General features: G+C 70.0%; 56 protein-coding genes, 1 tRNA gene and 1 pseudogene (1 of these 58 only partly in view). 41 read left to right on the top strand and 17 right to left on the bottom strand.

What is annotated here, in order from left to right; all coding sequences use genetic code 11:
* Window positions 1-14, top strand: the end of a protein-coding gene (msrA, locus tag J4H91_RS07775) for a peptide-methionine (S)-S-oxide reductase MsrA (RefSeq protein WP_208045694.1). 511 nt of this gene lie to the left of the window's left edge; only the last 14 of its 525 coding nucleotides appear in the window; its start codon lies off the left edge, out of view; it ends in the stop codon at window positions 12-14.
* A 60-nt stretch (window positions 15-74) separates the two neighbouring features.
* Here msrA and J4H91_RS07770 read toward each other — a convergent pair whose 3' ends face one another.
* Window positions 75-641, bottom strand: coding sequence for a single-stranded DNA-binding protein (locus tag J4H91_RS07770; RefSeq protein WP_208045693.1), 567 nt, complete (start codon window positions 639-641; stop codon window positions 75-77).
* A 282-nt stretch (window positions 642-923) separates the two neighbouring features.
* Here J4H91_RS07770 and J4H91_RS07765 point away from each other — a divergent pair, with 282 nt between their 5' ends.
* From J4H91_RS07765 to J4H91_RS07755, 3 genes are all read left to right on the top strand, one after another.
* A complete protein-coding gene (locus J4H91_RS07765) occupies window positions 924-1,412 on the top strand; it encodes a DUF6993 domain-containing protein (RefSeq protein WP_208045692.1) in 489 nt (162 codons plus the stop codon).
* 11 nt (window positions 1,413-1,423) lie between these two features.
* Window positions 1,424-3,103: an energy-dependent translational throttle protein EttA gene (ettA, locus tag J4H91_RS07760; protein ID WP_208045691.1), complete on the top strand. Its 1,680-nt coding sequence runs from the start codon at window positions 1,424-1,426 to the stop codon at window positions 3,101-3,103.
* Between the two features lie 96 nt (window positions 3,104-3,199).
* Entirely contained in the window at window positions 3,200-3,667 is a 468-nt protein-coding gene (locus J4H91_RS07755; RefSeq protein ID WP_208045690.1) for an acyl-CoA thioesterase, read from the top strand.
* Between the two features lie 67 nt (window positions 3,668-3,734).
* On the opposite strand, the gene J4H91_RS07750 is transcribed toward J4H91_RS07755, so the two are convergent.
* From J4H91_RS07750 to J4H91_RS07740, 3 genes are all read right to left on the bottom strand, one after another.
* Window positions 3,735-4,253: an RNA polymerase sigma factor gene (locus tag J4H91_RS07750; protein WP_208045689.1), complete on the bottom strand. Its 519-nt coding sequence runs from the start codon at window positions 4,251-4,253 to the stop codon at window positions 3,735-3,737.
* Window positions 4,250-5,257 (bottom strand): hypothetical protein, encoded by a 1,008-nt coding sequence (locus J4H91_RS07745; RefSeq protein ID WP_208045688.1) that lies wholly within the window; start codon window positions 5,255-5,257, stop codon window positions 4,250-4,252. Before J4H91_RS07745 ends, J4H91_RS07750 begins: the two co-directional genes overlap by 4 nt.
* Window positions 5,258-5,346: 89 nt before the next feature.
* Complete coding sequence (locus tag J4H91_RS07740) at window positions 5,347-6,225, bottom strand: acyl-CoA thioesterase (protein WP_208045687.1); 879 nt, start codon at window positions 6,223-6,225, stop codon at window positions 5,347-5,349.
* Window positions 6,226-6,337: 112 nt separating this feature from the next.
* On the opposite strand from J4H91_RS07740, the gene J4H91_RS07735 reads away from it, so the two are divergent.
* The 5 genes from J4H91_RS07735 to J4H91_RS07715 all read left to right on the top strand — a co-directional run bounded on the left by J4H91_RS07735 (window position 6,338) and on the right by J4H91_RS07715 (window position 11,415).
* Window positions 6,338-7,009, top strand: coding sequence for a DUF8185 domain-containing protein (locus J4H91_RS07735; RefSeq protein WP_208045686.1), 672 nt, complete (start codon window positions 6,338-6,340; stop codon window positions 7,007-7,009).
* Between the two features lie 30 nt (window positions 7,010-7,039).
* Window positions 7,040-7,294 carry a DNA-directed RNA polymerase subunit omega gene (gene rpoZ / locus J4H91_RS07730; protein ID WP_208045685.1) on the top strand — a complete coding sequence of 85 codons (255 nt, stop codon included), beginning with the start codon at window positions 7,040-7,042 and terminating at the stop codon, window positions 7,292-7,294.
* Between the two features lie 98 nt (window positions 7,295-7,392).
* Window positions 7,393-8,586 (top strand): methionine adenosyltransferase, encoded by a 1,194-nt coding sequence (gene metK, locus J4H91_RS07725; protein WP_208045746.1) that lies wholly within the window; start codon window positions 7,393-7,395, stop codon window positions 8,584-8,586.
* A 10-nt stretch (window positions 8,587-8,596) separates the two neighbouring features.
* Window positions 8,597-10,798 carry a primosomal protein N' family DNA-binding protein gene (locus J4H91_RS07720; protein ID WP_341783476.1) on the top strand — a complete coding sequence of 734 codons (2,202 nt, stop codon included), beginning with the start codon at window positions 8,597-8,599 and terminating at the stop codon, window positions 10,796-10,798.
* A gap of 155 nt (window positions 10,799-10,953) precedes the next feature.
* Window positions 10,954-11,415 (top strand): Hsp20/alpha crystallin family protein, encoded by a 462-nt coding sequence (locus J4H91_RS07715; RefSeq protein ID WP_208045684.1) that lies wholly within the window; start codon window positions 10,954-10,956, stop codon window positions 11,413-11,415.
* A gap of 87 nt (window positions 11,416-11,502) precedes the next feature.
* Here J4H91_RS07715 and J4H91_RS07710 read toward each other — a convergent pair whose 3' ends face one another.
* Together J4H91_RS07710 and trpB (J4H91_RS07705) are read right to left on the bottom strand one after the other, a co-directional pair.
* The gene (locus tag J4H91_RS07710; RefSeq protein ID WP_208045683.1) at window positions 11,503-12,129 is read right to left on the bottom strand and encodes a LysE family transporter; all 627 of its coding nucleotides are present in this window, start codon (window positions 12,127-12,129) and stop codon (window positions 11,503-11,505) included.
* Window positions 12,130-12,221: 92 nt separating this feature from the next.
* Complete coding sequence (gene trpB / locus J4H91_RS07705) at window positions 12,222-13,430, bottom strand: tryptophan synthase subunit beta (protein ID WP_208045682.1); 1,209 nt, start codon at window positions 13,428-13,430, stop codon at window positions 12,222-12,224.
* Window positions 13,431-13,704: 274 nt separating this feature from the next.
* Between trpB (J4H91_RS07705) and J4H91_RS07700 the strand changes: the two genes are divergently transcribed.
* On the top strand, window positions 13,705-14,622 hold the full coding sequence (locus J4H91_RS07700) for a methionyl-tRNA formyltransferase (protein WP_208045681.1): 918 nt from the start codon (window positions 13,705-13,707) through the stop codon (window positions 14,620-14,622).
* Window positions 14,619-16,187: an RsmB/NOP family class I SAM-dependent RNA methyltransferase gene (locus J4H91_RS07695; RefSeq protein ID WP_341783475.1), complete on the top strand. Its 1,569-nt coding sequence runs from the start codon at window positions 14,619-14,621 to the stop codon at window positions 16,185-16,187. The genes J4H91_RS07700 and J4H91_RS07695 overlap by 4 nt, the downstream gene beginning before the upstream one ends.
* Before the next feature lie 38 nt (window positions 16,188-16,225).
* Here J4H91_RS07695 and J4H91_RS07690 read toward each other — a convergent pair whose 3' ends face one another.
* Window positions 16,226-17,557 carry a hypothetical protein gene (locus J4H91_RS07690; RefSeq protein ID WP_208045679.1) on the bottom strand — a complete coding sequence of 444 codons (1,332 nt, stop codon included), beginning with the start codon at window positions 17,555-17,557 and terminating at the stop codon, window positions 16,226-16,228.
* An 80-nt stretch (window positions 17,558-17,637) separates the two neighbouring features.
* Here J4H91_RS07690 and J4H91_RS07685 point away from each other — a divergent pair, with 80 nt between their 5' ends.
* The gene (locus J4H91_RS07685) at window positions 17,638-18,795 is read left to right on the top strand and encodes a type II CAAX endopeptidase family protein (RefSeq protein WP_208045678.1); all 1,158 of its coding nucleotides are present in this window, start codon (window positions 17,638-17,640) and stop codon (window positions 18,793-18,795) included.
* On the opposite strand, the gene J4H91_RS07680 is transcribed toward J4H91_RS07685, so the two are convergent.
* Window positions 18,750-20,258 (bottom strand): hypothetical protein, encoded by a 1,509-nt coding sequence (locus J4H91_RS07680; RefSeq protein ID WP_208045677.1) that lies wholly within the window; start codon window positions 20,256-20,258, stop codon window positions 18,750-18,752. The genes J4H91_RS07685 and J4H91_RS07680 overlap by 46 nt on opposite strands.
* 94 nt (window positions 20,259-20,352) lie before the next feature.
* Between J4H91_RS07680 and rpe the strand changes: the two genes are divergently transcribed.
* From rpe to J4H91_RS07610, 14 genes are all read left to right on the top strand, one after another.
* On the top strand, window positions 20,353-21,015 hold the full coding sequence (gene rpe / locus J4H91_RS07675; protein WP_341783474.1) for a ribulose-phosphate 3-epimerase: 663 nt from the start codon (window positions 20,353-20,355) through the stop codon (window positions 21,013-21,015).
* 73 nt (window positions 21,016-21,088) lie between these two features.
* On the top strand, window positions 21,089-21,352 hold the full coding sequence (locus tag J4H91_RS07670) for a phosphoribosyl-ATP diphosphatase (RefSeq protein WP_208045675.1): 264 nt from the start codon (window positions 21,089-21,091) through the stop codon (window positions 21,350-21,352).
* 17 nt (window positions 21,353-21,369) lie between these two features.
* Window positions 21,370-22,212 carry an ATP phosphoribosyltransferase gene (gene hisG, locus J4H91_RS07665; RefSeq protein ID WP_208045674.1) on the top strand — a complete coding sequence of 281 codons (843 nt, stop codon included), beginning with the start codon at window positions 21,370-21,372 and terminating at the stop codon, window positions 22,210-22,212.
* A gap of 10 nt (window positions 22,213-22,222) precedes the next feature.
* Window positions 22,223-23,011: an imidazole glycerol phosphate synthase subunit HisF gene (gene hisF, locus J4H91_RS07660; RefSeq protein WP_208045673.1), complete on the top strand. Its 789-nt coding sequence runs from the start codon at window positions 22,223-22,225 to the stop codon at window positions 23,009-23,011.
* Window positions 23,008-23,370, top strand: coding sequence for a phosphoribosyl-AMP cyclohydrolase (gene hisI / locus J4H91_RS07655; RefSeq protein ID WP_208045672.1), 363 nt, complete (start codon window positions 23,008-23,010; stop codon window positions 23,368-23,370). The genes hisF and hisI overlap by 4 nt, the downstream gene beginning before the upstream one ends.
* Window positions 23,371-23,406: 36 nt before the next feature.
* Window positions 23,407-24,951 carry an anthranilate synthase component I gene (locus J4H91_RS07650; RefSeq protein ID WP_208045671.1) on the top strand — a complete coding sequence of 515 codons (1,545 nt, stop codon included), beginning with the start codon at window positions 23,407-23,409 and terminating at the stop codon, window positions 24,949-24,951.
* Complete coding sequence (locus J4H91_RS07645; protein ID WP_208045670.1) at window positions 24,948-25,523, top strand: Trp biosynthesis-associated membrane protein; 576 nt, start codon at window positions 24,948-24,950, stop codon at window positions 25,521-25,523. Before J4H91_RS07650 ends, J4H91_RS07645 begins: the two co-directional genes overlap by 4 nt.
* Window positions 25,524-25,654: 131 nt before the next feature.
* Window positions 25,655-25,888, top strand: coding sequence for a DUF6704 family protein (locus J4H91_RS07640; protein ID WP_208045669.1), 234 nt, complete (start codon window positions 25,655-25,657; stop codon window positions 25,886-25,888).
* A gap of 1 nt (window position 25,889) precedes the next feature.
* Window positions 25,890-26,660, top strand: coding sequence for an indole-3-glycerol phosphate synthase TrpC (trpC, locus tag J4H91_RS07635; protein ID WP_208045668.1), 771 nt, complete (start codon window positions 25,890-25,892; stop codon window positions 26,658-26,660).
* Between the two features lie 30 nt (window positions 26,661-26,690).
* Entirely contained in the window at window positions 26,691-27,914 is a 1,224-nt protein-coding gene (gene trpB / locus J4H91_RS07630; protein WP_208045667.1) for a tryptophan synthase subunit beta, read from the top strand.
* Window positions 27,911-28,705 (top strand): tryptophan synthase subunit alpha, encoded by a 795-nt coding sequence (trpA, locus tag J4H91_RS07625; RefSeq protein ID WP_208045666.1) that lies wholly within the window; start codon window positions 27,911-27,913, stop codon window positions 28,703-28,705. The genes trpB (J4H91_RS07630) and trpA overlap by 4 nt, the downstream gene beginning before the upstream one ends.
* 88 nt (window positions 28,706-28,793) lie before the next feature.
* Window positions 28,794-29,780 (top strand): prolipoprotein diacylglyceryl transferase, encoded by a 987-nt coding sequence (lgt, locus tag J4H91_RS07620; protein WP_208045665.1) that lies wholly within the window; start codon window positions 28,794-28,796, stop codon window positions 29,778-29,780.
* A 28-nt stretch (window positions 29,781-29,808) separates the two neighbouring features.
* Window positions 29,809-31,266 carry a pyruvate kinase gene (pyk, locus tag J4H91_RS07615; RefSeq protein WP_208045664.1) on the top strand — a complete coding sequence of 486 codons (1,458 nt, stop codon included), beginning with the start codon at window positions 29,809-29,811 and terminating at the stop codon, window positions 31,264-31,266.
* A 30-nt stretch (window positions 31,267-31,296) separates the two neighbouring features.
* Window positions 31,297-32,817 carry a SulP family inorganic anion transporter gene (locus J4H91_RS07610; protein ID WP_208045663.1) on the top strand — a complete coding sequence of 507 codons (1,521 nt, stop codon included), beginning with the start codon at window positions 31,297-31,299 and terminating at the stop codon, window positions 32,815-32,817.
* 232 nt (window positions 32,818-33,049) lie between these two features.
* On the opposite strand, the gene J4H91_RS07605 is transcribed toward J4H91_RS07610, so the two are convergent.
* A tRNA-Leu gene (locus J4H91_RS07605) sits at window positions 33,050-33,131 on the bottom strand.
* 150 nt (window positions 33,132-33,281) lie between these two features.
* On the opposite strand from J4H91_RS07605, the gene J4H91_RS07600 reads away from it, so the two are divergent.
* Complete coding sequence (locus tag J4H91_RS07600; protein WP_208045662.1) at window positions 33,282-33,890, top strand: response regulator; 609 nt, start codon at window positions 33,282-33,284, stop codon at window positions 33,888-33,890.
* Between the two features lie 118 nt (window positions 33,891-34,008).
* On the opposite strand, the gene J4H91_RS07595 is transcribed toward J4H91_RS07600, so the two are convergent.
* Window positions 34,009-34,422 carry a hotdog fold thioesterase gene (locus J4H91_RS07595; RefSeq protein WP_208045744.1) on the bottom strand — a complete coding sequence of 138 codons (414 nt, stop codon included), beginning with the start codon at window positions 34,420-34,422 and terminating at the stop codon, window positions 34,009-34,011.
* A 155-nt stretch (window positions 34,423-34,577) separates the two neighbouring features.
* Between J4H91_RS07595 and polA the strand changes: the two genes are divergently transcribed.
* On the top strand, window positions 34,578-37,199 hold the full coding sequence (gene polA / locus J4H91_RS07590) for a DNA polymerase I (protein ID WP_208045661.1): 2,622 nt from the start codon (window positions 34,578-34,580) through the stop codon (window positions 37,197-37,199).
* Window positions 37,200-37,257: 58 nt separating this feature from the next.
* On the opposite strand, the gene J4H91_RS07585 is transcribed toward polA, so the two are convergent.
* Complete coding sequence (locus J4H91_RS07585) at window positions 37,258-37,560, bottom strand: hypothetical protein (protein WP_208045660.1); 303 nt, start codon at window positions 37,558-37,560, stop codon at window positions 37,258-37,260.
* Between the two features lie 683 nt (window positions 37,561-38,243).
* Between J4H91_RS07585 and rpsA the strand changes: the two genes are divergently transcribed.
* Together rpsA and coaE are read left to right on the top strand one after the other, a co-directional pair.
* On the top strand, window positions 38,244-39,689 hold the full coding sequence (gene rpsA / locus J4H91_RS07580; RefSeq protein WP_208045659.1) for a 30S ribosomal protein S1: 1,446 nt from the start codon (window positions 38,244-38,246) through the stop codon (window positions 39,687-39,689).
* Window positions 39,690-39,794: 105 nt separating this feature from the next.
* Window positions 39,795-40,394 carry a dephospho-CoA kinase gene (gene coaE, locus J4H91_RS07575; RefSeq protein ID WP_208045658.1) on the top strand — a complete coding sequence of 200 codons (600 nt, stop codon included), beginning with the start codon at window positions 39,795-39,797 and terminating at the stop codon, window positions 40,392-40,394.
* 10 nt (window positions 40,395-40,404) lie between these two features.
* On the opposite strand, the gene J4H91_RS07570 is transcribed toward coaE, so the two are convergent.
* A complete protein-coding gene (locus J4H91_RS07570) occupies window positions 40,405-41,016 on the bottom strand; it encodes a vitamin K epoxide reductase family protein (RefSeq protein WP_208045657.1) in 612 nt (203 codons plus the stop codon).
* 283 nt (window positions 41,017-41,299) lie between these two features.
* On the opposite strand from J4H91_RS07570, the gene J4H91_RS07565 reads away from it, so the two are divergent.
* The 10 genes from J4H91_RS07565 to rsfS all read left to right on the top strand — a co-directional run bounded on the left by J4H91_RS07565 (window position 41,300) and on the right by rsfS (window position 51,042).
* A complete protein-coding gene (locus J4H91_RS07565; RefSeq protein ID WP_208045656.1) occupies window positions 41,300-43,705 on the top strand; it encodes an Rne/Rng family ribonuclease in 2,406 nt (801 codons plus the stop codon).
* A 171-nt stretch (window positions 43,706-43,876) separates the two neighbouring features.
* Entirely contained in the window at window positions 43,877-44,185 is a 309-nt protein-coding gene (gene rplU / locus J4H91_RS07560) for a 50S ribosomal protein L21 (protein ID WP_208045655.1), read from the top strand.
* Window positions 44,186-44,219: 34 nt separating this feature from the next.
* On the top strand, window positions 44,220-44,474 hold the full coding sequence (gene rpmA, locus J4H91_RS07555; protein ID WP_208045654.1) for a 50S ribosomal protein L27: 255 nt from the start codon (window positions 44,220-44,222) through the stop codon (window positions 44,472-44,474).
* 87 nt (window positions 44,475-44,561) lie between these two features.
* Window positions 44,562-46,070: a GTPase ObgE gene (gene obgE, locus J4H91_RS07550; RefSeq protein ID WP_208045653.1), complete on the top strand. Its 1,509-nt coding sequence runs from the start codon at window positions 44,562-44,564 to the stop codon at window positions 46,068-46,070.
* Window positions 46,067-46,849: a glutamate 5-kinase gene (gene proB, locus J4H91_RS07545; RefSeq protein WP_208045652.1), complete on the top strand. Its 783-nt coding sequence runs from the start codon at window positions 46,067-46,069 to the stop codon at window positions 46,847-46,849. Before obgE ends, proB begins: the two co-directional genes overlap by 4 nt.
* Window positions 46,850-46,900: 51 nt before the next feature.
* On the top strand, window positions 46,901-48,151 hold the full coding sequence (locus J4H91_RS07540) for a glutamate-5-semialdehyde dehydrogenase (protein WP_208045651.1): 1,251 nt from the start codon (window positions 46,901-46,903) through the stop codon (window positions 48,149-48,151).
* Between the two features lie 58 nt (window positions 48,152-48,209).
* Entirely contained in the window at window positions 48,210-48,419 is a 210-nt protein-coding gene (locus tag J4H91_RS07535) for a hypothetical protein (RefSeq protein ID WP_208045650.1), read from the top strand.
* Window positions 48,352-49,029: a nicotinate-nucleotide adenylyltransferase gene (nadD, locus tag J4H91_RS07530; protein WP_424960832.1), complete on the top strand. Its 678-nt coding sequence runs from the start codon at window positions 48,352-48,354 to the stop codon at window positions 49,027-49,029. Before J4H91_RS07535 ends, nadD begins: the two co-directional genes overlap by 68 nt.
* A complete protein-coding gene (locus J4H91_RS07525; protein WP_208045648.1) occupies window positions 49,026-50,612 on the top strand; it encodes a hypothetical protein in 1,587 nt (528 codons plus the stop codon). Before nadD ends, J4H91_RS07525 begins: the two co-directional genes overlap by 4 nt.
* Before the next feature lie 70 nt (window positions 50,613-50,682).
* Window positions 50,683-51,042: a ribosome silencing factor gene (rsfS, locus tag J4H91_RS07520; protein WP_208045743.1), complete on the top strand. Its 360-nt coding sequence runs from the start codon at window positions 50,683-50,685 to the stop codon at window positions 51,040-51,042.
* Between the two features lie 39 nt (window positions 51,043-51,081).
* On the opposite strand, the gene J4H91_RS07515 is transcribed toward rsfS, so the two are convergent.
* The 4 genes from J4H91_RS07515 to J4H91_RS07500 all read right to left on the bottom strand — a co-directional run bounded on the left by J4H91_RS07515 (window position 51,082) and on the right by J4H91_RS07500 (window position 55,188).
* Window positions 51,082-51,855 (bottom strand): alpha/beta fold hydrolase, encoded by a 774-nt coding sequence (locus J4H91_RS07515; RefSeq protein ID WP_208045647.1) that lies wholly within the window; start codon window positions 51,853-51,855, stop codon window positions 51,082-51,084.
* 5 nt (window positions 51,856-51,860) lie between these two features.
* Window positions 51,861-52,685: an alpha/beta fold hydrolase gene (locus J4H91_RS07510; protein WP_208045646.1), complete on the bottom strand. Its 825-nt coding sequence runs from the start codon at window positions 52,683-52,685 to the stop codon at window positions 51,861-51,863.
* 9 nt (window positions 52,686-52,694) lie between these two features.
* Entirely contained in the window at window positions 52,695-53,597 is a 903-nt protein-coding gene (locus tag J4H91_RS07505) for an EamA family transporter (protein ID WP_208045645.1), read from the bottom strand.
* A 115-nt stretch (window positions 53,598-53,712) separates the two neighbouring features.
* Window positions 53,713-55,188 carry an MFS transporter gene (locus tag J4H91_RS07500; RefSeq protein WP_341783473.1) on the bottom strand — a complete coding sequence of 492 codons (1,476 nt, stop codon included), beginning with the start codon at window positions 55,186-55,188 and terminating at the stop codon, window positions 53,713-53,715.
* A 40-nt stretch (window positions 55,189-55,228) separates the two neighbouring features.
* Here J4H91_RS07500 and soxR point away from each other — a divergent pair, with 40 nt between their 5' ends.
* Complete coding sequence (soxR, locus tag J4H91_RS07495) at window positions 55,229-55,669, top strand: redox-sensitive transcriptional activator SoxR (protein ID WP_341783472.1); 441 nt, start codon at window positions 55,229-55,231, stop codon at window positions 55,667-55,669.
* Window positions 55,670-55,679: 10 nt separating this feature from the next.
* Here the strand turns inward: soxR and J4H91_RS07490 are convergent.
* Window positions 55,680-55,797: pseudogene (locus J4H91_RS07490) on the bottom strand (IS481 family transposase); the annotation flags it as partial.

Below are 55,797 nucleotides of genomic sequence, written 5' to 3'. Positions count from 1 at the left end.
AATATCTGCGCTGAGCCGAGCCACAGCGGGTCGCACCAGGCCGCACCGCGCCAAGCCGCACCGCGCCGCAGGTGTCATGCGGCCACGGCCTCGACTCCCGTCTCGGCCGCCGCGGATCCCTCGCCGCCCGAGCTCCCCGAGTCGCCTGCGCCGCCTGATCCGACCGCGCTTCCGAAACCCGGCGTGCCCGAGTCCGGCGCCTCGAATCCGCTCACCGCGCCGGCCGGATGAGACCCGGCCGGATGAGCGGCCGCGGCCTGTTCCGCACCGCCCTGCGGGCGAGCCCCGCCGCGCCTAGCGAAGCGCGACACGCCCCAGCGCAGGTCGTGGCCCAGCGCCTCCGCGTCGATCTCTACGGAGTTGCCCGACTTGCCTTCGTTCTCCCACCGGCGCACTCGCAGGCGCCCGGTGATGAGCACCCGATCGCCGGTCGAGAACGACTCCTTCGCGTGATCTCCGAGCGTGCGGAAGACGTTGACGGTGAACCAGTTGGTCGTGCCGTCGATCCACTCTCCCTTCTCGCGGTCGTACCTGCGCTCGTTGCTCGCGAGGCGGAACGTGCAGAGCGAACGCGCCGGGTCGTTGCCGATCATGTGCGGGGCGGTCGCGATGGTGCCGATGACAGTGATGCGGTTGGACATGGGAATCTCCTTCTCTTCGAGTGCGCGGCAGCAGCGCCGCGGCGAGGAGCGGGACGCGCCGTGCGGGATACGCCCCGCCCCTCGGCACCAGCCTGCGACACCGGTGGCCGCGTCGGGAGGCCCGCGACCCCCGATGTGAATCGATTGGCGGGATATTCGCGAATCTTCGCGCTGTGGAGGGAGGATCCCCCGCGGCGCGGAGGAGATGCACACGGCGGCGCGGCTCGGACGGACACGGCAGACGCTCGGATTCCGCCCCGCCTCGCTGCGTAGACTGTCAGAGTGCTCACCACAGGCAAACCCGCCCTCCGCGTTCTGACACCGCTGCTCCTCGTCGGGCTGCTCTCCGCGTCGGCCACGGGTTGCGCCCTGCTCGAGGGCCCCACCCCCGACACCCCGAAGCGCGAGGCCCCGGCCGAGCCCGAGACCGCGCCCGAGTTCTTCCCCGAGGGATCGGCCGCCGACAATCTGCCCTATTTCACGGAGACGATGCGCACGTATGCCGCGGGCGACGGGCCGGTGCTCGGGGCGCCGCTCGTCGACTCGCTCGTGGCGGCCGGCTTCAACCGCGACACCATGCAGGTGAGCTTCGACGAGAGCAAGACGGGGCTCGCGGCCGACAACATCTTCGTGTCCGCGCGATTCGGCGCCGACTGCCTGATCGGGCAGCTGGTCGCCGGGGACCGCAGCTTCGTGGCGACCGTGCAGCCCGCCGTGGGGCCGAACCAGGACATCTGCCTGATTGGGAATACCAGACCGCTCGATTGGTAGGCTTGTGAACCATGGCTGAGTACATTTACCAGATGGTCCGCGCCCGCAAGGCGGTCGGCGAAAAGCTCATTCTCGACGATGTGACCATGGCGTTCCTGCCGGGTGCGAAGATCGGCATGGTGGGCCCGAACGGTGCGGGCAAGTCGACCATCTTGAAGATCATGGCGGGTCTCGACACGCCCTCGAACGGCGAGGCCGCGCTCGCGCCCGGCTACACCGTCGGCATCCTCATGCAGGAGCCCGAGCTCGACGAATCGAAGACGGTGCTCGAGAACATCGAGGAGGGCCTCGCGGTCAAGGCGAAGGTCGACCGCTTCAACGAGATCTCCGCGCTCATGGCGGAGCCCGACGCCGATTTCGACGCGCTGCTCGCCGAGATGGGCACGCTGCAGGAGGACATCGACGCGGCCGACGGCTGGGACCTCGACAACCAGCTCGAGCAGGCGATGGACGCCTTGCGCACCCCGCCGGGAGACGCGCAGATCTCGCATCTGTCGGGCGGCGAGAAGCGCCGCGTGGCCCTGGCCAAGCTGCTGCTGCAGAAGCCCGATCTCCTCCTGCTCGACGAGCCCACCAACCACCTCGACGCCGAGAGCGTGCTGTGGCTCGAGCAGCATCTGCAGAAGTACCCGGGCGCCGTGATCGCGATCACGCACGACCGGTACTTCCTCGACAACGTGGCCGAGTGGATCGCCGAGGTCGACCGCGGCCGCCTCATCGGCTACGAGGGCAACTACTCGACCTACCTGGAGCAGAAGGCCGAGCGACTCGAGGTCCAGGGCAAGAAGGACCAGAAACTGCAGAAGCGCCTCAAGGAGGAGCTCGAGTGGGTGCGCTCGAACGCGAAGGGCCGCCAGGCCAAGTCGAAGGCGCGTCTCGCCCGCTACGAGGAGATGGCCGCGGAGGCGGAGCGCACGAGGAAGCTCGACTTCGAGGAGATCCAGATCCCCGCCGGCCCGCGCCTCGGCAACGTGGTCATCGAGGCCAAGAACCTCGAGAAGGGCTTCGGCGACCGCAAGCTCATCGAGGGCCTGTCCTTCTCGCTGCCGCCGAACGGCATCGTCGGCGTGATCGGTCCGAACGGCGTCGGCAAGACCACGCTGTTCAAGACGATCGTCGGCCTCGAGCCGCTCGACGGCGGCGATCTCCGCATCGGCGAGACGGTGCAGATCAGCTACGTCGACCAGAACCGCGCCAACATCGACCCCGAGAAGAACCTCTGGGAGGTCGTGAGCGACGGGCTCGACATCATCACCGTCGGCAAGACCGAGATCCCCTCGCGCGCCTACGTGTCGAAGTTCGGCTTCAAGGGGCCCGATCAGCAGAAGAAGGCCGGCGTGCTCTCGGGCGGTGAGCGGAACCGTCTCAACCTCGCGCTCACCCTGAAGCAGGGCGGCAACCTGCTGCTGCTCGACGAGCCGACCAACGACCTCGACGTCGAGACCCTGCAGTCCCTCGAGAACGCGCTGCTCGAGTTCCCGGGCTGCGCCGTGGTCATCACGCACGACCGGTGGTTCCTCGACCGCATCGCGACGCACATCCTCGCCTACGAGGGCACCGAGGAGAACCCGGCGCAGTGGCACTGGTTCGAGGGCAACTTCGAGGCCTACGAGGCGAACAAGATCGAGCGCCTCGGCCCTGAGGCGGCGAAACCGTCGCGCGTCACCTACCGCAAGCTCACGCGGAACTAATTCGCTACAGGCAAAGCGCAGCTTTGCGCTATTAGTTCCCGGCCTGCCCCCAGGCCGGTTGGAAACACACAGCCCCGCAGGGCCGATTGGAGCATCATGGCCCGCACCCACATCGACCTCGAGCTCCGCTGGGGCGACCAGGACGCATACGGCCACGTCAACAACGTGGCCTACGCGCGCTTCCTCGAGGAGGCGCGCGTGCGCACCTTCTGGCTGGGGTCGGGGCGCGAGCGCACCGGCATGGAGCGGCACTTCAGGGAGGATGCGCCCGGCGGCCAGAAGATGCTCGTCGCGGGGCAGCAGATCGAGTTCCTCAGGGTGCTCGAGTACTCGGAGCGGCCGATCACCATCGAGCTGTGGATCGGCAAGCTCGGGGGCTCGAGCCTCGAGGTGCACTACGAGATCATCGACGGTTCGGCGGCAGAGCGCACGGTGGTCGCGCGCGCGATCACGACGGTGGTGACCGTCGACGGCCAGACCCTGCGGCCGTCACGGTTGTCTCCCGAGGGGCGCGCGTCGGTCGAGCCGTGGATGGACGAGCCGCTGCAGCTGCGCCGCGGCTGAGGCATCCTCCGGCGAGGGATCGGGGCGAGGGATCCCGGGGCGGACGCCGGAATCCCTCTCCCCGCTCTCAGGAGAGTTCGGAGCGCAGGCGCTGCCGCAGGCGCGAGTAGCGCTTCCTCGCTGCTCCCGACGACAAGCCGAGCACCGCGCCTGCCTCCGCCACGCCGAGCCCCTCCCACGCGACGAGCAGCAGCAGCTCGCGGTCGCGGTCGGGCAGGCGCGAGAGCGCGGCGCTGAGTTCCGGGTGCGGATCGTGCGAGGGCGGCTCGACGAGCCTCATCTCGCCGCGCAGTCGCTCCGACAGCTCGGTGCGGCGCACCCTGCCGCGCCGCGCCCGCAGCAGCACCTTGCGGGCGACGCCGTAGGCGTACCTGCGCAGCTCCTCCGTGGCCTCCGGGAGCCGGGATGCCTTGCCGAGCAGCACGACGAGCGTGTCGGCTGCGGCATCCGCGGCGTCGTCGGCGTCGCCGAGGCGCCGCAGGAAGTAGCCGGTGAGCTCCGGCAGGAGCCCGGCGAGCAGGCGCTCGCGTGCGGTGGGCGCCGTGCCGGCGAGCGCGGTGGCGGTGAACGTCGTCTCGGTGCTCATCCCTCGCCTCCCGCGGCCGGATCGAGACGCGCGCTCGGGAGCGGGTCGGGGTGCCCGGCCGCCGCGGCGATCTCGCGCAGCGCTCGCTCGTGATCCCTCCACCACTGCGACCCCGGAGTCGTATCGGTCTCGTCGGAGATCTCCGCGATTCCCGCGTGGATCTCGTCGTTGACGGCGGTGCGATCCCTGCCGTCCCAGAGTTCCCGCAGCGCCGCTTGCGTGGGGCTCAGCCCCGCGATCACCTCATCGACGTCGATGCGCTCGCCGGTCATCGCGTCGATCGGGTTCTCCTCGAGCCATACGAGCGGGTCGACGACCTCCTGCTGCAGCAGTGCCTGTGCAGCGTCGCGGCGCACCGCGGGATCGTCGGAGGCGATGCGCGCGATATAGCTCCACATGACGAAGCGGATGCCTCCGCCGTCGGTCGCGACGAAGGTCGGCCAGTCGGGCGCCTCCGCGAGCACGGCGAGAGCCGTATCGCGGCGCGCGTCGTCCCCGACCCGGTCCGCCTCGATCCACTCGCGCAGCCAGGCGAGCCAGATCTCCCGCTCGTAGACGGACACGATGCCGATGCGCTGCATCTCGGCGTTCTCTCCGCCGAAGCTGCGTTCGAACTGGCCCGCGACGGCGACGATCGTGCTCTCCCAGTCGATCGACTCCGGCACGGGCAGCTCGCGCGGCGCGGCGCTCGCGATGTCGCCGTCGAGATCTTCGGCGCCGAGATCGATCCACTCATCGCCCGCGAGCTCCTCGGTCATGCCCGGCGCGCCTACGCGCCCCGTCTGGGCCTCGAAGAGCCGGATCGCGACGGCCGTGGTCGGCACCGCGAGCGCGCCGGTGAGGGCGAGCGCGCCTGCGATCATCCAGGCTCGCTTCCGGCCGCGCCGGCGGGAGGGCGCCGCGGCCTCGCGCACGAGGGCGCGGGCGGCGGCCGGGTCGATCAGGGGTGTCGGGTCGGCGAGCGCCGCGAGGCGTCGATCGAGTTCGTCGTCCGGGATTGACATGGGGTCCTCCGATCGCGGGTCACCCTGTACCTGCCGTTCGCGGGCGAAACGTGACGGATTCGGACGGATTCCGCGAGAACCGGTCCGACTCAGGCCGAAGCGCCGGGGTCGGGGACGTGGATCATGCTCTCCTGCGCGACGCTCGCGACCAGGGATCCCGATCGGTCGTAGAAGCGCCCCTGCGCGAGGCCGCGCGCGCCCTGCGCGGTCGGCGACTCGAGCTCGTAGAGCAGCCAGTCGTCGATGCGGAAGGGGCGGTGGAACCACATGGCGTGATCGAGGCTCGCACCCCGGAACCCCGGCGTCGCCCACGGCACGCCGTGCGCGCGCAGCACGGGCTCGAGCAGCAGGTAGTCGCTCGCGAAGGCGAGCGCCGCCGTGTGCAGCGCGTGCTCGTCGGGCAGGGTGTCGCGCGAGCGCATCCACACGAGCTGCCGGTTCGTGCGTTCGGCGACCGACAGGATGATGTCGGATTCGACGTAGCGGAAATCGAAGGGCCGGTTCAGCACCCACGACGCCCGGCCGCCGGCGGCGAGATGACCGTACTTCTCCCAGACGCTGGGCAGGCTCTCGGGGTCGGGGAGGTTCGAGAGATCCCTCGCCTCCTGATGCTCGACCCCGGTGTCGGCGTCCTGGTAGGAGGCGATCAGCGACATGAGCGCCTCGCCGTTCTGGAAGGCCTGAGCGCGGCGGGTGGAGAAGGATCGTCCGTCGTGCAGGCGCGACACCTCGAAGGTCATCCGCTCCTCGCTGTCACCCGGCCGCAGGAAGTAGCCGTGCATCGAGTGGATCTCGCGGCCAGCCGGCAGGGTGGTCGCTGCGGCGGCGAGCGCTTGGCCGAGCACCTGACCGCCGAAGGCGCGGCCGTGAGGCGTCGGCATCGCGGGGCCGGTGAGGATGTCGTCGGTCGTGCGGGCGCCCGAGTCGATGACCGAGAGCATCTCGATGAGGTCCGGAGCGGTCGTCATGGTTCCTCCTCCACTGGTCCGCGGCCGTGCGTGCCGCCTCTCCGTTCAGCCTATCGGGAGAGGTGACCGCATGGCCGGAAGTAGGCGGCCCGTGACGCTAGGCTGTTGGGCGATGCCAGCCACCCTGATCCTCGCCGACGCCGCGACCCGCGACGACCTGCGCACCATGCTGCAGCGGCTCGAGCGCTCGGGCCGGCCCGAGGTGCGCCTCGTCACGCGGGGGAGCGCGCTCGCGGTGTACGGATGCACGCAGGCTCCGCGAGGGATCACGGATGGCTTGCCCGTGGTGCTCGTGATGCGCGCGTTCGCCCTCGCCGACGAGACGCGTGAGCCGATCGACGCGACCGTGCAGACCCGGGCGCTGCTCGACAGGCTCGCTCGGCTCGGCTTCGCCGGTCGCGAGCTGGAACTGCCGGACGTGCCCGCCATGGCGGCCTGGTCCGGAGTGCTGCCCCCGGTCGAGGGCTGGCGGCCGCTCGGCACGATCTCGGCGGAATCGCTGGGCGCGGTCGCGGCGGAGGGCATCGCGAGGGTCGCGGCGGCGCTGCCCGAGCAGCCGGGAGAGGCGGTCGTGCACCGGGTGCGGAGCGAGGTCTGGGGCGCGGAGATCGCGCCGGGCGTTCCTGCGGCGGCGGCGTTCGCGGCGGAGGCGCTCGGTTTTCTCGGTGAGGAGCCGTTGCGGATGGCCGGATCCCTCACCTGGACGCGGCTGACCTCGGAGCGGGGGCACGTTCTGGTGCGGCAGGCTTCCGGTCGGATCGCTATCCCGGCCGGTCTCGGCTAGAATATTGAGGTCAACCGGAGGAGAGTTTCCATGGCCAATGTGAACGGCATCATCGACCCGCCCATCGACGACCTGCTCGAGAAGGTGGATTCGAAGTACGCCCTCGTGACCTTCGCGTCGCAGCGGGCCCGTCAGATCAACGACTACTACACCGATCTGCACGACGGCAACCTCTTCGACAACGTCGGCCCGCTCGTCGACTCGTCGGTGGACGACAAGCCGCTGTCGATCGCGCTGCATGAGATCGTCGAGGGCAAGATCGTCATGACGAGGCGCGGCGAGTAGTCGCACTCCGTCATCTTGTCGGTGGCGTCGGATACCCTGAAACGGGTCCGGCGCCATCGGCGTTTCCGGGACCAACCATCGCCATCCACCCAGGGAGTATCGTGCCGCTGCGCCAGTTCACCTCCGAGTCCGTCACCGAGGGTCACCCCGACAAGATCTGCGACCGGATCTCCGACTCTATCCTCGACGCCATGCTCGAGCAGGATCCGGGAGCGCGCGTCGCCGTCGAGACCCTCGTGACCACCGGCCTCGTGCACGTCGCGGGCGAGGTCTCGACCTCGGGCTACGTCGAGATCCCGCAGATCGTGCGCGGCGCGCTCCGTGCGATCGGCTACACGAGCTCCGACATGGGCTTCGACGCCTCCTCCTGCGGCGTCTCGGTGTCGATCGGCCAGCAGTCGCCCGACATCGCGGGCGGCGTGGACCGCTCGTTCGAAGTGCGCGAGGGCGGCGATGTCGACGAGCTCAACCGTCAGGGTGCGGGCGACCAGGGCATCATGTTCGGCTTCGCGACCGACGAGACGCCCGAGCTGCACCCGCTGCCGAGCTGGATCGCCCACCGGCTCGCCGAGCGCCTGACCGAGGTGCGCAAGAGCGGGCGCCTGCCCGAGCTGCGCCCCGACGGCAAGACGCAGGTGACCATCGGCTACGACGGGGATCGCGCCGCGACCGTCGAGGCCGTCGTGCTGTCGACGCAGCACAGCGCCGACATCTCGCAGACCGCGCTGCGCGAGGCCGTCACGCGCGAGGTGATCCGCCCCGTGCTCGACCGCGTCGAGCTCGCGAGCGACGGCGCCGAGCTCTTCATCAACCCGGCCGGCCCCTTCGTCGTCGGCGGCCCGATGGGCGACGCGGGCCTCACCGGCCGCAAGATCATCATCGACACCTACGGCGGCGCGAGCCGCCACGGCGGCGGCGCGTTCAGTGGCAAGGATCCGTCGAAGGTCGACCGTTCCGCCGCCTACGCCATGCGCTGGGTCGCGAAGCACGTGGTGCGCGCGGGCCTGGCGAAGCGCGCGGAGCTGCAGGTCGCATACGCGATCGGCGTCGCCGCCCCCGTGGGCCTCTACGTCGAGACCTTCGGCACCGAGAGCGTTCCCCGTGAGCGCATCGAGGCCGCCGTGCGCGAGGTGTTCGACCTGCGCCCGCTCGCGATCATTCGTGATCTCGATCTGCTGCGCCCGATCTACGCGCAGACCAGCGCCTACGGACACTTCGGCCGCGAGCTGCCCGACTTCACCTGGGAGGCGACGCCCCGCGTCGCCGAGCTGCAGGCCGCTGCGGGCCTGTAGCGGGTCAGCGGTGAGCCCGGCGAGCGCCTTCGAGCGGGCGGAGGCCCCGAACGGCCGACCCGTCGCGCGCGTGCTGCTCGACTCGGCCCTGCCGCAGCTCGACCACCTCTTCGACTACGCCGTTCCGGACGAGCTCGCCGAGGTGCTGCGGGTCGGCCAGCGCGTGCGCGTGCCCTTCCGCTCGAAGGATCGCAAGAACTTTGGCTACATCGTCGAGTTCGCCGAGCGCAGCGAGTTCTCGGGATCCCTCGCCCCGATCGCCGACACGGTCGGCACGGTGCCCATGCTGACGCCCGAGATCTGGCGGCTCGCGCGCGCCGTGTCGGATCGGGCGGGCGGCTCGGCGGGCGACATCCTGCGGCTCGCGATCCCGACCCGCCAGGTGCGCGTCGAGAAGCAGCACCTGGCCGCCTCGGCAGCCGATGCCGAGGCCGTTCGGCCCGCCGGTGCCGGGCCCGAGGGCGGCGGCTCCGCGGGCGAGGGATCCGAGGGCGGCGGCTCCGCGGGCGAGGGATCCGAGGGCGAGGGATCCGCGGGTGACGTTTCCGAGGGCGATGCGACCGGTCTGCCCGGAACCGGGGGGCTGGAGGCGCCGGCCGGCACCCCCGAGGCGGCGATCGCGGCCGAGCTCGTGACGGGCGCGCGGCTCGCTCATCTCGCGTCTCACGGACCGGAGCGGCTCGAGACGGGGGAGTGGGTCGGCGGTTGGGCCGCGCAGCTCGCGAAGATCGCCCTCGCCGTCTTCGAACTGGGACGCAGTGCGATCCTCGTGGTTCCCGACTACCGCGACCTCGACCAGCTGCGCGACGCGCTCGCGGCGCTCGGTCACGAGGAGACCATCCGCGTCGACTCCCGGCAGTCGAACGCGGAGCGCTACGCCGGTTTCCTGCGCGCCCTCGACGCCGAGCCGCGCATCATCCTCGGCAACCGCTCGGCGGTGTATGCGCCGGCGCACCGGCTCGGCGCGATCATCGTCTGGGACGACGGCGACCCGCTGCTCGCGGAGCCCCTCGCGCCGTACGTGCACGCGCGGGACGCGGCGCTCGTGCGCGCGTCGCTGCGCGGCGAGGCCCCGCTGGTCGACGAAGGAGACGAGGGGGCCCCCCGGCCGGGCCTGCTCTTCGCCTCGCACGCGCGCAGTGCCGAGGTGCAGCGGCTCGTCGAGATCGGCTACGTGCGATCGCAGCTCAATCCGCCCAGGCGCACGCGGGTGATCCACGCCGACTCCTCCATGACCCCCGACGCCTTCGCGGGGCGGGTGCCCGAATACGCCGCGCGCACGATCCGCGAGGGTCTGCGCAGCGGCCCCGTGCTCGTGCAGGTGGCGACGCCCGGCTACGCCCCCGTCGCGGTGTGCGTCGAGTGCGGCGACCTCGCGCGATGCGCGGCCTGCGCGGGCCCCATCGGCTTCAGGGTCGTCGGCCGCGCCTCCTGCCGCTGGTGCGGCGAGTACGCCGCCGACTGGCGCTGCCCCACCTGCGACGGTCGCCGCATGGAGGAGCGCGGTATGGGCTCGGCTCGCACGGTCGAGCAGTTCGAGCGCCAGTTCGAGGGGGCTCGCGTCATCCTCAGCGACGGCGAGCACCCGCGCGAGCGCATCGACGCCCGCCCGGCCCTCGTCGTCGCGACGCGGGGAGCCGAGCCGCTCGCGGCAGGCGGTTACCGCGCGGTCGTGCTGCTCGACGCCGAGCGACTGCTCGGACTCGAGAGCCTGCGCGCCGGCGAGGACTGCCTGCGGTGGTGGGAGAACGCCGCCGCCCTCGCGGCCCCCGACGGGCGCTGCCTGATGGCCTCGGGGGGCGGCCCGGTGGTGCAGGCCTTCGTGCTGGGGCAGACGGAGCAGTGGCTGCGGGGAGAGCTGAGGGATCGCCAGGCGCTGCGATACCCGCCAGCCGTGCGGGTCGCGAGCGTGAGCGGCGGGCCCGCCGAGGTCGAGCGGGCGCTCGCGCAGCTCGACGGGCTCAGCGGCGTGGACCGGCTCGGACCGACGCCGATCCCTCCCGGAGGTCCCGCGAACACGCCGCGGGGGCTGGTCCGCGCGATCGTGCGCTTCGACTATGCGCGCGGCGACGAGGTCGCCCGCAGGCTGCGCGGCGCGCTCGTGGCCGATGCCGCCGGATCCTCGGCCCGGTCCCGCGGGCGGCAGCCGGGCCGCGCGCGCCCCGAGGCGCTACGACTCCGCTTCGACGACCGCGGCGTCTTCGACGGGTGAGGGATTGTCGCTCTCACCGGGTGTTTGCCCTCGGCGAACAGGACTTTTCGCGCATTGGCACTCTCTGGTCGAGAGTGCTAATCTATGGGCAGGTTGAGTCGAAGCGACTCAGCTTTTCCTCCTCAGTATTCGCGATCAGACGAAAGGTGAGAACGATGGCCAACTACTTCCCGATGCGCGATGTCGAACGCCTCGCCGACGCGCTGTTCGAGGCACCGTTGCGCGGCCCGCGCCAGATGCCGATGGATCTGTACCGCGACGGCGATCACTACATCCTCTCGGCCGACCTTCCCGGCATCGACCCGGGCTCGGTCGACGTCGATGTCGACGGCCAGCTGCTGACCATCCGCGCCGAGCGCACGCTGCCGAACGCCGAGAACGTGAAGTGGATCACCCGTGAGCGCACCTCGGGCAGCTTCCTGCGCCAGCTCAGCCTCGGCCAGGGCATCGACACCGACCGCATCTCCGCGAATTACGAGAACGGCGTGCTCAGCGTCATGATCCCCGTGAGCGAGCGGGCCAAGCCGCGCAAGGTCGCCGTGACCACGGGCGGTGTCGCGGAGGGCACGATCGAGGCTGACGCCCCGCAGGCGCAGCTCGAGAACTCGAACGCGTAGCGGTTCCGCGCGGCGCTGCCGCGGCGGAACAGAGCGGCGGAGGCGACTGCACCGATCGATCGGTGCGGCCGCCTCCGCCGCGCGGCGTCAGTGCGCGAAGGCGAGCAGCGCCGCCACCGCGATGAACAGCGCGCCGAACACCGAGTTCAGCGTGCGCTTGCCCCGCGGCGTGCGCGTGGCGCGCCGGAACGGGCGCGCGGCCACCGCGAAGAAGAACCACATCACCGCGATATCGACGGCGATCATCGTCGAGATGAACACGAGGTACTGCGGCAGCTGCGGCTGATCGAGCCGGATGAACTGCGGCATGAACGCCAGGAAGAAGACGATCGCCTTCGGGTTCAGCAGGTTCACCCAGAAGCCGCGACGCAGCATCGACCATGCGCTCTCCTGCGCCAGCTCGGGGGAATCGGCCGAGTCGTCCTCGCCGCCGCGGGCGAGGACGAGCCGCACCCCGAGGTAGACCAGGTAGGCCGCACCGGCGTAGCGCACGATCGAGAACAGCACGGGGGAGCGCGAGACGACGAGCCCGACTCCGGCCGCGACGATCACCACGTGCACGATGAGGGCGGTCTGCTGCCCGAGGATGCCCCAGAAGGAGCGCCGCCACCCCTGGCTGAGCGCGTTCGACATGGTGTTGATCGCGCCCGCGCCCGGCGTGAAGCTGATGACCACGCAGGCCGCGAGCAGCGAGAGCCAGACGGGAAGAGTCACCGGATCATTCTAGGGTGCGGGCGGGCGAGCGATCGGCCGTGCGGGGGATCCGTGAGGGATCCGCCGTACGGCCCCGCCACCCCGGCGAGGACCTATGCCCTCCGCAGCCGCTCCGCCACGAAGTCGACGTCCTTGTCGCCGCGCCCCGAGAGGTTGGCGATGACGATCGACTCGGGCGAGAGCGTCGGTGCGAGCTTCACGACGTGCGCGATCGCGTGCGACGACTCGAGCGCGGGAATGATGCCCTCCGTCCGGGTGAGCAGCTGGAAGGCGTCGAGCGCCTCGTCGTCGGTGACCGACACGTACTCGGCGCGGCCGATCTGCTCGAGATGGGCGTGCTGCGGTCCCACGCCGGGGTAGTCGATCCCCGAGCCGATCGAGTGCACGGGCGCGGGCTCCCCGCTCTCGTCGAACAGCACCTTGGTGTGCATACCGTGCAGGTCGCCGACCCTGCCGAGCGTCATCGTCGCCGCGTGCCGCTCGGTGCCGAGGCCCTCGCCCGCGGGCTCGACGCCGATGATCCGGACGGAGTCGTCGGGCAGGAAGGCATCGAAGAGGCCCATGGCGTTCGAGCCGCCGCCGACGCAGGCGACGAGCGCGTCGGGCAGGCGCCCCTCGGCCTCGAGGATCTGCGCACGCGCCTCGCGGCCCACGACCGACTGGAAGTCGCGCACCATCGTGGGGAACGGGTGCGGGCCGACCACCGAGCCGATCGCGAAGAGGTACTCGTCGGGCGCCGCCGCGTAGACCTCGAACGCCGAGTCGACGGCCTCCTTCAGCGAGCGCCCGCCGCGCTCGACCGGCACGACCTTCGCGCCGAGCAGTTCCATGCGCACCACGTTCGGGTGCTGCTTCTCCACGTCGATCGCGCCCATGTGGATCTCGCAGTCGAGGCCGACGAGGGCAGCGGCTGTCGCGAGGGCGACGCCGTGCTGGCCGGCTCCGGTCTCGGCGATGACCTTCTTCTTGCCCATGCGCTTGGCGAGCAGCGCCTCGCCGAGCGTGTGGTTGATCTTGTGGGCGCCGGTGTGGTTGAGATCCTCGCGCTTCAGGTAGACCTTCGCGCCGCCGAGCTCACGGGTGAGGTTCTCGGCGAAGTAGAGCAGCGAGGGCCGGCCCACGTACTTCGAGAGCAGCGACTGCAGCTCCTCCTCGAAGGCGGGGTCCTGCCTGGCCGCCTCGTAGGCCGCGGCGACCTCGGCCATCGGGCCGGCGAGGAAGGGAGGCAGGATCGCGCCTCCGAACTCGCCGAAGTAGCCGTTCTCGTCAGCGCGGTAGACGGAGGTCTGGGTGTCGTTCATGTGCGTGGTTCCTTTGCTTCATTGCGCCACTCGAAGACGAAAAAACACCGCCGGCGAGGGGCGGTGTCGTGTGCTGCATGCGCGCGCGTCAGTGGAACCGCCGTCAGGCGGTCCACCACTGATTCGCGATACGCATGCGGCGAGTGTAGCAGTCGGCGAGGGATCCCGTCAGCCGACGCGGGAGCGGCCGGTGCGCGGGCGGGAAGCATCGTGCAGAAGCAGAGGGGCGGAGCGCGGCCCGGCGCGGTGCACGATCCCTGCGAGAATGGACCCCATGCGCATCGTCTTCGCCGGTACCCCCGAGTTCGCCGTGCCCAGCCTCCACGCCCTCGCGGACGCGGGGCACGACATCGTCGGCGTCATCACGCGCGAGGACGCGCCGGTGGGACGCAAGCGGGTGCTCACGCCGTCGCCCGTCGCGCGCGCCGCGGAGGAACGCGGCCTTTCGGTGCTCAAGGCCAACCGGCTCGACGACGTCGCGACCGAGTGGGTGCGGGGCCTGGACGCCGAACTCGGCGCGATCGTCGCCTACGGCGGTCTCGTGCGCGAGCCCCTGCTGTCGCTGCCGCTGCACGGCTGGATCAACCTGCACTTCTCGGAGCTGCCCGCCTGGCGCGGTGCGGCTCCCGTGCAGCGCGCCCTCGAGGCGGGGGAGCAGCGGCTCGGCGTGACGGTCTTCCGTCTGGTGGAGGCGCTCGACGCGGGCGACGTGCTGACCCGCGATGCGAAGCGCTTCCCCGAGGGCACGACGGCCGGGGAGGCGCTGAGCGAGCTCGCGAGCTACGGCACCGATGCGCTCGTCGAGGCGGTCGCGATGCTCGCGAGGGATCCCTCAGCGGGAGAGCCCCAGCGCGGCGAGGCTGGATACGCGCGCAAGCTCGCGCGCGAGGACGGCAGGCTCGATCTCGGCGGGTCGACGGCCGAGGTGCTCGCCAAGTGGGCCGGCATGACGCCCGAGCCCGGTGCCTTCGCCCGCTTCGAGGGGCAGCCGCTCAAGATCCACGAGATGCGACGATCCGACGAGCCGGCGGGCGAGGGATCCCCGGGCACGGCGACCCTGGTCGCGGGTCGGGCGGTGCTGGCCCTCTCCGACGGGGCGCTCGAACTCGTGCGCGTGCAGCCCGCGGGCAAGCCGGCGATGGACGGTGCGGCATGGTTGCGCGGCCGCGGCGGAGAGGCGGTGCTCTCGTGAGCGCGCGCGAGGCCGGGGACGGGCGCGGCGGTCGGGGCCGTGGTGACCAGGGCGGCGGTCGGGGCCGCGGTGGGCAGGGAGGCCGGGCGCGGGAAGGCTCAGGCTCGTTCCGTCCCGGCCGCGAGCCGCGGACGAGGGATCGCGCGCCGCGCGCCCGCATCTCGTCCGCGCGACTCGTCGCGTACGACGTGCTGCGCGACGTCGAGGACCGCGACGCCTACGCGAACCTGGCACTGCCCGCCCGTATTCGAGAGGCGCGCCTCGACGCTCGCGATGCGGCTCTGGCGACGGAGCTCGCGGCGGGATCCCTGCGCGGTCGCGGTCGCTACGATCGCATCATCGAGCTCGCGGCCGGGCGGGGGATCGACGACATCGACCCGCGAACCCGCAATGTGCTGCGTCTCGGCGCGCACCAGCTGCTCGGCATGCGCACGGCGTCGCATGCGGCGGTGAACGAGAGCGTGGAGCTGCAGCGCCGGGTCGGCAACGAGAAGGCGGCGGGTTTCGTCAACGGGGTGCTGCGCGCCGTGGGGCGTTCCTCGAACGAGGAGTGGGACGAGTGGATCGAGCAGTCGGCGGCGAACGCCGACGCCGCGCTCGCCGCGCGCACCTCGCACCCCGCCTGGGTGCTCCGCGCGCTGCGGGCGGCACTGATCGCCGAGGGGCGCGAGAACGAGCTGGAGCAGCTGCTCGTCGCAGACAATGCGTCTCCGCGGGTCAGTCTGGCGGTGCTGCCGGGAGGCGACGCGAGCCCGTCGGAGGTCGCCGAGGCGCTGCGGGAGGCCGGATTCGAGGCCCGGAGCTCCGGTCTCTCCCCGGTCGGCGTGGAGCTCGCGGGCGGAGATCCGGGGCGCGCGATCGCGGCCGCGGGCGCCGCGGAGGGCTTCGTGCGCGTGCAGGATCAGGGATCGCAGCTCGCCGCGCTCGCGCTCAGTCGCTGCAGGCCCGTGCACGCGGACGAGCGCTGGCTCGACCTCTGCGCCGGACCGGGCGGCAAGTCGGCGCTGCTCGGCGCCGAGGCGTTGCGCGGCGGCGCGTATCTCAGGGCCAACGAGGTGTCGGAGCACCGCGCGGAGCTCGTGCGCGGCTCCGTCGCCCCGGTCTCGGGCGCGGTGGAGGTGGTGTGCCACGACGGCAGGGATCCCGGCGCATTCGGCGATGAGGGATCCGAGCGGGTGCGCTTCGACCGCATCCTCGTCGACGCGCCGTGCTCGGGGCTCGGGGCGCTGCGGCGCCGGCCGGAGGCGCGCTGGCGCAAGCAGCCCTCGGACCTGCCCGCGCTCACGGCCCTGCAGGAGGAGCTGCTCGACGCCGCCGTCGCGCACCTTGCGGTCGACGGCGTGCTCGCCTACGTCACCTGCTCGCCGCACCTCGCCGAGACCCGGGTGACGGTCGACCGCCTGCTGCGGCGGCACCCGGAGCTCGGCGAGCTCGACGCGCGGTCGGCCCTTCGCGACATCGTCGGCCGGGATCCCGGTTTCGCCGGCGACGCGCCGAGCGCACAGCTCTGGCCCCACCGTCACGGCACCGACGCGATGTTCATCGCGCTGTTCGAGCGTCGCTGAGGTCGGGGCCCGCGGAACCGCCGCGGGGCCCCGAAGTCCTAGTCCCAGGTGACGCTGGGCGTCTCCTTGCCGAAGTCGACGCTGGGCGACAGCACGCCGCCGCCCAAGAGCACCTCGCCGGTGCCCCGCATGCCGTCCTTGTCTGCCTCGAGCGTCGTCGAGATGACGATGGTGTCGTGGCTGCTCACGACCTGCGGTTGCGTCATGCTCGGCTCCGGCTTCAGCGCCGAGAGCGCGGCATCGCCTTCGGCGGTGAGCGTGCGGGTCGCGGTGCCCTCCACGGGTACGGCGCCATCGGAGAACGTGCCCGACAGATCCCTCGTGCACGGCGTCGCGAGCGTCTTCATCGCCAGGCACTCGTTCAGCGAGGCCCGCACGAGCTCGCGGTACTTCTGCGTCGCGGCCTCCGTGAGCGCGGGCTTCAGCTCGTGAATGTTGCTCGCGTCATCGAACGTCGCGAGCACGACCATGCCCCCGTCCGGGAGTTCGAAGTAGTCGCTGCCGAGCCCGATCTCGTACCCGCCGATGAACACGTCAGCGTAGTCCTCGCTCACCTCTGCGCCGTTGACCGTGGGGTCCAGGCCCGAGAACGACGCGAGCGACATGCTGGTCGTGCCGTCGAGCAGCGTCCAGCCGTCCGAACTCTCGTAGAGCGAGAAGTCCCGCGTGACCGCTTCATCGCCCACCTTGAAGCTCGCCGAGACGCTCAGGTCGCCGTACTCGTCCTCCACGACCGACTCGGGGTCGACCTCGATGTCGGTGATGGGCGCGAGCTCCTGCGAGGCCTCGAGCATCTCCTGCGTGAGGAGCGGGCTGTCTCTCGGGCTGGCGAGCAGGGCCGTCGCGGCCTCCGCGTCGGCATCGGAGAGCGCCTGCAGGTACTGCTCCACCGTCTGCTCGGGCGAGCGTGCGGCGTCGCCTCCGCCCGAGCCGCCCGGCGCAGACGGGATGAGGAGCCACACCAGGCCGCCGACGAACAGCAGGAGCAGTGCAGCGGCGCCGGCGACGATGCCGATGATCGCTCCCGTGGACAGGCCCTTCTTGGGCGGGCGCGGCTCTCCGGCCTGCCGGCCCGTCTGGTAGGGAGCGGTGTAGACCGGCGAGCCCGGCTGCTGCGCGTACTGCGGGTGCTGCTCCTGCTGCGGCGCGTACTGCGGCTGCGCGGATCCGGGCTGCGGCGCGTACTGGGGCTGCACGGGCTCAGAGGGTAGCTGAGGGGGTGCGTAGCGCGCGGTCGACGGCTGCTGCGGTTGGGGAGCGGGGCTCTGCGGGGCGCCGCCTTCCGTCGCGCCGCCCTCCACTCTGCCTGGTGCCTCTGGAGCGTCGCCGCTTCCGGTGTGGGTATCGGGGGAATCGGGCGTGTCGCTCATGGCTACTACTATAGATAGCGCAGCGGGCTCGCAGAGACCACGCACAGCGAAGCCTCGCGAGCGCGGATCGAAGGGGGAGCATGAGCACTGACCGGACAGCTGCGGAGACGGCGAGGCCGGATCGGCCGGAACGCGTACCGTGGCGGGCGGTCGCCGTCTTCGTCGGCCTCGCCTGCGCGCTCGCCTGGCTCGTCGCGCTGCCGCTCTGGCTCGTCGGCTCCGAAGCATCGGCATTCATGAGCCTGTTCGCGCCGCTCGCCGGCGCGATGATGTTCACGCCGACGCTCGCCGTGCTGGTCGTCGTCTTCCTCATGAAAGCTCCGCGCGGCGAGCGCATGCGCTTCCTCGGCATGTGGCCGCTGCGGCCGACGAAGCGCGTCGTGTCGTTCGCCGTGGCGATGAACTTCGCGCCCGTGCTGATCGTGGCCGCCTGCATCGGCGTCTCCGCGCTGTTCGGCTGGGTGCAGCTCGATCTCGCGCACTTCTCAGGCTACCGGCAGACGATCGACGCCCAGCTCGAGAGCCTCGGGCCCGAGACCGCGGAGATCGCAGCGTCCTCGTTGCCGCCCGTCGGCGCGCTCATCGGCATCCAGCTCGCCGTCGTGATGGTCGGAGGGTTTCTCAACCTGTTCCCCGCGCTCGGGGAGGAGCTCGGGTGGCGCGGCTGGCTGCTGCCGATGCTCCGTCCGCTCGGCGTGTGGCCTGCGCTGCTGCTCACTGGAGCCGTCTGGGGGCTCTGGCACTCGCCGGTGATCCTGCTCGGCTACAACTTCAACCGCACGGACTGGAGCGGCGTCGCGCTCATGACGGTCGGCTGCGTGCTCTGGGGCGTCTTCTTCGGCTGGCTCCGCCTGCGCACCGGCTCGGTCTGGCCCGCGGTGCTCGGGCACGGCTCCCTCAACGCCTCGGCCGGCATGATCGGCATGTTCGCCGCCGCCACCGACGCGCCGCCGGACATGGCGCTCGTGAACCCGCTCGGCGTTCCCGGCTGGATCGTGCTCGCGATCATCGTGCTCGTGCTGCTCGTCACCGGGCAGTTCGGGCCCGAGCCCGAGCTCGCGCCCGCGAGGCCGAAGCGCTACCCCGCTCCCGGCGCGCCGCCCTCGCGGGGCGACGCGGATCCCTCGCCTTCCGGGACAGCGGATCCCTCGACGAGGGGCGAGGCCGATCCCACGCCGCCCCTGGGCGCCGGTCACTCCCAGGTGACGACGGGGGAGTCCCGCGAGAAGTCGACGTAGGGCTGCAGCATCTCGCCGCTCGAGTAGAGCGTGCCACTGATCGTCTCGCCGTCGCGCACCGCCTCGATGCTCGTGTGCACGTAGATGTAGTCGTAGGTGGTCACCCGGCCGGGCTGCGCGGTATCGGGTTCGGGGGCGAGCTCGCCGAGAGCGCGCTCGCCCTCGGCGGCGAGCGCGCGATGGGCGGTCCCCTCGACGGGGATCGCCCCGTCGTCGAGCGGCTCGGACACGTCGAAGCCGCAGGGCGTGCTCAGCGAGGTCGACGCGAGGCACTCCTCGAGGGAGGATCGCACGAGGTCCCTGAAGGTCTCGGTAGCCTCCTCGGTGAGCTGCGCGTCGACCGAGTAGAGCGGTTCGAGATCGTCCTGCGAGGCGACGGTGACCGGGGCGAGCGGCTCGCCCTCGGAGGACACCTCGAAGGCGTCGTTCCGTACGCCGATCTCGTAGGCACCGGGGAAGACCATGGGATAGGTGACCTCGGACTCCACCCCGTTGATCTCGATGCCGAGGCCCTCGAGCGAGAACAGGGGGAGGGCGATGAGCGCGTCGTCGAGCTCCCAGCCGTCGGAGGTCGGCCACACCGAGAAGCTGCGGCTCACCCGCTGCTCGCCGATGCGGAAGCTCGCCCGGACGGTGTGGCTGTACGAGGCATCGTCTCCGGTGCGCTCGACCTCGATGTCGGTGATCGGCGCGAGCTCGAGCGAGCGGGCGAGCACCTCGTCGCCGAGCACGGGGTCGTCCTCCGTGCTGCCCGTGAGGCGGGCGGCAGTGCCGGCGTCGCCCTCGGAGAGCGCCGTCAGGAAGCGCTCGACGGTGTCGGCGGAACTCTCCGACGCCTCGGGCTCGGCGGTCGGGGCGGGTGCGTTCGTCGACGAGAACCCCGCGATGAGCGCGAACAGGAGCAGGCCGACCGAGCCGATGCCGGCGACGACGCCGATGATCGCACCCCGGGAGAGGCCGCTCCCCGCCTTGCCCGCGCCGCGCGGGCGAGCGGCGCGGGGCGGAGCGGGGGAGCGCACCGTGTCGGGCGGGACAGGCGGCGGGGAGGGATCCGGTGCCGATGTCGGTGTCGGTGTCGGCCTCCGCGTCGGCTTCTGCTGTTGCACCTGCGGCTGCTGGTGTTGCTGCTGGGCCAGTGCCTGCAGCTGCGCCTGCGCCTGCGACTCTGCCTGCGCTTGCGACTGAACCTGCGCCTGCTGTTGCTGTGGCGGCTGCGCCTGCGCCGTTCCGAACGGCGGAACCGCCGCAGCTGCTCCGCCGAGGACCGTCCCCTCGAACGGAGACCGCACGAGCCCCGGCGGCGGGGTGATCTTGGGAGGGAGGATGCCGGGCGACGGTGCGAGCCCGGGCGACGGCGCGAGTCCGGCGGGCGGGCTCGCGTGCAGTTCGGGCTCCGCCGAACCGGCTCCCGCGGCGGAGTCGACCCGATCCGCTCCGGCCTCGCCCCCGCTCGCATCGCTCATGGCCTCCAGCCTAGGAGGTCGCGCGCGCCGGCGCACACGCCGAACGCATCCGTGCTACGGCACGCCTACCCGCGCGACCTCTAAGCTGTTAGCCGTGACCGCGCAGCGCATCAACCCGAGCATCCTGTCCGCCGACTTCGTCAACCTGCAGTCCGAACTCGAGGCCATCGCCTCGGCCGACCTCGTGCACGTCGACGTCATGGACAACCACTTCGTACCCAATCTGACGATGGGGCCACCCATCGTGGAGCGCATCCAGGCCGTATCGCCGATCCCTCTCGACGTGCACCTCATGATCGAGGACGCCGATCGCTGGGCCCCCGGCTACGCCGAGCTGGGCGCGTACTCCGTCACCTTCCACGCGGAGGCGGCGGCCGATCCCGTCGCGCTCGCACGCCGACTGCGCGAGATCGGCGCCAGGGCGGGCATCGCGCTGAAGCCCGGTACCGACCCGGATCCCTATCTCGAACTGCTGCCGGAGTTCGACCAGGTGCTCGTCATGACCGTCGAGCCCGGCTTCGGCGGTCAGTCGTTCATGGCCGACATGATGCCGAAGCTGCGTCGCTTCGCCGAGGCCAAGGCCGCGCTGGGGCTCGACGTGTGGCTGCAGGTCGACGGCGGCATCTCCGTCGATACGATCGGGATCGCGGCCGAGGCCGGAGCCGACACCTTCGTCGCGGGCTCGGCGGTCTACGGGGGAGTTCCCGAGGACCGCATCGCGCAGCTGCGCGCCGCCGCCGCGCACCACGCGCACTGAGCGGAGCGGCCCCGCCGCCCGCCCGGTGTCGAACCGCGCTCTGCCCGCACGGGCGACACGGTAGGCTGGTCCGGTGAAAACTTTCGATGATCTCTTCGCCGAGCTCAGCCAGAAGGCCGAGACCCGCCCCGAGGGCAGCGACACCGTCGCCCGTCTCGACGCCGGGGTGCACTCCATCGGGAAGAAGATCGTCGAGGAGGCCGCCGAGGTCTGGATGGCGGCCGAGCACGAGAGCGATGAGGCCTGCTCCGAGGAGATCAGCCAGCTGCTCTACCACCTCCAGGTGCTCATGCTGGCCAAGGGCCTGAAACTCGAAGACGTGTACCGATACCTCTAATGAAGGAAGAACCGCACATGCTGCGCATCGCAGTTCCCAACAAGGGATCCCTTTCGGAAGTCGCCGCAGAGATGCTCGCAGAGGCCGGGTACTCCGGCCGCCGCGACAGCCGCAAGCTGGTGCACACCGACTCCCGCAACGGCGTCGAGTTCTTCTACCTGCGACCCCGCGACATCGCCACCTACGTCGGATCCGGCGCCCTCGACGTCGGCATCACCGGCCGCGACCTGCTGCTCGACTCGGGCTCGGCCGCCCGCGAGATCGAACCGCTCGACTTCGCCGACTCGACGTTCCGCTTCGCGGCGCCCGTCGGCAGCGACATCGGCGATATCGCGCACCTCGCGGGCAAGCGCGTCGCCACCAGCTACCCCAAGCTGGTCGACGACTTCCTGCGCGCGCGCGGAGTCGAGTCGACGCTCGTGAAGCTCGACGGCGCCGTGGAGTCGGCGGTGCAGCTCGGCGTCGCCGATGCGGTCGCCGACGTCGTCTCGACCGGTGCCACCCTCAAGGCCGCCGGCCTCGAGATCTTCGGCCCCGTCATCCTCGAGTCGACGGCGCTGCTCATCGGCGGCCCGAGCGACCACCCCGATGTGGACCGGCTGCTGCGCCGGCTGCGGGGCGTGCTCGTCGCCCGCAAGTACGTGATCATGGACTACGACCTGCCCGCCGACCAGCTCGACGAGGCCACGCGCGTCGCCGGGGGCATCGAGTCGCCGACCGTGTCGCCGCTGAAGGACGAGGCGTGGGTCGCGGTGCGGGTCATGGTCCGCGCCGACGAGGCGAACCAGATCATGGACCGCCTCTACGACCTGGGTGCGCGGGCGATCCTCGTGACGGCGATCCACGCCGCCCGACTGTAGGGAGCACGAGATGACCGTCGCAACCCGTGTGATCCCGTGCCTCGACGTCGCAGGCGGACGCGTCGTCAAGGGCGTGAACTTCCTGAACCTGCGCGATGCGGGCGATCCCGTCGAGCTCGCGGCGAAGTACGCGGACCAGGGTGCGGACGAGCTCACCTTCCTCGACGTCACCGCCACGGTCGACGACCGCTCGACCACCTACGATGTGGTGCAGCGCACCGCCGAGCAGGTGTTCATCCCGCTCACGGTCGGCGGCGGAGTGCGCGAGGTCGACGACGTCGCGCGGCTGCTCGCGGTCGGGGCCGACAAGGTGGGCATCAACAGCGGCGCCATCGCGAGGCCCGAGGTGATCGGCGAGATCGCCGACCGCTTCGGTGCGCAGGTGCTCGTGCTCTCGCTCGACGTGAAGCGCAGCGACCGCATGCCCAGCGGCTTCGTCGTCACGACGCACGGCGGCAAGCGCGAGACCGACCTCGACGCGCTCGAGTGGTGCAGGGAGGCCGTCGAGCGCGGCGCGGGCGAGCTGCTCGTCAACTCGATGGACGCCGACGGCACGCAGGACGGCTTCGACCTCGAGCTCACCCGCGCCGTGCGCGAGCTCTCCCACGTGCCCGTCATCGCGTCAGGCGGAGCCGGCGAGCTCGATCACTTCGCGCCCGCCGTCGAGGCCGGTGCAGACGCGGTACTGGCCGCGTCGGTCTTCCACTACGGCAAGTTCACGATCGGGCAGGTGAAGCGCGCCCTCGCCGATGCGGGCTGCACGGTGCGGCGCACCCCCGGCATGGGAGAGGGATCATGAACGACACCGACCCGGTGCCCACCGCGCTCCTGTTCAACGCAGACGGGCTGCTGCCCGCGATCATCCAGGACGACGAATCGGGCGACGTGCTCATGCTCGCGTGGATGGATCGCGAGGCCGTGCGCCGCACCCTCACGACCGGCCGCGTGACCTTCTGGTCGCGATCCCGCGGCGAGTACTGGCGCAAGGGCGACACCTCCGGCCACCGGCAGTACGTGCGCTCTGTCGCGATGGACTGCGACGGCGACACGCTGCTCGTGCGGGTCGTGCAGCTCGGAGCGGCGTGCCACACGGGCACGCGCACCTGCTTCACGGGCCGTGAGATCGCCGCGCTCGTGGGCGACCCCGCCGAGGCCTGAGGCGGGGGATCCCTCGCCCCGCGGTAGGCTGGAGCGGTGACACTGACGACCTCGCGCGCCGACTTCGACGCCGCGCGTACCACCCAAGCCGTTGTCCCCGTGTGCCGCGAGGTCTTCGCCGACGCCGACACTCCGGTGGGCATCTACCGCAAGGCGGCGGGCTCCCGTCCCGGCACCTTCCTGCTCGAGTCGGCGGAGCAGGGGGGCGTGTGGACGCGCTTCAGCTTCGTCGGCGCGGGGAGCTTCGGCGTGCTCGGCGAGCGGGGCGGCCGCGCCCACTGGGCGCCCGCCGAGGGGGGCATCCCGGAGGAGCGCCTGCTGCCCGGCGGAGTGTCGCACCTCGCGCCGGTCGAAGCGCTGCGCGCGGTCTACGAGCGCTGGCGCTCCCCGCAGGTCGCCGGGCTGCCGCCGCTCGCGAGCGGGTTCGTCGGCTACCTCGGCTGGGAGACCGTGCGTCAGTTCGAGCGTCTCGAGAACGCTCCGTCCGCGGGCCCCGGCCTGCCGGCGCAGGGGCTCAGCTTCGTCTCCGAGCTGGTCGTGATCGACCATCGCGAGGGCACGGTGGTGCTGCTCGCCAACGTGCTCTGCGATGACGCGGGCGACCCGGACGCGCAGTGGGCCGACGCGCAGGCCAGGCTCGATGCGCTGCAGGCCGCGCTCGCGGCCCCGGCGCCGTCGCCGCTCGGGTCCCTGGACCGCGGCGCGCAACCCGACCCCGTGCGCCTCACCTCCTCGGCCGAGTTCATGGCGGCCGTCGACATCGCGAAGCGCCACATCGTCGACGGCGACATCTTCCAGGTCGTGCCGTCGCAGCGCTTCGACCAGGCGTGCACCGCCGACCCGCTCGACGTCTACCGCGTGCTGCGGCATCTGAACCCGAGCCCCTACCTCTACCTGCTGCAGCTCGAGGACGCCGACGGGGCCGCCTTCGCGGTCGTGGGATCGAGCCCGGAGGCGCTCGTCACCGTGCAGGAGTCGGGCCACGTCATGACCCACCCGATCGCCGGCTCCAGGCCGCGCGGCGCAACCGTCGAGGAGGACCAGCAGCACGAGCGCGAACTGCTCGCCGACGAGAAGGAGCGCGCCGAGCACCTCATGCTCGTCGACCTCGCGCGCAACGACCTGCTGCGCGTGTGCGAGCCGCACTCGGTCGAGGTCACCGAGTTCATGAGCATCGAGCGCTTCAGCCACATCATGCACATCGTGTCGTCGGTCGAGGGACAGGCGCGGAGCGAGTGCAATCCCGTGGACGTCTTCCGCGCCACCTTCCCGGCCGGCACGCTCTCGGGCGCGCCCAAGCCCCGCGCGCTCGAGATCATCGACGAGCTCGAACCGGTGCGGCGTGGCGTCTACGGGGGAGTCGTAGGCTATTTCGGCCTCGGCGGCGCCGCCGACCTCGCGATCGCGATCCGCACCGCCACGATCAAGGACGGGGTCGCGATGATCCAGGCGGGCGCAGGTATCGTCGCCGACTCGGTGCCGGAGACCGAGGACGCGGAGTGCCGCAGCAAGGCCGCCGCTCCGCTGCGCGCCGTGGCCATCGCGAACACGCTGCGCGACATCGAGAGCGTCCGAGCATGAGGATCAAGCCGGTCGCGCTCGGCGGCATCGCCATCGCGGGCGCGGCCGGGCTGCTCGCCGGCTCGCAGACCTGGATCTCGTTCATGCTCGAGGGCACGCACTCCCTCGAGACGGTGACGGGGCACGACGTCAACGCGGCGCTCTCCCCGGTGTCGATCGCGATCGTGGCCGCCGCGCTCGCGCTCACGATCGCCGGGCCGGTCTTCCGACGCGTGCTCGGCGCGCTCGTCGCGCTGCTCGGCGTCGGAGCCGCTGCCCTCTCGATCGGGGTGCTCGCGAACCCGGTCGCCGCGCTCTCCGGGCGCGTGACCGAGCTCACGGGCATCACCGGCGCGAACGGGGGCGCGGCCGTCACCTGGCACCAGACCGCGGTGTGGGCCTACGTCAGCGTCGCGGCGGGAGCGCTCGCCCTCGTGCTGGGCGCGACCGTCGTCGTCACCGCCGCGCGCTGGACCGCCGGAGGCCGCAAGTACGATGCCGCGGCGCGCGCGGAGACCGCGGGGGGCGGGCCCGACCGCATCTCCGACTGGGACGCGCTGTCCGAAGGCGGCGATCCGACTGCGTCGGATTGAATCGTCCTGAACCGCTCGCGGGGGCGTGGCCGCGAAACGCTGGCGCGTTTCCACAAACGACCGGCGGGGCGACGATCCGACCGCCGATATCCGGTAGGCTGGTTCCATTCAAATCTGTTCAGAGGAGATTCATGAGTACCCAGCACGGAGACCCCGGTCACGGCGATTCGCCCGCGGCATGGACCGCGGTGGTGGTGATGCTGCTCGGCATCGCAGCCGGAACCGTCTTCTTCTTCCTGCACATGGCGACCATGGTGTGGATCTGCGCGGGCATCGTCGTGGTGGGCCTGCTGCTCGGCTGGGTTCTCGCGAAGGCCGGCTTCGGGGTGAACGGCCCCCGCTACGCCTCCAAGTCGCACGACTAGGGTGCTGGAGCAACTGCTTGCGGGATCGCTCGAAGACGCGATGGCCCGCAGAGAGCAGAGACCGTACGCCGTCGTAGAGGCGGAGGCCCTCGCGCGTCCCGCCGCGCTCGACGCGCTCGAGGCGCTCGCGCCCGCCGACCACATGAAGGTGATCGCCGAGGTCAAACGCGCGAGCCCGTCGCGCGGCGACCTCGCCGAGATCCCCGAGCCCCAGGCGCTCGCGGCCCAGTACGAGGCCGGAGGCGCGAGCGTCGTGAGCGTGCTCACCGAACAGCGCAAGTTCAAGGGATCCCTCGCGGATCTCGAAGCCGTGCGCAAGGCCGTGAGCATCCCCGTGCTCCGCAAGGACTTCATCGGCGACGAGTACCAGGTGCTCGAGGCCCGGGCTGCGGGCGCCGACCTGGTACTCCTCATCGTGGCCGCCCTGCCGCAGGAGACGCTGGCACGCCTCTACGCGAAGATCCGCGAGCTCGGCATGACGCCGCTCGTCGAGGCGCACTCGGCCGAGGAGGTCGCGCGCGCCGTCGACCTCGGGGCCGAGCTCATCGGCGTGAACGCCCGCAACCTGAGCACCTTCGAACTCGATCGCGAGCTCTTCGGGCGCGTCGCGGATCAGATCCCAGCCGGTGTCATCCGCGTCGCGGAGTCGGCCGTGCTCGACGTGACGGACGTGGAGCGCTACCGCGAGGCGGGCGCCGACGCGGTGCTCGTCGGCGAGGCCCTCGTGACCAACGATCCCATCGCGACGCTCGCTTCCTACCTGAGCGTCTGAATCACCACGATCACCACGGAGGTGCGTGATATGACAGTGCGACTCAGAGAGCAGCACGGCCCGTTCTTCGGCGACTTCGGCGGCAGGTACATGCCCGAATCGCTCATCGCGGCCATCGACGAGCTCACGCTCGCCTACGACGAGGCCAAGAACGACCCGGCCTTCCTCGCCGAACTCGACGGGCTGCTGCGCGATTACGCAGGCCGCCCGTCGCCGATCACCGAGGTGCCGCGCTTCGCCGAGCACGCCGGCGGAGCCAGGATCTTCCTGAAGCGGGAAGACCTCAACCACACCGGCTCCCACAAGATCAACAACGTGCTCGGCCAGGCGCTGCTCACGAAGCGCCTCGGCAAGACGCGGGTGATCGCCGAGACCGGCGCGGGCCAGCACGGCGTCGCCACGGCGACCGCGGCCGCCCTGTTCGGGCTCGAGTGCACCGTCTACATGGGCGAGGTCGACACGGAGCGCCAGGCGCTCAACGTGGCCCGCATGCGTCTGCTCGGCGCCGAGGTGATCCCGGTCAAGACCGGCTCGCGCACGCTCAAGGACGCGATCAACGAGGCCTACCGCGACTGGGTGGCGAGCGTCGAGCGCACGAACTACATCTTCGGCACTGCTGCCGGCCCCCACCCCTTCCCCGCGATGGTGCGCGACTTCCAGAAGATCATCTCGGAGGAGGCGCGCGCCCAACTGCTCGAGAAGGCGGGCAGGCTTCCCGACGCGGTGGTTGCGTGCGTCGGCGGCGGCTCCAACGCCATCGGCATGTTCGACGCCTTCCTCGACGACGCCGAGGTGAGGCTCTACGGCGTCGAGGCCGCGGGAGACGGCGTCGACACCGGGCGTCACGCCGCCTCGATCGAGCGGGGCCGGCCGGGAATCCTGCACGGCTCGAAGACCTACGTGCTGCAGGACGAGGACGGCCAGACCATCGAATCGCACTCGATCTCGGCCGGGCTCGACTATCCGGGCGTGGGGCCCGAGCACTCCTGGCTCGCCGACATCGGCCGCGCCGAGTACATTCCTGCGACCGACGACGAGGCCATGCAGGCGCTGCGGCTGCTCAGCCGCACCGAGGGCATCATCCCGGCCATCGAATCGGCGCATGCGCTCGCAGGCGCGCTCCGCATCGGCAGGGAACTCGGACCCGAGGGCATCATCGCGGTGAGCCTGTCGGGCCGCGGCGACAAGGACATGGCGACGGCGGGCCGCTACTTCGGTCTGCTCGACGAGACCGAGACGGGAGTCGAGGGATGAGCGCGCAGCAGTCGCGAGTGGCCGAGGCGATCCGGGCGGCCGGCGAAAAGCGGAAGGGCGCCCTGATCGGGTACCTCCCCGTCGGGTTCCCCGACCTCGACACGAGCGTCGAGGCGGCGATCGCGATGGCCCGCAGCGGGGCCGACGTGCTCGAGCTCGGTCTGCCCTACTCCGACCCCGTCATGGACGGCGTCGTGATCCAGGAGGCCACTCAGGCCGCCCTCGCGGGCGGTTTCCGGGTGCGCCACGTCATCGAGGCGGTGCGCCGCGTCAGCGAGGCCGTCGACACCCCGGTCCTCGTGATGACCTACTGGAACCCCGTGATGCAGTACGGCGTTGAGCGCTTCGCGCGCGAGCTCGCCGAGGCCGGCGGTGCCGGCCTCATCACGCCCGACATCACCCCCGACGCCGCCGCGGAGTGGATCGAGGTCAGCGAGCGCTTCGGCCTCGACCGCATCTTCCTCGCGGCGCCGAGTTCGAGCGATGAGCGGTTGAAACTGGTCGTCGAAGCGGCCACGGGGTTCGTCTACACCGTCTCGACGATGGGCATCACGGGCGAGCGCCGCGAACTCGACGCGGCCGCCCGATCCCTCACCGCCCGTCTGCGCGAGCAGGGGCCGGTGATCGCATGCGTCGGCATCGGCCTCTCGACCGCCGAGCAGGTGTCGGCGGCGCTCGACTACGCCGACGGCGCGATCGTCGGCACCGCCTTCGTGCGCGCGCTGCGCGACGGCGGAGTGCCCGGCCTCGCGGAGACCGTTCGCACCGTCGCAGCCGGTACGGCGCGTTGAGCCGCGCAGGCTAGGATTGATCCGTCCGTCGCGTGAGCGGCACGCCCAGCAGTTTCCAGCGGCAGCGCCGCCGGCGAAAGAGGAGTGAATGATTCTCCCGTTGAGTATTCCGAGTCCCGACATCCAGTTCTTCCAGATCGGGCCGTTGCGGATCTACATCTACGCCCTCTGCATCATCGTCGGCATCGTGCTGGCGGGCATCTGGACGGCGAGCCGCCTGGCCCGCCGCGGCGGCGAACGCGGTGCCACGCTCGACTTCATCGTGTGGGCGCTCGTGCTCGGCATCATCGGCGCCCGCGTCTACCACGTGGTGACGCACTGGAGCGACTACTTCGGAGAGGGCCGCAACCCGCTCGAGATCTTCGCGTTCTGGAACGGCGGCATCGCGATCTTCGGTGCGCTCATCGGCGGCGGTCTCGGCGTGCTGATCGCCTCCCGCATCACCGGCATCCGCTTCTGGTCGTTCGCAGACGCGCTCGTGCCCGGCCTGCTCGTCGCGCAGGCCGTCGGCCGCCTCGGCAACTGGTTCAATCACGAGCTCTTCGGCGGCCCGACCACGCTCCCGTGGGGCCTTGAGATCGAGGCCGACAACCCGGCCTTCCCCATCGGCCTGCCCGCCGACACGCTCTTCCACCCGACCTTCCTCTACGAGTCGCTCTGGAACCTGCTCGGCGTCGTCGTGCTGCTCGCGGTCGAGCGCCGCCTGCGACCCCGCTGGGGCGCCTTCTTCGGGCTCTACCTCATCTGGTACGGCCTCGGCCGCAGCGTGACCGAGTCGCTGCGCGTCGACCCGAGCCTGCAGTTCCTGGGGCTCAAGACCAACGTCATCGCGGCGCTGCTCGCTATCGTCGCCGGGCTCGTGATCATCATCGTGCAGCACCGCCGCCACACCGGGATCGAGCTCGACGTCTACCTGCCGGGTCGTCGCAACCCGGCCGACGCCGTGCTCGCCGACACCGACGATCCCGAGCAGTTCCACCACGTGATCGACCGCGGCGATGCGCGGAACGCGGCCGAGCAGTCGCCCGTCGAGCAGGCGGACGCTTCGCCCGCCGCGGCGTCCGCCCAGAACTGAACCCGTCCCAACCCTTCGAGGAGAGCACATGCGCCACGCGAAGATCGTCGCCACCTGGGGGCCCGCCGTCTCCAGCTATGACCACACCCTCGAACTCATCCGCGCGGGGGTGAACGTCGCCCGCCTGAACATGTCCCACGGCACCTACAACGTGCACGAGGGGATCTACCGCAACATCCGCCGGGCCGAGGAGGAGGTCGGACGTCCGATCGCGGTGCTCGCCGACCTGCAGGGTCCGAAGATCCGACTCGGCAAGTTCGAGGGCGGCCCGTACGAGCTGGCCGAGGGCGACGAGTTCGCGATCACCACGCGCGACATCGTCGGCGACCGCAGCATCTGCAGCACCACCTACAAGGGGCTGCCGGGCGATGTGCAGGCGGGCGATCCGCTGCTCATCGACGACGGCAAGGTCGGACTGCGCGCCGTCAGCGTCACCGAGGACACCGTGCACACGGTCGTGGAGATCCCCGGTGCCGTGTCGAACAACAAGGGCATCAATCTGCCCGGCGTGGCGGTCAACGTGCCCGCCCTCTCGCACAAGGACGAGGAGGATCTGCGCTGGGCTCTGCAGCTCGGCGTCGATTACATCGCGCTCTCTTTCGTGCGCGACGCCGCCGACATCACCCGCGTGCACGAGATCATGGCGGAGGAGGGCGTGAAGCTCCCCGTCATCGCCAAGATCGAGAAGCCGCAGGCCGTCGAGAACCTCGAGGGCATCGTCGACGCCTTCGACGGCATCATGGTCGCCCGCGGTGACCTCGGCGTCGAGCTGCCCCTCGAGCGCGTGCCGCTCGTGCAGACCGAGGCCGTCGCTCTCGCCCGCCGCAACGCGAAGCCCGTCATCGTGGCGACCCAGGTGCTCGAGTCGATGATCGAGAACCCGCGCCCGACCCGCGCCGAGGCCTCCGACTGCGCCAACGCCATCCTCGACGGCGCGGATGCCGTCATGCTCTCGGGCGAGACCAGCGTGGGCGCCTTCCCGGTGCAGACCGTCGAGACCATGGCCCGCATCATCGAGGCCACCGAGGAGCACGCCCTCGAGCGCATCGACCCGCTCGGCACCAAGCCGCGCACGCAGGGCGGCGCGCTCACCCTCGCCGCCGCCGAGGTCGCGGACTTCGTCGACGCCAAGTTCATCTGCGTGTTCACCGAGTCGGGCGACACCGTGCGCCGCATGTCGCGGCTGCGCAAGCCCATCCCGATCCTCGGCTTCACGCCGAGCTACGAGATCCGTCGCAAGATGGAGCTCACCTGGGGCGCCGACAGCTACGAGGTCGAGCGCGTCGGGTCCACCGATGAGATGTTCGCGCAGGTCGACAAGGTACTCCTGCCCACCGGGCGCGCCGAGATCGGCGACAAGGTGCTCATCATCGCCGGCTCGCCTCCCGGGATCGTCGGCACGACGAACACGCTGCGCATCCACCGCATGGGCGAGGCGACGGGCCAGCTGCCCGGCGCGGGGCCGCGCAAGCACTTCTCGGCGTGAGCCGGGCGGGCGCGATCCCTCGATGAATCGATGACCGGCACCGCGGTGACGTCCCGGCACCGTGGGCGACACACCGAGAACCCCTCGGTGCTCGCGGTGCTGAGGTCGCCTCGGCTGCTCACGCGGGAGGCTCTCGCGGGCCTTGTGGTCGGCCTCGCGCTGATCCCCGAGGCGATCTCGTTCTCGATCATCGCGGGCGTCGACCCGAAGGTCGGCCTGTTCTCGTCGTTCGTGATGGCGGTGTCCATCGCCTTCCTGGGCGGTCGGCCCGCGATGATCACCGCGGCGACCGGCGCTGTGGCGCTCGTCGTGGCGCCCGTCGCTCCGAGCTACGGCCTCGACTACCTGATCGCGACGATCATCCTGGCGGGTGTCTTCCAGATCGTGCTCGGAGCGCTCGGGGTCGCGAAGCTGATGCGGTTCATCCCGCGCAGCGTCATGGTCGGCTTCGTGAACTCGCTCGCGATCCTCGTGTTCATGGCGCAGCTGCCGCACCTGATCGGCGTGCCGTGGCTCGTCTACCCGCTCGTCGCAGCGGGCATTCTGATCATCGTGATCATGCCCCGGATCACGACGGCCGTGCCCGCTCCGCTCGTCTCCGTCATCGTGATCACCGCCGCGACGGCGGTCTTCGCGCTCTCGGTGCCCTCCGTCGGCGATCAGGGCGAGCTGCCTCGCAGCCTGCCCTCGTTGTTCGTGCCGCAGGTGCCGCCGACGTGGGAGACGTTCGCGATCATCGCCCCCTACGCGCTTGCCGTGGCCGTCGTCGGCCTCATGGAGTCGCTGCTCACGGCCAAGCTCGTCGACGAGATCACCGACACGCGCTCGGACAAGACGCGGGAGTCGTGGGGGCAGGGCGTCGCCAATATCCTGTCCGGCTTCCTCGGCGGCATGGGCGGCTGCGCGGTCATCGGTCAGACCATGATGAACGTGAAGGTATCCGGCGCGCGGAGCCGCGTGTCGACCTTCCTCGCCGGCGTCTTCCTGCTGGTGCTCGTCGTGGTGCTCGGTGATATCGTCGGCACGATCCCGATGGCGGCGCTCGTCGCCGTGATGATCATGGTCTCGGTGGCGGCGTTCGACTGGCACAGCATCGCGCCGGCGACGCTCAGGCGCATGCCGAGGAGCGAGACGTTCGTGATGGTTGCGACCGTGCTCGTCGTCGTGCTCACCCACAATCTCGCGATCGGCGTGATCGGCGGCGTGCTCGTGGCGTCGGTGCTGTTCGTGCGTCGTGTCGCGCACCTCGTGTCGGTCGAGCGCGAGCTCACCGAGACGTTCGGCGTGCGCACGGCGCGCTACACGGTGACGGGCGAGCTCTTCTTCGCGTCGAGCAACGATCTCACCACGCTGTTCGAGTACGCCGATGACCCCGAGCGGGTCGTGATCGACCTGTCGGCCTCGCACGTCTGGGACGCATCCTCGGTCGCGGCGCTCGACGCGATCACGACGCGCTACGAGCGGCGAGGCAAGACGGTCGAGCTCGTCGGGATGAACGCGGTGACCCGGGCACTGCACTCGCGACTCTCCGGCGGGCTCGGGGGCGAGTAGGCGAGGGATCCGGGAGCCGCGCACGGCGGCTCCGAACCCGGAGGGTTCGAGTCCCGCATGCGTTGTGCGGCGCGAACGTGCGGTACGAAGTCGGTGCCGGATGCGCGCGAAGATCTGAGGCGACGAGCGGCAGCTCGGCGCGATCTTCGCGGAGGCGCACACGGCGGCTCCGAACCCGGAGGGTTCGAGTCCCGCATGCGTTGTGCGGCGCGAACGTGCGGTACGAAGTCGGTGCCGGATGCGGGACTCGAACCCGCACACCTTTCGGCAGCGCATTTTGAGTGCGCCGTGTCTGCCAATTCCACCAATCCGGCGTGTCGAAACTGCGGCGGCCCCGCACGTCGGCGCGACCAGAGACCACACTAGCGCAGTATCGGCGCGGTCTCGGCGGGTATTGGCGGGACGAACCTGCGCGACCCGCCGTGCGCGGCGTCACTCAGGGGCGATGCCGTAGACTGGCAGACGTGAATGACCAGAGCACTGCATCGAGCGCACCGCGTCGCGTCGTCGTCGCGGAGGACGAATCCCTGATCCGTCTCGACATCGTCGAGACGCTTCGTGACAACGGCTTCGACGTGGTCGGCGAGGCCGGCGACGGAGAGACGGCCGTGAAGCTGGTGGAGGAGTTGCGCCCCGACCTCGTCGTGATGGACGTGAAGATGCCGCAGCTCGACGGCATCTCGGCCGCGGAGCGCATCAACAAGGAGCACATCGCCCCGGTCGTGCTGCTCACGGCCTTCAGCCAGCGGGAGCTCGTCGAGCGCGCCACCGAGGCCGGCGCGCTGGCCTACGTGGTGAAGCCCTTCACCCCGGCCGATCTGCTGCCCGCCATCGAGATCGCGCTGTCGCGCTTCCAGCAGATCCAAACCCTCGAGAACGAGGTCGCCGATCTCGCCGAGCGCTTCGAGACCCGCAAGCTCGTCGACCGTGCGAAGGGCATCCTCAACGACAAGATGGGCCTCTCCGAGCCCGAGGCGTTCCGCTGGATCCAGAAGGCGTCCATGGATCGCCGCCTCACCATGCAGGACGTCGCGAAGACCATCATCGACCAGCTCGGTCCCAAGAAGGACTGACCACCCAGGATCGACGCGGAAGCGCCCCCGGCTCTCGGCCGGGGGCGCTTCTTCCGCTTTCGGGTGGGCTGCTGCGCCTTCAGGCCGGGGCCGTCGTCTCGGACGGACGGCTCCGCTCTCAGGCGATCGGCTTGTAGAAGTTCGTGATCCGCACCGTCGAGCACCGTCGCCCGCGCTCATCCGAGATGACGATCTCGTGGACGGCGAGACTGCGCCCGAGCTTGATGGGGGTGCAGACGCCGGTCACGATCCCTTCGACGGCCGATCCCGTGTGCGTCGCATTGATGTCGACTCCCACGCCGACGAAGCCTTCGGGGGCGACGAGATTGGCGTGCATCGACCCGAGCGACTCGCCGAGCACCACGTAGGCGCCGCCGTGCAGCAGGCCGATGGGCTGGGTGTTCCCCTCGACCGGCATGGTGGCGACCGCCCGCTCCCGAGTGAACTCGATGAACTCGATGCCCATGCGATCGGCGAGCGCGCCGAGGCCGCGCCGCCGGAGATACTCGAGGCCCTCCTCGGAACGCTCCATCGGTGCTGACTGGTCGGGCTGCGTGGTCGGCTGCTCGGTCATCGGTGTCTGGGGCCTTTCTGAGGCGCGCGCCTCGCGGAGCCGGATCGGACCTCGTGAATGTCGGTGCCGACTTATAGGCTTGGCGTGTGTTGAATACGCCTCAGCCTACTCTCATGATCATCGACGGCCACTCGCTGGCGTTCCGCGCCTTCTACGCGCTGCCCGTCGACAGTTTCCAGACGCAGACCGGGCAGCATACGAACGCGATCCACGGCTTCATCGCGATGCTCATCAACCTGCTCGGCAATGAGCGTCCCGACGCGCTGGCCGTGGCGTTCGACATCTCGCGCCACTCCTTCCGCACCGAGGAGTACCCGGAATACAAGGGCACGCGCGGCGAGACCCCTCCTGAGTTCAAGGGGCAGGTGCCCCTGCTGCAGGAGGCGTTGCACGCGATGGGCATCCGCACCCTCGAGAAGGAGAACTACGAGGCGGACGACATCCTCGCGACCCTCGCGACGCGCGGAGCGGAGGCCGGGTACCGCGTGCTCGTGGTGAGCGGGGACCGCGACACGATCCAGCTCGTCGACGATCGGATCACGCTGCTCTACCCCTCGAAGCAGGGGGTGAGCGAGCTCACCCGCTACGACGCCGAGAAGGTCATGGAGCGCTACGGCATCCGACCGGAGCAGTACCCCGAGATCGCCGCGCTCGTCGGGGAGACGAGCGACAACCTGCCCGGCATTCCGCGCGTCGGCGAGAAGACCGCGGTCAAGTGGATCAAGCAGTTCGGTTCGCTCGAGGAGATCCTGCGGCGGCAGGACGAGATCGGCGGCAAGGTCGGCGAGAGCCTGCGCGAGAACGCCCACCTCGCCGAGCGCAACCGCAGGCTCAACCGCCTCGTGCGCGATGTCGAGCTCGACGTCGAGCTCGACGACTTGAAGCGCGGCGAGATCGACATGGCGGCCGTGCAGCAGGTGTTCGCGAAGCTCGAGTTCCGCACCCTGCTGCAGCGGGTCGGCAAGCTCGCAGGAGCGGAGGTCCCGGTCGGGGGAGCGGCACCCGCCGCCGAGCTCGTGCCGGAGAAGCCCGAGGCGAAGCTGCTGCTCGACGAGGAGCTCGGCGACTGGCTGGCGAAGGCCGACCGGCCGGCGGTGCGCATCATCGAGGCGGGGGACGGCTTCGAGGTCGGCGTCGCCACGCCCGAGGCCTCGGTGCTGATCCACTGGCAGCCGGGCGGCCGCGACTACGCGCTGTTCGAGCAGTGGCTCGCCTCCGATGCGCCGAAGGTGTTCTTCGACGCGAAGCAGCAGATCGGTGCGGCCCGGCGCGCGGGCGCCGCGATCGGCGGCATCGCGGGCGACCTGCTGCTCGCATCCTGGCTGCTGCGCCCTTCGACGGCGGAGAAGAGCATCGCCGAGGCCGTCTTCCGCTTCCTGGGCGAGCAGGTGCCTGAGGGCGATCCGAACCAGCTCGTGCCCGACGAGTCGAGCGTCTCGGATGCGGCCGCGCTCGCCTGGTACGTCGTGCGTGCGCACGCCTCCGCCGTCGAGCGCTTCCAGTCGCGCACCATCGAGATCTACCGCGACATCGAGCTCCCGCTCGTGCCGGTGCTCGCGGCCCTCGAGGAGCGCGGCGTGCAGATCGATCTGCCGCTGCTCGAGGCGCACGACGCCGAGCTGACGACGCGAGTCGGGGAGCTCCAGCAGCAGGCGTTCGATGCCATCGGCCGGGAGGTCAACCTCTCCTCGCCGAAGCAGCTGCAGGAGGTGCTGTTCGAGCAGCTCGACATGCCGAAGACCCGCAAGACCAAGAGCGGGTACACCACCGATGCCGCGGCGCTCGCCGAGCTGCAGGTCAAGAGCCCGCATCCCTTCCTCGGCGCGCTGCTCGCGCACAGAGACGCCAACAAGCTGCGGCAGATGGTCGAGACGCTCATCAAGGCGGTGCGCGAGGACGGCCGCATTCACACGACGTTCGTGCAGACGGGGGCGAGCACGGGCCGTCTCGCATCGACCGATCCGAACCTCCAGAACATCCCGGTGCGCTCTGAGGAGGGCCGTCGCATTCGCGAGGGCTTCATCCACGCCCCCGAGTTCGAGACGCTCATGACGGCCGACTACTCGCAGATCGAGATGCGCATCATGGCGCACCTCTCGGGCGACGAGGGACTGATCCAGGCGTTCAACGAGGGCGAGGACCTGCACCGCTTCGTCGGCGCCCGCATCTTCGGCGTGCCCCCCGAGGAGGTCACGAACGAGATGCGCTCCAAGGTGAAGGCCATGTCCTACGGCCTCGCATACGGGCTCTCGGCATTCGGACTCTCGAAGCAACTCGGCATCAGCAGTGCGGAGGCGAAGCAGCTGATGGTCGACTACTTCGAGCGCTTCGGCGGCGTGCGCGACTATCTGCGATCCGTCGTGGACCAGGCGAAGCGCGACACCTTCACCGAGACGATCTTCGGACGTCGCAGGCCGTTCCCGGACCTCGCGAGTCCGAACCGCATTCTGCGCGAGAACGCCGAGCGTGCTGCGCTCAACTCGCCCATCCAGGGGTCGGCGGCCGACATCATCAAGCGTGCGATGATCGCCGTCGAGCGTCGGGTGCGCGAGGCGGGTCTCGCCTCGCGCATGCTGCTGCAGATCCACGACGAGCTCATGTTCGAGGTCGCCGAGGGGGAGTGGGATGCGCTCGAGGCGATCGTGCGCGAGGAGATGGCCGGTGCGGCCGAACTGTCGGTGCCGCTCGAGGTGCAGGTCGGCCACGGCGCGAACTGGAACGCCGCCGCGCACTAGACAGAGGTCCTCGCGCAGCGGTCGGGCACTGTGACGCATCCAGGCAGGAGATCGTGGTTCACGCGGGTCTTTTCTTATATCCGCTCCTGATTGGGGAACGATCTCCTGCCAGGGTGACGGGCCGGCCCTGCGAGAGCAGCTGCATGATCGCGGCCTGGACGTCCGGCCAGCACGCGAACACCTGGTGATATCCGACGCGGATCCTGTCGAGCCCGTTGATCGACAGCGCCCAGTCCTGCGCGTTGTCGAGGTCGCGCTGTCGGCCGGTGTGCGTCGCTCCGTCGATCTCCAGAACCAGCCATCCTTCGATCAGGAAGTCGCGTCGATGCTCGTGGAGGTAGGCCTGCGCGACGAAGTGCAACCGGAGCGCCCGGAGGCGCGTCGCGACATAGCTCTCGAGCCCCGAGTCCGAGAACGGAGTCGCGGCCTGCAGGATAGGGAGTCGAGCAGCGTCAGCGGCTCGCGCAGCCGGACAGGCTTTCCCCAATGGACTTTGCGGTGGTCGGCGGGTGGGCGTGGGGAGACCGTGCGCGATCCATCCGCGCTGAGGCCTGATCGCGGCCCCGACGGAGAGCGCCGCGCGGATTCCATGCGGGGTGAATCCGGCGGCGCGGAGGTGACGGACGTGCAGGATCCCTTCGGATCTGCGCAGCAGTTGGATCATACGCATACCTCGATAGTGCAGGCTGCGGCACCGCGACGGGGGCGGTTCGCGCAACATGTGGATGACTCGGCTCGCTGTCGGCGCGCTCGGTAGCCACGCTGGATGAGGAGATCGCTCTCGAAGGAGGAGAAGGTCTGCGAATGCGCCCGCGTGGATGCGGATCTCCTCCCTGGGTGCGGGGAGGGGCGCCCCATGCAGACGCGCCGGGTTCGAAGTCCGCTTGATCCCGGGCGTGTCTGCACGATAAGGTGGAGTGTCACTTCTGTGGCGACCCAACTATGTCCGCATGTGGGTGCGTCTCGTGCTTCCCCCCACCGGGAAGCGGCCGGTTTTCGGCGCGCATCCGCCTGAATATCCTGTCCATTCTGGAGACCAATTTCATGACGAACGCAACGACCGAGAGCAAGCAGGTCGCAGTTAACGACATCGGCTCTGCCGACGACTTCCTTGCAGCGGTCGAATCGACCCTGAAGTTCTTCAACGACGGCGACCTCATCGAGGGCACCGTGGTGAAGATCGACCGCGACGAGGTGCTCCTCGACGTCGGTTACAAGACCGAGGGTGTCATCCCCTCGCGCGAGCTGTCCATCAAGCACGACGTGAACCCCGACGAGGTCGTTCAGGTCGGCGATCCCGTCGAGGCGCTCGTGCTCCAGAAGGAGGACAAGGAAGGCCGCCTGATCCTGTCCAAGAAGCGCGCCCAGTACGAGCGCGCCTGGGGCGACGTGGAGAAGATCAAGGAGAACGAGGGTGTCGTCACCGGCACCGTCATCGAGGTCGTCAAGGGCGGCCTGATCGTCGACATCGGGCTCCGCGGCTTCCTCCCCGCCTCGCTCATCGAGCTGCGCCGCGTGCGCGACCTGACCCCCTACCTGGGCCAGGAGATCGAGGCGAAGATCCTCGAGCTCGACAAGAACCGCAACAACGTGGTGCTCTCGCGCCGCGCGCTGCTCGAGGAGACCCAGTCGGCGACTCGCTCGTCGTTCCTCGCCGAGCTCAAGCCCGGCCAGGTGCGCAAGGGCGTCATCTCGTCGATCGTCAACTTCGGCGCGTTCGTCGACCTGGGCGGCGTGGACGGCCTCGTGCACGTCTCCGAGCTGTCGTGGAAGCACATCGAGCACGCCTCCGACGTCGTCGAGGTCGGCCAGGAGGTCACCGTCGAGGTGCTCTCCGTCGAGCTCGACCGCGAGCGCGTCTCGCTGTCGCTCAAGGCCACGCAGGAGGATCCCTGGCAGGTCTTCGCCCGCACCCATGCGATCGGCCAGATCGCCCCGGGCGTCGTCACCAAGCTCGTCCCCTTCGGCGCGTTCGTGCGCGTCGCGGACGGCATCGAGGGCCTGGTGCACATCTCGGAGCTGTCGGATCAGCACGTCGAGCTCGCAGAGCAGGTCGTCCAGGCCGGCCAGCAGGTCTTCGTCAAGATCATCGACATCGACCTCGAGCGTCGCCGCATCTCGCTCAGCCTCAAGCAGGCCAACGAGGGCGTGGATCCCGAGGGCACCGAGTTCGACCCGGCTCTGTACGGCATGACCACGGAGTACGACGAGAACGGCGAGTACAAGTACCCCGAGGGCTTCGATCCCGAGACCCAGGAGTGGAAGGAAGGCTTCGAGGCTCAGCGCGAGAAGTGGGAGCAGGAGTACGCCGCTGCCCAGGAGCGCTGGGAGGCTCACAAGAAGCAGGTCGCCGCTTCGATCGCCGAGGCCGCTGCCGCTCCGGCCGCCGACAACGCGTCGTCGAGCTTCTCGAGCGACTCGAACTCGACCGGTGCTCTCGCCGATGACGAGGCGCTCGCAGCGCTGAAGGCGCAGCTCGAGGGCAACTGACCCCGGCTGACCGTCGCGCAGCCCGAAGGCCCGGCTCCCCGTTTCCGGGGGCCGGGCCTTCGGCGTTCTCGCGGCGCCGTGGGAGAGACCGCTATGGTGGCTGGCATGCAGCTCATCGGTCTCACAGGGGGTATCGCCTCGGGCAAGTCGACCATCGGACGCCGCCTCGAGGAACTGGGCGCCGTGCGCATCGACGCGGACGTGCTCGCGCGCGAGGCCGTCGCGCCCGGCTCGCCTGGGCTCGCCGCCGTGCGCGAGCGCTTCGGCGCAGACGTGCTGCGCTCGGACGGCTCGCTCGACCGTGCGGCCCTCGGCTCCCGCGTCTTCGCCGACGCGGGAGCGCTCACGGCGCTCAACGAGATCGTGCATCCCGAGGTGCACCGGCTCTTCGGCGAGCGGGTGGCCGAGATCGCCGTGAGGGATCCCGACGCGATCGTGGTCTACGAGGTGCCGCTGCTCGTCGAGGCGGGCCGCGCGTACGACTGGGACCACGTGGTCGTGGCGGAGGCGCCCGCCGAGCAGCGCGTGCGCCGCATGGTGGAACTGCGAGGCATGTCGGAGGCCGACGCGCGCGGGCGCATAGCCAATCAGGCGGGCGACGAGGAGCGCAGAGCGATCGCGGACACGGTCATCGACACCTCGGGGAGCGAGGCGCACACGATCGGCCAGACGGACGCGCTGTGGCGGCGCCTCACCGGAGGGTGAGGGAGGTCGCTCAGGCGCGCGAGAACTCCGCGAGCCAGTTCAGCTGCAGTTGGGCGATGAACGCGATCAGCAGGTAGCAGACCAGCACCACGACCCACATCCAGGAGTGCAGCGTCGCGCGCGCGCCGCGGGCGGATCCCGAGCCGTTCGCCGACCAGTGCTCGGGCGGGGCGAAGAGGGTGAACCAGAACAGCGGGATCATCACGGTCCAGACGACCATGCACCACGGGCAGAGGGTGCCGAGCGAGAACACGCTCTGGTAGGCGAGCCAGCAGATGAAGACGAAGCCCGCTCCGAGGCCGAGCCGGTAGACGGTCCAGAACCAGTTCGGGAAGCGGACGCCGGCCAGCAGCGAGACGCCGACGAAGATCGGGGCGGTGAACGCCGCCACACCGATGATCGTATTGCTGAACCCGAGGATCGATCCCTGCCAGGAGTCCATGTTCGGGCCGCAGGTGACGAGCACGCTGACCGCGCAGTTCGGGATGTACGAGGGGTCCTTCAGCGTCTTGACGTACTCGGTGAGCAGCTCGAACGAGGCGAACCAGCCGATGGCTCCGGCGACGGTGGTGAAGATCGCGAAGGCGAGGGATCGCGGCGTCGCGCGCGTGAGGGTGCTCATGCCGCAGATCCTACTCCGGCTCGCTTGCGACGACCCTGGGGGCGGACGGCACGGCGGTCGTTCTGGGCGTTCGCAGCGCCGCCGTGACATAATGGCTCTCGTGCGATGATCCGAGAAGGCCCGTCGCGCGCACAGTCTTCAGGTCGCCGCCAGGCGGCCACCCGGCCACGGCCGAGTGCGGGCGTCGTATACGCCCGCGGACATTCAGGATTCGCGGCACCGCCGCAAGATACAGAGTTCCCGGGGATGCAGCGGCGCTCCGGGTTATAAGGAGACACCAGGAATGGTGAACGATACGCAGAGCGAAGCAGCCGAAGCCGGGGAGACCGGCCCCGTCGAACCGGGTGCGGCGCCCGAGAGCCGCGCGGATGCGGCCGAGGGCCCCGCGCAGCCGGAGGCCGCCGAGGCATCGGAGAATACCGAGCAGTCGGAGAGCACGGAGCCGTCCGAGGCGGCCGAGCCGTCCGAGGGCACCGAGCAGTCGGAGAACACGGTGCAGCCCGAGAACACCGAGCAGCAGCACGCCCCGGGCTCGGCGCTCGTGCCGCAGCCGGTTCAGGAGCTCACACCCGAGGAGCGCTTCCGGGCGACGACGAAGCTCATCTTCATCGCTCCCGATGTGCCGCCGATCCCTCCCCGGCCCCGGCGCAGCGAGCTGGGCCGCCTCGACGACATCCTCGACCGCCGCTTCGGCCGCGACGAGGAGCCCGATGAGCGCGAGGAGCGCGAGCAGACCGGCGGCTCCCGCCGCCGCCGTCAGCGCGGAGCCGACACGGCCTCCGACGACGAGGCCCCGCGCCGCCGCGAGCGGCAGGTCCCCGTGGTCACGGAGCCGCAGAAGGTCAAGGGGTCGACCCGCCTCGAGGCGAAGAAGCAGCGCAGGCGCGACGGCCGCGACGCCGGTCGGCGCCGCATGGTGATCACGGAGTCCGAGTTCCTCGCCCGGCGCGAGGCCGTCGACCGGGAGATGATCGTGCGCACGACCGCCGATCGCGTGCAGATCGGCGTGCTCGAGGACAAGGTGCTCGTGGAGCACTATGTCGCCCGTTCGAGCGAGAACTCCCTCATCGGCAACGTCTACCTCGGCCGCGTGCAGAACGTGCTGCCGAGTATGGAGGCGGCGTTCGTCGACATCGGCCGCGGCCGCAACGCCGTGCTCTACTCCGGCGAGGTGGACTGGTCGGAGTTCGAGGGATCGAACTCGGCGCGCAAGATCGAGAACGCGCTGAAGCCGGGCGATCAGGTGCTCGTGCAGGTCACGAAGGATCCGGTGGGGCACAAGGGGGCGAGGCTCACGAGCCAGATCTCGCTGCCCGGCCGATTCCTCGTCTACGTGCCGGGCGGCGCGATGAACGGCATCTCGCGCAAGCTGCCCGACACCGAGCGCGCGCGCCTGAAGAAGATCCTGAAGGCCGTGCTGCCCGACGGTGCGGGCGTCATCGTGCGCACCGCCGCGGAGGGTGCGAGCGAGGAGCAGCTCACGACCGATGTGCAGCGCCTGGCGCGCCAGTGGGAGTCGATCCGAGCCCGCGCCGAGAAGGGCGGCGGACCGCTGCTGCTGCACTCCGAGCCCGACATGCTCATCAAGATCATCCGCGACGTCTTCAACGAGGATTTCCACAAGCTCGTCATCTCGGGCGCCGACACCTATCGCGTGATCGAGGAGTACCTGACGCAGGTCGCCCCCGACCTCATGCAGCGCGTCGAGCGCTACGAGGGCGAGCGCGATGTCTTCGGCGAGTACCGGGTGCAGGAGCAGATCGCGAAGGCACTCGACCGCAAGGTGTGGCTGCCCTCGGGCGGATCCCTCGTCATCGACCGCACCGAGGCCATGACCGTGGTCGACGTGAACACCGGCAAGTTCGTCGGATCGGGCGGCAACCTCGAGGAGACCGTCACGAAGAACAACCTCGAGGCGGCCGAGGAGATCGTGCGCCAGCTGCGGCTGCGCGACATCGGCGGCATCATCGTGGTCGACTTCATCGACATGGTGCTCGAGTCGAACCGCGACCTCGTGCTGCGCCGCCTCGTCGAGTGCCTGAGCCGCGACCGCACGAAGCACCAGGTCGCCGAGGTGACCTCGCTGGGCCTCGTGCAGATGACCCGCAAGAAGCTGGGTCTGGGCCTGCTGGAGTCGTTCAGCGATCCCTGCGAGGTGTGCGCGGGTCGCGGCATCATCGTGCATCACGAACCGGTCACCAAGCACCGGAGCGAGGGATCCGGCCGCGGCTCGCGTCGCGGCAAGGGGTCGCAGCCGCCGCAGGCTCAGCAGCACGCGCAGGAGCACAAGGCGCAGACGCACGCGATCACCGACGGGGCGAAGAACATGCTCGCTCAGGTCGCCGCGTCGACGATCCCCGTGGCGAAGAACGACGGGGCGTCCGATAGGCCGTCCGCCGCAGGACGGGGCGAGCAGCGCGCGGGGGAGGCCTCCCGCGCGGATGACGCGCCTCGGGACAGGGGCGAGGGCCGCGCTCCGGACGACCTGCTGAACTCCCTGCTCGACGCTCTGCCCGAGGCTCCGGCCGCCGGCACGGGTCGGGCTCGCGGCCGCCGCGCGGCGAGCCTGCGGGCGAGCTCGAGCGACCGGGGCGCCACTCGCGATTCGGAGGCCGCGCGCGAGGCTCAGGCCGCGCTGGCGCAGGCGCTCGAGGAGACCTCGAAGCGAGCGGCCGACGCGGGGGAGTGATCCCTCGTCGACTCCGCTCGCGAAACACGCGGGTGGCGTATTTGACCGGTTTTACCGGAATGAGATATTATTGAGCGTTGGTGCCACTCATCGCGGGTGGTGGAAACGCAGACTTCGAAGCAGGCAGAGCCGCTTCGACAGCATGGACGATCCTCGAGGAATGGGTGACAAGTGGTTTACGCAGTAGTGCGCGCAAGCGGCCGTCAGGAGAAGGTCGAGGTCGGCTCGATCATCACCGTCAATCGCGTGGCAGGTGACGCCAAGGGCAAGCTCGAGCTTCCCGCGGTGCTGCTCGTCGACGGCGACAAGGTGACGACCGACGCCGCGGCTCTGGCCAAGGTGAAGGTGACCGCAGAGGTGCTGAACGACCTCCGCGGCCCGAAGATCGTCATCCAGCGCTACAAGAACAAGACCGGTTACAAGAGCCGCCAGGGTCACCGCCAGGATCTGACCCGCATCAAGGTCACCGGCATCAAGTAACCACTTCCAGACATCACTGAAGGAGTAGAGACTCATGGCACATAAGAAGGGCGCCAGCTCCACCCGCAACGGCCGCGACTCGAATGCGCAGCGCCTCGGCGTGAAGCGCTTCGGCGGTCAGCAGGTGAACGCCGGCGAGATCATCGTGCGTCAGCGCGGCACTCACTTCCACCCCGGCGTGAACGTCGGGCGCGGGGGTGACGACACCCTGTTCGCTCTCGCGGCGGGCGAGGTCGAGTTCGGTGCGAAGGGCGGCCGCAAGGTCGTCAACATCGTGAGCGCGGCCTGACACCCAGGCATTCGACGGCGAGTCGGCCCCTCGACCAACGTGGGGTCCGGCTCGCCTTTTGCCGTATTTAGCTAAGGAATCCTCATCATGGTGACGTTCGTCGACCGAGTGCAGCTGCACCTCCAGGCGGGGCGCGGCGGCAACGGCTGCGTCTCGATTCGACGCGAGAAGTTCAAGCCGCTCGCGGGCCCCGACGGGGGCGCCGGCGGGCACGGCGGCGATATCGTGCTGCTCGCCGACCCGCAGGTCACCACGCTGCTCGAGTACCACCGCCGTCCCCACGTGAGCGCGGAGAACGGCGGGTACGGCGCCGGAGACTACCGCGCCGGGACGAACGGCGCGGAACTCGTGCTCTCGGTGCCGGTCGGAACGGTGGTGAAGGACGCGGCGGGCGAGACGCTCGTCGACCTCACGGAACCCGGCACCCGCTTCCTCGCGGCCAAGGGCGGTATCGGCGGCCTCGGCAACCACGCGCTCGCGAGTTCGAAGCGCAAGGCTCCGGGGTTCGCCCTGCTCGGCACCGAGGGCTGGTCCGGCACGCTCACGCTCGAGCTCAAGACGATCGCCGACGTGGCGCTCGTCGGCTTCCCCTCGGCGGGCAAGTCGAGCCTGATCGCCGCGATGAGCGCGGCCAAGCCGAAGATCGCCGACTACCCGTTCACGACTCTCCACCCGAACCTCGGCGTGGTGCAGGCCGGCGAGTCGCGGTTCACGGTCGCCGATGTGCCCGGCCTCATCGAGGGTGCGAGCGAGGGCAAGGGGCTCGGCCTCGACTTCCTGCGCCACGTCGAACGTTGCAGCGCACTGCTGCACGTCGTCGACTGCGCCACCCTCGAGCCCGGCAGGGATCCGCTCTCCGACCTCGAGGTCATCAAGAGCGAACTCGCCGCCTACCCCGTACCCGAGGGGCAGACGCCCCTCCTCGACCGTCCGCAGCTCGTCGCCCTCAACAAGATCGATGTGCCCGAGGCCCGCGAGCTCGCGGACTTCGTGCGCCCCGAGCTCGAGGCGCAGGGGTATCGCGTGTTCGAGATCTCGACGGTCTCGCACGCCGGCCTGCGCGAGCTCGGCTTCGCACTCGGCGAACTCGTCGACGACGCCCGTCGTGCGGCGCAGGAGTCGGCGGGCGAGACCCCGCAGCGCATCGTGCTGCAGCCGCGAGCGGTGAACGACGGCGGCTTCCGCGTGGTGACGGAGGGCGGCACCTACGGCACGCTCTACCGGGTGCTCGGCGAGAAGCCCGAGCGGTGGGTCGAGCAGACCGACTTCGCGAACGACGAGGCCGTCGGCTACCTGGCCGACCGCCTGCAGAAGCTCGGCATCGAGGACGCGCTCGTCAAGGCCGGGGCCACGGCCGGATCGACCGTGGTGATCGGTCCCGGCTCCGGCGTCGTGTTCGACTGGGAGCCGACCGTGACGAGCGCCGCGGAGGTGCAGATGGGCGCCCGGGGCACCGATCTGCGCGTGGAGCAGAACAACCGACGCACCAACAAGGAACGCCGCAGCGAGTACTACGAGCTCATGGACGCCAAGGCCGAGGCCCGCGCCGAGCTCGAGCGCGAGCGGAAAGCGGGCATGTGGAGCGACGAGGCATGAGCGTCGGAACGGAACTTCACGCCGCGCGGCGCCTCGTCGTCAAGGTCGGCTCGTCATCGGTGAGCGGCGACAACGCCGCGCAGATCCCGACGCTCGTCTCGTCTCTGGCGCGCCTGCACTCCGCGGGGGTCGAGGTGATCCTCGTCTCGAGCGGCGCCATCGCGACCGGCGTGCCGTTCCTGAACCTGGAGCAGCGCCCCGACGATCTCGCGACCCAGCAGGCCGCCGCCGCCGTCGGGCAGAACATCCTGGTGAACCGCTATCAGCGGGCGCTCGGCAGCCACGAGATCATCGCGGGCCAGGTGCTGCTCACCGCGCACGACATGGAGAACCCGACCCACAGGGGCAACGCGAAGCGGGCGCTCGAGCGCCTGCTGCAGCTCGGGATCCTGCCGATCATCAACGAGAACGACACCGTCGCGACCCACGAGATCCGCTTCGGCGACAACGACCGGCTCGCGGCCCTCGTCGCCCGCCTCGTCGGCGCCGACCGTCTCGTGCTGCTCTCCGACGTCGACGCCCTCTACACCGCGCCTCCGGCGACGGCGGGTGCCAAGCGCATCGCTCACGTGCCCTACGGGGACCGCCTGGAGGGCATCGAGATCGGAGAGGCCCGGTCCGGATGGGGCACAGGGGGCGCCGCGACGAAGGTTGAGGCCGCGCGCCTGGCCGCGGAGGCCGGCACGACGGTGCTCCTCACCGAGACCAGGCTCTTCTCGCGCGTGCTCGACGGCGAGGATCACGGCACCCGCTTCGACGGCGCACCGCAGGCCGTCTGACCGGGCGCCGCGATATGCGCGCGCGGTCGGACGACCTCTAAGCTAGGGATCATGTCCAACGACCCCTTCCTCGCCAAGCTCGAACGCGCCCGCGCCGCGGCCAAGACGCTCGCGAACGTCACGACCCTGCGCAAGAACGACGCGCTCGAGGCCATCGCCTCCGCGATCGAGTCGCGGGTCCCGGAGATCATCGAGGCCAACGCGCTCGACCTCGAGCGGGGCAGGGAGAACGGCATCGGCGACGGGCTGCTCGACCGGCTGCGTCTCGACGAGGACCGGCTGCGGGGGCTCGCTGCAGCCGTGCGCGAGGTCATCTCGCTGCCCGATCCGGTCGGGCAGATCGTGCGCGGCAGCACGCTCGCGAACGGCATCGCCATCACGCAGGTGCGCGTCCCGTTCGGCGTGGTCGGAGCGATCTACGAGGCGAGACCCAATGTCACGGTCGACATCGCCGCGCTCGCGCTCAAGAGCGGCAACGGCGCGGTGCTGCGCGGCGGCAGCGCGGCGGAGCACTCGAACCGCGTGCTCGTCGGCCTGATCCAGGAGGCGATCTCGAGCACGGGTCTCGAGGGCGACGCGGTGCAGACGATCGACGAGTTCGGACGCGAGGGCGCCTCGCGTCTCATGCGCGCCCGCGGCTACGTCGATGTGCTGATCCCTCGCGGAAGCGCAGGACTGATCTCGACCGTGGTGAACGAGTCCACCGTTCCCGTGATCGAGACCGGTTCGGGCATCGTGCACGTCTACGTCGACGCGAGCGCCGACGAGGAGATGGCCGTGTCGATCGTCAAGAACGCCAAGACGCATCGCCCGAGCGTGTGCAACGCCGCGGAAACGCTGCTCGTGCACCGCGACGCGGCCGAGCGCCTGCTGCCCCGTCTCGCACGGGAGCTCATCGGCGCCGGCGTCGAGCTGAGTGGCGACGAGGCGACCCGCGCGAGCGTCGCGGGCGTGGCGGCGGCCGACGACGAGACCTGGGCGACGGAGCACCACGCGCTCGAGATGGGTGTGCGCGTCGTGGACTCCATCGACGAGGCGCTCGCCCACATCGAGCGCTATTCCACCCGCCATACCGAGGCGATCGTCACCGAGGACTACGCGAACGCCGAGCGCTTCCTGGCCGAAGTCGACTCGGCAGTGGTGATGGTCAACGCTTCGACGCGGTTCACCGACGGCGGCGAGTTCGGCTTCGGCGCCGAGGTCGGCATCTCGACCCAGAAGCTCCATGCGCGCGGGCCGATGGGCCTGCCCGAGCTCACGAGCACGAAATGGCTCGTGCGCGGCGCGGGGCAGATCCGCTAGGCGGAACCGATAGACTGATCCGCAACAGTCCGTTCTCGTATCGATGACAGGGGTTTCAATGTCCATTCTCGCCACGATCGCCGTCGCCGCCGAAGGCGGGCACCACGTCGTCAACGAGCTGCCCTTCCCCGCACCCGTCTTCGGTATCGTCACGTTCGCGATCTTCACCGCTCTCGCAGTGGTGACCTTCTCCTTCCGCGATGTCGCGAACCGCCACTCGGCCAAGGCGGAGGCATACGCGCGCGAGCACGGCGCCGACCAGCACTGACCCGAAGGTGGAGACCAAGCAGCGTCGAGTGGGGGTGATGGGCGGCACCTTCGACCCGATCCATCACGGCCATCTCGTCGCGGCGAGCGAGGTCGCCCAGAGCTTCGACCTCGACGAGGTCGTGTTCGTGCCGACCGGGCGCCCGTGGCAGAAGACCAGGGTCTCCGAGAGCGAGCATCGCTACCTCATGACGGTGATCGCCACCGCGTCCAATCCCCGCTTCACGGTGAGCCGGGTGGATGTCGACCGCGAAGGACTGACCTACACGGTCGATACGCTGAGGGATCTGCGCCGCCAGATGCCGGATGCGGAGCTCTTCTTCATCTCGGGAGCCGATGCGGTCGAGCAGATCCTGAGCTGGAAGGACGTGGACAAGCTCTGGGAGATGGCCCACTTCATCGCCGTCTCCCGGCCCGGGCACGAGCTCTCGCTTTCGGGTTTGTCGGGGGAACACGTAAGCTTGTTGGAGGTTCCCGCACTTGCTATTTCCTCAACGGATTGTCGAGCGCGGGTGGCTAGGGGATACCCGGTGTGGTATTTGGTGCCGGACGGTGTCGTACAGTACATCGCGAAGCACGGCCTGTACACCGAGGAAGTGACGAAGAGATGAGTGAGCACGACGAACAGCGTCCGATGACGCGCCGCGAACGCCGCATGCGGGAGATGGCGGAGACGGGTGCTCTGGACCTCTCGGAGGCCCTGCAGGAGCAGCAGACGGCGGAAGCCGCGACTCCCGAGGCTGCAACGACGCAGTCCGAGGGTGCCGAGCCGACTCCCGCGGAGGCGCCGGAGGTCGGCGAGATCGAGATCTCGCCGTTCAACGAGGACGGCACTCCGCGCAGCCGCCGCGAGATGCGTCAGCTGCGAGAGGCGGCCCTGGCGGAGCGCGAGGCTGCGCAGGCCGCCGTCCCTGCCGACGCCGAAGCGGCCCCGGAGGCTTCCGCCGAGGCCCCGGAGGCTCCCGCCGAGGCTCAGGCCTCGAAGACCGAGGCTCCGGTCGAGGCCGTGATCGCCGAGTCGGTGCCCGAACAGGATTCCGCTGAAACCGAAGCCGCCGACGCCCCGTCGGATGCCGACGCTGCCGCGGACGCGGAGCATCGCGAGCAGGGCGCCGGGCTGTTCGACGACGGCGAGACCGCTGTTCCCGCCCCGCCCGTTTCCGCGGTGCGATCCTCCGCTCAGCCGGAGGCTCCCGTGGACGTGCCCGACTTCGACACGCTGATGGCTCCGCCGACCGAGCCCTTCTCCGTCGAGGAGCTTCGCGAGGCGGAGCAGACCGGCTCTGGCGAGGACACCGGCTTGACCGAGGACGGCGAGGGATCGGCCGCGGCGGCGGAGCCCGTCCCGGCAGAGAAGCCGAAGCGCCGCTTCTGGCAGCGCAACAAGTCTGAGGCCGCCTCCGAGCCCGCGGACGCCGAACCGGAAGGCTCCGACGCGCCGGTCGCGACTGAGCAGTCGGCTCAGCCCGAGCCGGCTCAGCCCGAGCCCGCTTCCGCCAGCGCGGAGCCCGCTCCCGAGCGGCCGGAGCCGCACGCAGAGATCGCACCCGAGACCGCGGCGATACCGGCCGAGGTCCCCGAGGCGGTGCAGCCGGATCCCTCGCCCCAGTCGCAGGATTCTGCGCAGCCCAAGTACTCCTTCCCCGACATCCAGCCGCCCGAGGAGTGGCGCTCGGTGTTCGACGACCCGTCGGCGCGCTCCGTGCCCGAGCAGGGAGCGGAGGCCGGCGGCGATTTCGACGACCTCATCTCGCGCGCCGTCGCCCAGGAGGGTGCGACCGGCTCTTCGACCTCTGCGCTGATCCTGCCTTCGATGCCCGAGGACACCGGCGGCCTCACGGGGCCCCTGGGGGCGACGGGGGAACTGTACGTCACGGGATCGATCGAGCTGTCGAGGTCCATCAGCGAGACCGGCGGACACTCCGCGCTGCACGACTCGCTGAAGTTCGAACCGGTCACGATGCCCGTGGCCGACGAACCCGCTCCGCCTGCCGCCGAGGAGGGAGGTCCGACTCCCGTCGCGGCGAAGCACGCCGTCAGCGCGCGCATGCCCTCCGGCGTGCCCGTCGTCGCGAAGCCCACCAAGGAGAAGAGCAAGCTCCCGCTCATCCTGACCCTCTCCGGAGGCGGCCTGCTCGCGGCGATCATCGGGCTCGGCGTGTGGGGCGCGATGAACGGCATGTTCTCGGGCTAGCGGCCCGAACCCGACTTTTCGAGACGAAGGAACGACACTGAACGCAGAAGTGAACCAGACGACCGACGTGATGGCCGCGCTCGAGGCAGCCGTTCGAGCAGCCGACGACAAAGGGGCGACCGCGCCTGTCGCCCTGCAGGTCGCGGAGCAGTTCGGTCTCGCCGACGCGTTCCTGATCGTCACCGGCTCCGTCGAGCGCAACGTGCAGGCGATCTCGGACGCCGTCGAGGACGCGCTGAACGCCATCGGCGTTCGCACCATCCGCCGTGAGGGCCGCGAGAGCGGCCGCTGGGTGCTGCTCGATTTCGGCGACCTCATCGTGCACGTCTTCCACCAGGAGGAGCGCGACTTCTACCAGCTCGAGAAGCTGTGGCGCGACTGCCCGGCGATCGACCTCAGCGCCGCGCTCGCGGCACCCGCAGGGGAGTAGCGGGTCACGGGTCGGCGGCGCCGGTGTACGGGTAGCGCGTCAAGACTGCGCGAGCTTCGGGCACTCAGCCTCGCCATGTCCGATCGTCACCGCGCGAATGCTGCGGGCCACGAGGGCGGGGTTGCTGAAGGGGAGCGTGTGGCCCGCATCTGAGTCGAGCTCGAGGGAGCAGCGCGGGTTCGCGGCCTGCAGCAGCTGGGCGGATCGCCGAACCGGGCGCGGCTCGCGGCCGCCGGCGAGCACGATGGCGGCGTCCGCGAAACGTGCCCACCCTGGCGGAGGTACGAACGCGCCATTCGCAGCCACAATGTTGAGCAAGGTCGCCTTCGAGATCGAATCGGAAGTTCGAAGGTAGTCGGGCACGAGTGCGGACGGCACGCCGAGAACCCTTGCTTGCGTGCGTGCAAAACGCTCGTTCCTCGCGAGCCTCACGGTCGACGAGAGCAGTGCTCGCGTGAAGCCCGGCGCGCGCGATGGGATCGCGAGGGCGCTGATCGAAACGATTCCGCTCACAAGCTCAGGGCTTTCGCTCGCGAGCGCGAGTGCCAGTTGCGCCCCGAGCGAGAAACCTGCAATGGCAACCGGGCCAGTGGTCCGCTCCGCGAGCATCGCGCGCAGCTGCTCGAGCGTCTGCTCATGCGAAATATAGTCTTCATCCGCGCTGTGGTCATGGCCGGGCAAGTCCGGCGCGATGAGGCGGTACTCGTCACCGAGCTCGGCCCGCACGGGCTTCCACATCCAGCCTGCGACCCCACCGCCGTGCAGCAGCACAACGGTGCGTGGCAGCTCCGGGTTGCACTCCGCAACAAACACGTTCGTCACTCCTCGCCGCTCACGAGCCGCGGATGCCACTGGCCGAGAATCTCGCAGAGGGTCGCCGTACTCTGGGCGGGCGCGTCCCACGTGACGATGTGTCCGGCATCCGCGACGACGTGAGCCGTGACCCCCTCGGCTGCAGCCCACTCGCCCATCGCCTGCGAGATATTGCCCGTCTGATCGTCACGGCCGCGCATGAGACCGATCGGGACAGGCGAGCGATATGCGGGGTCGGGTGCGATGAACGATGAGGTCGCACGCCATACGTCGAGGAAGGTCTGCTTCGGCATCCGGGTGAAGGTCTCAGTTGCCCGCTTGATCGCCGCCGGGGTCACAGCGGATGCCTTCGCCATGAGCCCCGGCAAACTCCGAGCCGGGATGAGCGCGAGCGCGGGTGCCGCAAGCCCGAGCAAGAAATGTGAAGCGGCCGAGAGTGGGCCGGTGTTCCACGCCGAGTCGACGATGACGACGCCGCTTGCGCGGTCCGGATGCATCCGCACAAAGGCCTGCGCGATATTGCCGCCGAGCGAATGGCCGATGAGGACGGGATCGGTGACTCGCGTCTCATCGAGCAACGCCGCGAGGTCGTTGAACGCATCTTCGGCCGTGAATCGCGTGCCGGCCGCGAGTGTGGACCGCCCGTGCGCGCGAAGATCCCATTGCACAACGCGCGCACCGACGGTCACGAGCGCGTGGGCCTGGTCGTCGAACGTGGTGTGATCGAGGCCCGCGCCATGGATGAAAACAACTGTCGGCGATCCCTGACCGGAATCGCCGTATGCAATGCTCGCGGTCGGGCGCTGCAGCACGCGGTCGAGTGTCACCATGTCTCGACGCTACCGATCATTTGCTCTTCGCGCAGTGAGTTGGCCCGCGACCATCGCCGCGAGCGCGAGCCCGAACCCGACGAGCTGAGTCGGTGCGAGCGATTCGCCCGCCAGCACGGCACCCAAGAGCGCAGCCACCAGAGGCGAGAGCAAACCGAGGAGGGCAGTCGCGGTCACGGGAAGTTGTCGGATGCCCGCGAACCACAGCGAATATGCAAGCAAGGCGCCCATAACGCCGAGCCAGGCGTACCCGAACCAGGCTTTCGCGTCGATGGTCGGCACGCCGTCGATCAGCAGCGCGGGGAGAAGCAGCATGAGGCCCGCAGCTGTGAGTTGCCACCCGGCAAACGCGATCGCGGATGCTCCTGGTGGACGTCCCCACTTCTTCGCGAGCGTGACACCAACGGCCATCGATGCTGCGCCCGCAAGCCCGGAGACAACGCCGACGGCGTTCATCCCCGCGCCCGGCCCCAGGACGACAAGCCCCACACCGACGAGTCCGATGACGCCCCACAGCACGCTCAACCCCGAGATGCGCTGGCGCAAAATGCCCACGGTGAGGAAGGCGACAATAATGGGTTGGCTCGCGCCGAGTGTCGCTGCAACACCGCCCGGAAGGTTCTGCGCGGCCACGAACAGCAACGGGAAGAATGCTCCCATGTTGAGCACCCCGAGCACGAAGCTGCGCGGCACCCATACCCCATGCGGCAGCTGTCGCGAGATGATCAGGGCGATGAGGCCCGCGGGCAGCGAGCGCATCATGGCGGCAAACATCGGATGCCCCGGCGGCAACAGTTGTGTCGTCACGATGTAGGTCGTGCCCCACACGATCGGCGCGATGGCGGTGAGGAGGACCCATCCGATTCGGATTCGCGGCGCTGCCTCGGTGCGCGTGTGGTCGAGCGTGCTCATGAGGCCGCCCCCGCGTTCACGTGGGCGTGTGAGTCGAGCAGTATGTCGGGCCCCGATGTCAGAGCCATGCCGAATGCCACGATCGCGATGCCGAGAATTGCGGGTGCTTCGGGCACTATTGCTCGATTCCGCGGCTCGCGCGCCGAGAGAAGACGGTTCCGACGATCGCGATGATGGCGAAGGTGATCATGAGGGTGCGGGCCGCGTGCACCATGTCTGGCAGGGCGAAGTTCACGATCATGCCGGCGAGGGTCGCGCTGAACGCCTGAGCGATGATGAGCACGGTGTTGATCGCGGCGGCCGCTTTCGCGCCTTCTTCCTCATTCCTCGTGCTCCCGAGCGCGGCGACCGTGAGGTGCGGGAATGCCAGGCCGATGCCGCTTCCCGCGCAGAAGAGCGTCACGAACCACAACACGAGCACGGTCGCGGATGGCCCACTGTGTTGGAGAGCCCCGTAGGCGGCGAGCCCCAGGCAGACGACAACAGGACCGACGGCGATGAGCAGCCGTTGTGTCGCAGCACTCGCGACGTTGGCTGAGAACACCTGCACGATCGACCATCCGAACGATAGCGCTGCGCCGAGCAGCCCGGCAACGAGCGGACCCATGAGCCCGATCTCTTGCCCGAAGAGTGGCACGAACGCCTCCGTGCCGATCGCGAAGGCGAAAACGGCGACGGTCAGGTACACAGCGGCAAGCGGTGAACGCCGGTCGAATGCGATCCGCGGCAGAATGCCGTTCGTGCTGCGCTTCTCGTGGGCGATGAAGAGCAGCGCAAGAACGACGCCCGCTGCGAAAGCGATCACGGTGCCCAAGCCGACCGGCAGAACGCTCGCGATCGCGATCGCGATAACACCACTGCCGACAAGGCCGAGCGAAACCCACGGCACAACCTCATCAGAGCGACCACGCTCGGTGCGCGGAAGCGCCTTCATCGCGACGAGACTCAGCAAGATTGCGGCGCCGGCCAGGCAGGTGAAGTTGAGTCGCCACGCACCGAACTGTGCGAACAGCCCGCCGACGAGTGGGCCGAGGATGTTTCCGATACCCCACATCGCCGAAACGAGCGCGGCGCCGCGAGCCCAGAGGCGTTCGGGGAGCGCGCGCTGCAGCATGACGTAGCCGAGCCCGGCGAGGAGCCCACCGCCGAGCCCCTGCACCGTACGACCCGCCAGAAGCACAGGCATCGTCGGGCTCGCGGCGCAGATGAACGAGCCGAGCGCAAATGTGCCGAGTGCGATGAGATACGCGCCGATGGCGCCCCAGTGCATAAGCGCGCGACTGACGAGCATCGAGGTGACGATCGAGGCCAGGAGAAACGCCGTCATGGTCCAGGCGTACAGCTCCATTCCGCCGATCTCGCCGACGATCGTGGGCAAGAGGCTTGTCGTGAGGTAGACATTGCTCGCCTCGACGAGCACGCCACCGGCGAGAACGATCGCGATGGGCGCATTGCGCCCGGTGAGAAGTTCGCGCCACGTTCCCGTCGCGGTCTGTACTGGTGTGCTGTCGGTCATTGCGTTCCAATCGCCGAGTCTGATGACGTGGCCCGTCGCTGCCGCGAAGTGCCGCGAAAGGTCGATTGTCGCCACGCTAATACCTCAAGTAAGCTTGAGGTCAAGTGACGGGGAGGTGTTCGTGGAACCTGAAGACCTGCTCGCCATCGGCGAGGTCTCTCGCCGCACGGGCGTGCCTGTTTCGGCCCTGCACTTCTACGAGCAGCTCGGGCTCATCTGCTCGACCCGAACTGCAGGAAACCAGAGACGCTACCGCCGCCACATGATCCGCCGTATCTCGTTGATCGTCGTCGCAAAGCGTCTCGGGATCTCGCTCGATCAGGTCGGTGAGGTCTTCACAACGCTCCCGCTCGACGGCACACCGACACAGGCCGACTGGAAGCGCGTCGCCAGACTCTGGCGCGAGGAGATCGCCGCGCGCCGCAAGCAGCTCGAGAACCTGCAGCGCGAGCTGACCGGCTGCATCGGATGCGGCTGCCTCTCCCTCAACGCGTGCCGACTCCTCAACACCGACGACGAACTCGCCGCTGAGGGCCCGGGCCCCCGGCGCATCTAGTTGTACCCGGTCAGGACGTTGGTTCCAGTCGGCTGATCGGTGGGAAGCCTCTCAGGGCTGAGTGGCAGCGTCCAGTGTTGTAGAACTCGAGCCAGGGTGCAAGCGCCCTCGTGCGTTCCGTGTTCGTG

The sequence above is a fragment of the Leucobacter ruminantium genome, from assembly GCF_017565705.1.
Classification (GTDB): domain Bacteria; phylum Actinomycetota; class Actinomycetes; order Actinomycetales; family Microbacteriaceae; genus Leucobacter; species Leucobacter ruminantium.
Note: the sequence above shows the minus strand (reverse complement) of the source record. Positions and strands in the feature narration are given on the sequence as shown.

Coding starts and splice junctions, on each gene's coding strand:
- J4H91_RS07770 (WP_208045693.1), bottom strand. CDS start 641: ATGTCCAACCGCATCACTGTCATCGGCACCATCGCGACCGCCCCGCAC.
- ettA (WP_208045691.1), top strand. CDS start 1,424: ATGGCTGAGTACATTTACCAGATGGTCCGCGCCCGCAAGGCGGTCGGC.
- J4H91_RS07755 (WP_208045690.1), top strand. CDS start 3,200: ATGGCCCGCACCCACATCGACCTCGAGCTCCGCTGGGGCGACCAGGAC.
- J4H91_RS07750 (WP_208045689.1), bottom strand. CDS start 4,253: ATGAGCACCGAGACGACGTTCACCGCCACCGCGCTCGCCGGCACGGCG.
- J4H91_RS07745 (WP_208045688.1), bottom strand. CDS start 5,257: ATGTCAATCCCGGACGACGAACTCGATCGACGCCTCGCGGCGCTCGCC.
- J4H91_RS07740 (WP_208045687.1), bottom strand. CDS start 6,225: ATGACGACCGCTCCGGACCTCATCGAGATGCTCTCGGTCATCGACTCG.
- J4H91_RS07735 (WP_208045686.1), top strand. CDS start 6,338: ATGCCAGCCACCCTGATCCTCGCCGACGCCGCGACCCGCGACGACCTG.
- rpoZ (WP_208045685.1), top strand. CDS start 7,040: ATGGCCAATGTGAACGGCATCATCGACCCGCCCATCGACGACCTGCTC.
- J4H91_RS07715 (WP_208045684.1), top strand. CDS start 10,954: ATGGCCAACTACTTCCCGATGCGCGATGTCGAACGCCTCGCCGACGCG.
- trpB (WP_208045682.1), bottom strand. CDS start 13,430: ATGAACGACACCCAGACCTCCGTCTACCGCGCTGACGAGAACGGCTAC.
- J4H91_RS07700 (WP_208045681.1), top strand. CDS start 13,705: ATGCGCATCGTCTTCGCCGGTACCCCCGAGTTCGCCGTGCCCAGCCTC.
- J4H91_RS07690 (WP_208045679.1), bottom strand. CDS start 17,557: ATGAGCGACACGCCCGATTCCCCCGATACCCACACCGGAAGCGGCGAC.
- J4H91_RS07685 (WP_208045678.1), top strand. CDS start 17,638: ATGAGCACTGACCGGACAGCTGCGGAGACGGCGAGGCCGGATCGGCCG.
- J4H91_RS07680 (WP_208045677.1), bottom strand. CDS start 20,258: ATGAGCGATGCGAGCGGGGGCGAGGCCGGAGCGGATCGGGTCGACTCC.
- hisG (WP_208045674.1), top strand. CDS start 21,370: ATGCTGCGCATCGCAGTTCCCAACAAGGGATCCCTTTCGGAAGTCGCC.
- hisF (WP_208045673.1), top strand. CDS start 22,223: ATGACCGTCGCAACCCGTGTGATCCCGTGCCTCGACGTCGCAGGCGGA.
- hisI (WP_208045672.1), top strand. CDS start 23,008: ATGAACGACACCGACCCGGTGCCCACCGCGCTCCTGTTCAACGCAGAC.
- J4H91_RS07645 (WP_208045670.1), top strand. CDS start 24,948: ATGAGGATCAAGCCGGTCGCGCTCGGCGGCATCGCCATCGCGGGCGCG.
- J4H91_RS07640 (WP_208045669.1), top strand. CDS start 25,655: ATGAGTACCCAGCACGGAGACCCCGGTCACGGCGATTCGCCCGCGGCA.
- trpB (WP_208045667.1), top strand. CDS start 26,691: ATGACAGTGCGACTCAGAGAGCAGCACGGCCCGTTCTTCGGCGACTTC.
- trpA (WP_208045666.1), top strand. CDS start 27,911: ATGAGCGCGCAGCAGTCGCGAGTGGCCGAGGCGATCCGGGCGGCCGGC.
- lgt (WP_208045665.1), top strand. CDS start 28,794: ATGATTCTCCCGTTGAGTATTCCGAGTCCCGACATCCAGTTCTTCCAG.
- pyk (WP_208045664.1), top strand. CDS start 29,809: ATGCGCCACGCGAAGATCGTCGCCACCTGGGGGCCCGCCGTCTCCAGC.
- J4H91_RS07610 (WP_208045663.1), top strand. CDS start 31,297: ATGACCGGCACCGCGGTGACGTCCCGGCACCGTGGGCGACACACCGAG.
- J4H91_RS07595 (WP_208045744.1), bottom strand. CDS start 34,422: ATGGAGCGTTCCGAGGAGGGCCTCGAGTATCTCCGGCGGCGCGGCCTC.
- polA (WP_208045661.1), top strand. CDS start 34,578: ATGATCATCGACGGCCACTCGCTGGCGTTCCGCGCCTTCTACGCGCTG.
- rpsA (WP_208045659.1), top strand. CDS start 38,244: ATGACGAACGCAACGACCGAGAGCAAGCAGGTCGCAGTTAACGACATC.
- coaE (WP_208045658.1), top strand. CDS start 39,795: ATGCAGCTCATCGGTCTCACAGGGGGTATCGCCTCGGGCAAGTCGACC.
- J4H91_RS07570 (WP_208045657.1), bottom strand. CDS start 41,016: ATGAGCACCCTCACGCGCGCGACGCCGCGATCCCTCGCCTTCGCGATC.
- J4H91_RS07565 (WP_208045656.1), top strand. CDS start 41,300: ATGGTGAACGATACGCAGAGCGAAGCAGCCGAAGCCGGGGAGACCGGC.
- rpmA (WP_208045654.1), top strand. CDS start 44,220: ATGGCACATAAGAAGGGCGCCAGCTCCACCCGCAACGGCCGCGACTCG.
- obgE (WP_208045653.1), top strand. CDS start 44,562: ATGGTGACGTTCGTCGACCGAGTGCAGCTGCACCTCCAGGCGGGGCGC.
- proB (WP_208045652.1), top strand. CDS start 46,067: ATGAGCGTCGGAACGGAACTTCACGCCGCGCGGCGCCTCGTCGTCAAG.
- J4H91_RS07540 (WP_208045651.1), top strand. CDS start 46,901: ATGTCCAACGACCCCTTCCTCGCCAAGCTCGAACGCGCCCGCGCCGCG.
- J4H91_RS07535 (WP_208045650.1), top strand. CDS start 48,210: ATGTCCATTCTCGCCACGATCGCCGTCGCCGCCGAAGGCGGGCACCAC.
- nadD (WP_424960832.1), top strand. CDS start 48,352: ATGTCGCGAACCGCCACTCGGCCAAGGCGGAGGCATACGCGCGCGAGC.
- J4H91_RS07525 (WP_208045648.1), top strand. CDS start 49,026: ATGAGTGAGCACGACGAACAGCGTCCGATGACGCGCCGCGAACGCCGC.
- rsfS (WP_208045743.1), top strand. CDS start 50,683: ATGGCCGCGCTCGAGGCAGCCGTTCGAGCAGCCGACGACAAAGGGGCG.
- J4H91_RS07510 (WP_208045646.1), bottom strand. CDS start 52,685: ATGGTGACACTCGACCGCGTGCTGCAGCGCCCGACCGCGAGCATTGCA.
- J4H91_RS07505 (WP_208045645.1), bottom strand. CDS start 53,597: ATGAGCACGCTCGACCACACGCGCACCGAGGCAGCGCCGCGAATCCGA.